A 53,864-nucleotide genomic window follows, 5' to 3' on the forward strand; every position below is an offset into this window, starting at 1 on the left:
CCATCAACGTCCCCCCGAAGGGTTCAGATGATTTCCTGCGCTCGACTTGCATGTATTAGGCACGCCGCCAGCGTTCGTCCTGAGCCAGGATCAAACTCTCCAAAGAATTTGATATAGCTCTTTAAAAATGACGAAGCTTGCGCTTCATTCAAAAATTGTAAAACTTTTTTGCCTCATCGTTCAGTTTTCAAAGACCAAGTGTTTGTCGTGTTAGCGACTTTTTAATAATAGCGATTTGGACTTTCAAAGTCAACCGTTTTTTATTATTTTTTTCACTTACTTTCTGTTGTTCAGTTTTGAACAGCAGCGACGTTTATTAATATATCAGCGCCCTGCATTTTCGTCAACTGTTTTTCTAAAAAAACTTTATTTTTTGTTTTATGCTCTGTAACTGAACGATAGAACGTTTCAAACAAACAAGCCCAGACGAATGTCTGAGCTTGTACTAGTACGCTGTCACGATGATTTAGAAGACACACGTTTCTTCGTTTTAGCCTTTCCCGCTGTCGACGGTTTGACGCTCTCTGCCTGAGCAGGCGCTTGGAAGCGGTGAAGCATCAGCACTTGATACGCATTGGCAAACACAAGCGTCGCTAGCGCCGGCCACAAGAGGGCGATTTCATCTGTTGCCTGGAGTGCTGGGATCCATTCAATCAATGTAATAACGATCATCAAAAAGAGCGTCGGGATGAACGCACTCGCGTTCGTCTGTTTCGCCTTACTCGTTGCGATGATCCATGACACGATTACCAACACGACCATCTCACCGATATAGCGCCACATATGATCATTACCGAACGCGAGCATACGAAGATAGACCGCATCAAACAACGCGAAGGCGATCAATAGCACTTGCACGCGGTTCCACAGTCTTGGACCTCGGAATAAATCTAATCCAACCCGGTGGACGATCAAGTAGGCGAAAAAGCCCATCATGCTAATCCCGGTCCACGTGCTCGAGTAACTGAGCGCCGTCACAATCGCTTCCCATGATTGACTCACCAAATAGCCAGGATTGGCTAGCAAGTTCATGACAAATCCGAACAACGTCCCGAAGACGAGCGTCGTCCAAAACAATCTTAAAAATCCTTGTACCTTCATCTGTAAACCATTACCCTTCTATCTGTTGAATGACCGCTTGCGCCAGTCCGTCGTAAGTTTTTTCGAATGGATGCCCGTCCCGATAAACGGATGGGGCAAAGTCTTCTTCGTTCTCATACGGCTGACCGAGGGGAATTTGTGCGAGCAACTTGCTCTTCAACGCCTCGGACAATTTTTCGCCACCACCGTAGCCGAAGACGTATTCTTTCTCACCTGTTACTTTACTTTCAAAATACGCCATGTTCTCAATGATGCCAAGCACTTTATGGTTCGTCTTGATGGCCATTGCCCCGGCTCGCGCAGCGACAAAGGCAGCTGTCGCGTGTGGCGTTGTGACAATCAACTCTTGACATGCAGGAAGCATCGAGTGGATATCAAGGGCGACATCTCCAGTCCCCGGTGGCAAATCGAGGAGTAAATAGTCCAGGTCGCCCCATTCGACGTCGTTGAAGAAGTTATTGAGCATTTTTCCGAGCATCGGTCCACGCCAGATGACTGGTGCATTATCCTCTACAAAGAAGCCCATCGAAATGACTTTCACGCCGAATCGTTCGACCGGAATGATTTTCTCTCCACGGACGACAGGTCGCTCTTCAATTCCAAGCATATCCGGTACACTAAAACCGTAAATATCCGCATCAATCAACCCAACCTTCTTCCCGGCTCGCGCTAACGCGACTGCCAAGTTGACTGAAACGGTCGATTTACCGACGCCGCCTTTCCCTGATGCGATTGCAATGAACGTCGTACCGGAATTCTCACGAAGAATGGCCGGCTTCGTCGCTTCTTTTAAGCTTTCATCATTGAGTGCCTCGAAACGAAGGCCGACCGTCTTGAAGCCTTTCCCCTTGAGCAACGTGACGATCTCTTGTTGAAGTTGAAGCTGTTCGCCACTCCCGGTTTGACCGAGTGCCACTTTTACACTGACATAATCTTCTTTAATGCGAATATCCTTCACGCCAGCTGTATCTCCAAGCGTACGGTTGATTGTTGGATCGATCAACCCCGCCAATTCTTCACGAACTTGTTCTACTGTAAGCATGTGGTTTCCCCCTAATTTCTGTCTCGCTAACAGTATATCAAAAAAAGCGTTTTCTTGAGGGAATGGAGGTCAACAATTTCACGAGCAACAAAAAAACTCTCTACCCCAATGGGCAGAGAGTTTGAACCAAATTGTTCGAAGATTAACGCTTCGAGAATTGTGGTGCGCGACGTGCAGCTTTAAGACCGTATTTTTTACGTTCTTTCATGCGAGCGTCACGAGTCAAGAAGCCTTTTTCTTTGAGGCTTGGACGGAATTCTGGGTCCGCTTGAAGAAGCGCACGCGATACGCCGTGGCGAATTGCTCCAGCTTGTCCAGTGAATCCACCACCGTTAACGTTAACGATTACATCGTATTTACCTTCTGTTTCAGTCAATACGAGTGGTGATTTTGCCATCATGATCAAAGTCTCATGTCCGAAGTATTCTGAAATATCACGGCCATTTACAACAACTTTGCCGTCACCTGCAACGAGGTGAACGCGAGCCACCGAGTGTTTGCGGCGGCCTGTTCCGTAGTAACGTACATCTGCCATCGTTTAGTTCCTCCCTGTGTCCCGATTAACCGCGAAGTTCGTAAACTTCTGGTTTTTGTGCTGCGTGGTTGTGCTCAGCTCCAGCGTAAACGTGGAGTTTAGTGAATGATTGACGACCAAGTGATCCTTTTGGAAGCATCCCTTTGATTGCGAGTTCAAGCATACGCTCTGGACGTTTTGCGAGAAGCTCTTTTGCAGTTTGTGATTTCAAACCGCCTGGATGACCTGAATGACGGTAGTAAATCTTGTCGTTCATTTTGTTACCAGTTAAGTGGATTTTCTCAGCGTTGATGATGATGACGTGGTCTCCGCAATCAACGTTTGGTGTGAAAGTCGGCTTGTGCTTACCGCGAAGAAGTGATGCTACTTCACTAGTCAAACGACCAAGTGTTTTGCCTTCTGCGTCGATAAGGAGCCATTTGCGTTCTACTTCAGATGCTTTTGCCATGAATGTCGTGCGCATGTGGAATACCTCCTAAAATGTCTGTTTACTAATTTTTTTTAGTGCTTGTTTGATGCTTTATCATAATCCTAGTTTACGGGGCTAAGATTGTGGTTCATCTCTCAATGTGAAAATGAAATGCCAATGAATATAATACGATTTTATAGGGGGAATGTCAATCTACTTTTTCATAATTCACATTCCACAAGTATAGACCGTGCGGTGGGGCTGTAATCCCAGCGCTGCGCCGGTCTTTTGAGGCGAGCATCCGGCTCACGTCCGCCGGCTCATATTTCCCACGCCCGACCTCTAACAACGTCCCCACCATGATCCGGACTTGGTTATAAAGAAAACCCGAGCCGACGAAACGGACGTACATCTCATCGCCCGCCTCGACGAGCTCCGCTTCATAGATCGTGCGGACACGATCTTCGACTTCCGCCTTCGTCACCGAGAAGGAAGTGAAGTCGTGAGTTCCGACGAGCGTGCGTAGCGCCTGTCGCATCCGCTCATGATCGAGCTTATACGTGACCGTCACGGCATGATGACGCCGGAACGGGTCGGCGTCGCTTCGGAAGAAATAACGATACTCTTTTCGCTTCGCCCCGTAACGCGCATGAAACGATGCATCGACCTCTTCAGCGGACCGAACGAGAATATCATCCGGCAACATCGCGTTCAACGCTTTAACAAACCGATCGGCTGGCATCGCGAGGTGCGTATCAAAGTGTAGCACTTGTCCTCGAGCATGTACACGAGCATCTGTACGGCCCGATGCCACCACCTTGACTGTCTGACTATGCATCCGCGCTAGCACAGCCTCTACTTCGGCTTGTATGGTATTTCCATTCGGTTGTACCTGATAACCCGCATAATTCGTTCCATCATACGCAATCGTCAATTTAATTCGCTTCATTCGATCCCTCGCAATCCAATCAAGATGAGTGTCACGACGACAAAGAGGAGGAGCAACGCCGTATCACGCCGATGCCACGTCATCTCACGCAAGCGCGTCCGTCCTTCACCCCCACGGTACCCACGGGCTTCCATCGCCGTAGCGAGGTCTTCAGCGCGTTTAAACGCCGACACGAATAATGGGATCATGAGTGGGACGACCGCCTTCAAGCGATCTTTGATCGGCCCGCTCTTCAAATCGACACCTCGCGCCTGCTGAGCTTTCATAATACGATCCGTCTCGTCAGCCAAAGTCGGCAAGAACCGAAGCGAGATGGACAACATAAGAGCGATCTCATGCGCAGGCACCCGGAACCGTTCGAGGGGACGGAGCCCTGCTTCAATCGAATCGGTTAATTCCATCGGTGTCGTCGTCAGCGTGACGAGCGTCGTCAACATGACAAGGTAGAAGAAGCGAAGCGAGACGATCAAGCCCATCCGGACGCCTTCCGAATAAATCGCGAACGGACCGAACGTAATCAATTCTGTCCCGTCCCGGTTAAAGAACAGTTGCAGCAACAGCGTGAAGACGATTAAAAACAAAATCATCTTTAGGCCGTTCCATAAATACCGCCATGACAATTGAGACAGTCTCACGGCGAACAAGGTAAAGCCGAGCAAGAACACGTTCGTCCATAAGTTATCAGCTAAAAAGACGATTGGAATGAAGCCGAGGATGAACAACGTCTTCGCTCGCGCATCGAGCGTATGGAGCCATGAATGTCCGGGAATGTACTGTCCGATAATCATGTCGCTCTCCCCTTTCTCAATTCGAGCGCGATCCAGTCTGCCAATTCGCCTTCGGTCCGTAAGGCCGGTGTCGCGACACCGAACACAGGGGCAAGCTCACTCGCAAAACGAAGCACATGCGGGACTTCAAGCTGGAGCCCTTTGACAAGTGCCTCATCTTTGAACAAGTCAAATGGATTCCCATCAAAGGCGACCTCGCCCCGTTCCATGACGACAACTCGTTCTGCGTACGCTAACACGTCGTCCATATCGTGCGAAACGAGAATGAGCGTCAAATCGAGTTCTTGCTTTAATCGTTTGAATAATGCCAGCATCTCACGACGGCCGAGCGGGTCGAGCCCTGCCGTCGGCTCATCCACGACGAGAACGTTCGGACGGCTCGCGAGTACGCCGGCGATTGCGACGCGACGCATCTGTCCGCCCGAAAGATCGAACGGGGAACGGCCCCATAACGTTTCATCCAGTCCGACGAGGCGCAACGCAGCATGAGCCCGCTCTTTCGCTTCGTCTTCAGACGCCCCAAAATTTCGTGGACCAAACATGACGTCGCGTTCGACCGTCTCTTCAAATAGTTGATGCTCCGGATATTGAAAGACGAGCCCAACGCGGCGCCGAAGCGGAAGCAGGCTTTGCTTTTTATCGCGACGCTTCGTGATCGCACGGACTTCGATGTCATCGACAACGACACGCCCTTTTGTCGGTCGCAGCAGTCCATTCATATGTTGAACGAGCGTTGACTTCCCTGAGCCGGTGTGGCCAAGAAACGCAACAAGCGCCCCCGACGGAATAGACACATTCACATCGCGCAGCGCGGTTCGTTCAAACGGAGTATTCAATTGATATTGGTAAGTCACTTCTTCAATGCTAATCGGCATAGATGGTTCACCAACTCCGAATGTTGTAGCATCAGACGATCGAGTGGTATGCCCCGTTCCTTCAGTTCGAGTTGCATCCGGACAATAAACGGCACGTCGAGCTGGATGGCTCGTAACGCCTCCGGATTTTGAAACACGTCTTCGGGTGTGCCGGTCATCGCAATCTTGCCTTTTGACAATGCAATGATACGGTCGGCAAACAACACTTCGTCGAGCTCGTGGGTAATGGCGACAACGGTCATCCCTTCTGAGACGAGCTGCTGTACCGTTTCAATCACCTCTTTGCGCCCGATCGGGTCAAGCATCGAGGTAGCTTCATCGAGCACGAGGACATGCGGGCGCATTGCGAGAGCCGAAGCAATCGCAACGCGCTGCTTTTGTCCACCGGATAACTGATGCGGTTCACGGTCCGCTAGTTCCGATAATCCAACGCGCGCTAGACTGTCATCAATTCGACGAACCATTTCTTGACGTGGAAGTCCCATGTTTTCGAGAGAAAATGCCACATCATCGCGCACGGTCGCCCCGACAAACTGGTTGTCAGGATTTTGGAAGACGACACCGATCCGTTTCCGAACGTCCCACACGTCTGTGGCGTCCGTTGGATCGAGTGCTTCCACCCGGACTTCTCCTTCTTGAGGAAGCAAAAGCCCATTCCACAACTTCGTCAAAGTCGATTTTCCAGAACCGTTATGGCCAACGATGGCGAGCCATTCCCCTTTGTATACGTCGAGTGACAACCCATTGAGGGCTGGCTCGGTCTGTCCCGGGTAACGAAACACGATATCGCGTACCATAATTTGAGATTCCATCTGCCGACTCCTTTCCGATGTGGAAACAGGGCAATACGTCACCGCATGCCCTGTTGACTGCCTAATGAATTAGACGAGTTCGATGATTACGACTTCCGCACCGTCACCGCGGCGTGGGCCGACTTTCATGATGCGTGTGTATCCACCTTGACGTTCAGCGTAGCGTGGTGCCACGTCTTCGAACAATTTTTGGATTGCGTCTTTTTCTCCAGCGTTCTCTTTACGAACGAATGAAGCTACTTGACGACGGGCATGAAGATCGCCACGTTTCCCAAGAGTGATCAATTTTTCAACGACTGGGCGAAGTTCCTTCGCTTTTTGTTCAGTTGTTTGAATGCGCTCGTTGATAATAAGGTCAGTTGCAAGATCACGTAAAAGTGCCTTACGTTGTGAGCTTGTACGGCCGAGTTTCGAATAAGCCATTACATTTCCCTCCTTCGGTTGAACTTAGTCTTCTTTGCGCAAGCCCAAACCGAGCTCGTCCAACTTGAGTTGAACTTCTTCGAGTGATTTACGTCCGAGGTTACGAACTTTCATCATCTCTTCCTCTGATTTGTTTGCGAGTTCTTGAACAGTGTTGATGCCGGCGCGCTTCAAGCAGTTGTACGAACGAACTGAGAGATCGAGTTCTTCAATCGTCATTTCGAGTACTTTTTCTTTTTGGTCTTCTTCTTTCTCGACCATGATTTCTGCATTGAGAGCTTCGTCAGTCAAGCCAACAAAGATATTCAAGTGTTCTGTCAAAATTTTCGCCCCGAGTGATACTGCTTCTTCCGGACGGATTGAACCATCTGTCCACACGTCTAATAGAAGCTTATCGAAGCTAGCATCTTGACCGACACGTGTTTTATCTACTTCGTAGTTCACACGTTGAATCGGTGTGTAGATCGAATCGATTGGAATAACGCCAATCGGCATATCATCACGTTTGTTATCTTCTGCCTGGACGTAACCACGACCACGGCGAGCAGTCAAACGCATGCGAAGCGTCGCGTTGTCAGCGAGAGTCGCGATGTGGAGCTCAGGATTCAAGATTTCAACGTCGCTATCATGGGTAATGTCTGCCGCAGTGACAGCACCGGCACTTGAAACATTAATCTCAAGCGTTTTCTCTTCGTCTGAGTACACTTTGAGCGCCAACTTCTTGAGGTTTAATACGATTTGCGTGACGTCTTCGACGACTCCGTCAATCGTAGAGAACTCATGAAGTACGCCATCGATTTGAACTGCTGTTACCGCTGCACCAGGGAGCGATGACAAAAGAATCCGACGTAGTGAGTTGCCGAGAGTCGTGCCATATCCACGTTCAAGCGGTTCTACCACGAATTTACCAAACGTAGCATCCTCGCTGATTTCGACCGTTTCGATCTTTGGTTTTTCAATCTCGATCATCTGAACCCCTCCTTGAGTGTATCCTGCCATGCAGCGTGAGCTGCATTGTATATGCTGTTTGTGCTAGGTAAGCCCTTCACACGCACAAGCGATTATACGCGGCGACGTTTTGGAGGGCGGCAACCGTTGTGCGGAACTGGTGTTACGTCACGGATTGCAGTTACTTCAAGACCAGTAGCTTGGAGGGCACGGATAGCCGCTTCACGTCCAGCACCAGGACCTTTAACGTTAACTTCTACTGTACGCATACCGTTGTCCATTGCAACTTTCGCTGCAGTTTCAGCAGCCAATTGTGCTGCGAACGGAGTCGATTTACGTGATCCTTTAAATCCAAGGTTACCAGAAGTAGCCCATGAGATCGCGTTACCTTGCGTGTCAGTGATTGTGATAATTGTGTTGTTGAATGTAGAACGGATGTGTACCACACCGACTTCAACATGTTTTTTGACTTTACGTTTTGAACGTACATTTTGCTTACGTTTCGCCATTGTTCAATTCCCTCCTTTACTTCTTCTTGTTCGCTACTGTACGGCGTGGGCCTTTACGAGTACGCGAGTTGTTCTTCGTGTTTTGTCCGCGAACAGGGAGACTACGACGGTGACGAACACCGCGATATGCGCCGATCTCGATCAAACGTTTAATGTTGAGTGAAACTTCACGGCGAAGGTCACCTTCAACTTTAATTCCGTCAATTGCTTCACGGATACGGTTGATTTCGTCTTCTGTCAAATCACGTGTGCGTGAATCTTCAGATACGTTTGCAGCCTTCAAAATTTCTTGTGCTCTTGTTTTACCAATACCAAAGATGTATGTGAGCGAAATAACGATACGTTTTTCGCGTGGAATATCTACACCAGCAATACGTGCCATGTGTGCACCTCCTCTTAGATTAACCTTGTTTTTGTTTGTGTTTCGGGTTTTCGCAAATTACCATTACTTTACCCTTACGACGAATAACTTTACATTTTTCGCAGATCGGTTTTACCGACGGTCTTACTTTCATGATTATACCCTCCTCCTGGAAAAATCGGAGTTACTTGTAACGGTACGTAATCCGCCCGCGAGTCAAGTCGTACGGAGACAACTCGACAGTTACGCGGTCACCTGGAAGGATTCGAATGTAGTGCATCCGAATTTTCCCTGAGACGTGCGCGAGCACCGTGTGGCCGTTTTCTAACTCCACTTTAAACATTGCGTTTGGAAGTGGTTCGACAACAGTGCCTTCCACTTCAATGACATCTTGTTTCGCCATCATTTATTCCCCTTTCTATATGAAGATATTTAGGAGCACAGACGATCTATCGCATTGTACTGTGAGAGAAGGATCCATAACGGATCAGCACGAAGCAATAGAGCCTCATTCACCGGAATCGAGTTTCGTTAAAATCTCGTATCCATCGTCTGTGATGGCGATGGTGTGCTCAAAGTGGGCGCACATGCTACCGTCCACTGTCACAACTGTCCAGTTGTCAGCCAGTGTCCGAACATAGCGTTGACCAGCGTTGACCATTGGTTCAATGGCTAACGTCATTCCAGTCTTCAGGCGCGGCCCTTTCCCCGGTGGACCATAGTGCGGAATTTGCGGTTCTTCATGCAAATTTTGTCCGACACCATGACCGACATATTCGCGGACGACAGAGAAATCATGAGATTCCACATACGCTTGAATCGCATGCGAAATGTCTGTCAAACGCTGTCCAGCCTTAGCGTGCTCCAATCCTTTATACAGACTTTCTTCAGTCACGTCAAGTAACTGCTGTGTCTCTTCCGAGATTGTTCCCACTGGATACGTCCAAGCGGAATCTCCATGGTATCCGTTATAGTAGGCACCGATATCGATCGAGATGATATCTCCATCGTTCAATACCCGTTTTCCGGGAATCCCATGAACAAGCTCTTCGTTCACTGAAGCACAAACGCTACCGGTAAACCCGTTGTAGCCTTTGAACGACGGTGTCGCACCTTGGCTGCGAATGTATTCTTCCGCGATCCGGTCGAGCTCAAGCGTCGTAATACCTGGTTTGATGTGCTCTTTGAGCACCTGGTGTGTTCGAGCAACAATTTGCCCAGCCTCACGCATAATCGCTACTTCACGAGGCGTCTTCGTGATGATCATTCAGTACCACCGAGTAACGCTTTGACATCGGCGTATACGACATCGATTGGACGATCTCCATCCAATGTACGAAGATACCCTTTTTCAGCGTAAAAGTCAATGAGTGGTTTCGATTGCTCGATGTTGACGTCAAGGCGACGGCGGACCGTTTCCTCTTTATCGTCTTCACGTTGCATGAGAGCCGACCCATCCACATCACAGATGCCTTCCACTTTAGGTGGGTTGAAGATCACGTGATATGTCGCACCACACGTCGGGCAGATCCAACGACCTGTCAAACGCGGGACGAGAATTTCCGCATCCACATCGATGTTCACGACATGGTCAATCTGTTTTCCCAAATCTTTAAGCAAACTTTCGAGTGCCTCTGCTTGAGCAACAGTACGCGGGAATCCATCGAGTAAGAAGCCGTTTTTCGTATCATCTTGACTCAAACGCTCACGTACGATTCCGATTGTTACCTCATCCGGTACGAGTTCGCCTTTATCCATGAACGATTTTGCTTCTTTGCCGAGTGGCGTTCCGCCTTTGATTGCCGCACGAAACATGTCGCCTGTCGAAATGTGTGGGATTTGGTACTCTTCGACGATTTTTGCCGCTTGAGTCCCTTTCCCTGCACCCGGTAAGCCCATGAGTACTAGATTCATCTCAGTTAGCCTCCAGTTTTGATTTTCACAACACGTCGTAACACGACAGGAAGGAAGGGTGTACCCTTCCTTCCGCTTTAACGGATAAAGCCTTTGTAGTGTCGTTTTACGAGTTGACTCTCGATTTGTTTCATCGTTTCGAGGGCTACCCCGATGACGATCAACAAGCTCGTTCCTCCGATTTGCACCGAAGTTGGGAGACCGGCAAGCTTAATGAAGATTGTCGGCATGATCGCTACGAGCGATAAGAAAATCGCTCCGAAGAAAGTCAAACGATAGAGTAACTTCGTGATGTACTGTTCTGTTTGCGCCCCAGGACGAATCCCAGGAATATAGCCACCTTGCTTCTGCAGGTTTTCTGCCATCTGTTCAGGGTTGACCTGAATGAATGTATAGAAGTAAGCGAACGCGATGATGAGCGCTACGTAGATCGACATTCCGATTGGAGACGTCGTATCGAAGTAAGTCTGCAACTTCTGCGTCGTTTCTGGAGAAGCAATGAAGCTTGCAACAGTTGGTGGTGTCACCATGAAGGAAATCGCGAAGATGACCGGGATGACACCGGCAGCGTTTAGTTTGATTGGCAAGTGCGTCGACTGTCCGCCCACAGGGGTACGGTTCGCCGTGCGTTTTGCATATTGGATTGGAATTTTGCGGGCCGCTTGTTGAACATAAATGATCCCAACCGTCACCGCAAGAATAACCAACGCCAATACAACCAAGTAAACGATGTTAATGAATAACGCATCTCCAGCATTTTGGAGCTTCGTTTCATAAATCTGCGTAAAGATTCTTGGGAACCCAGCGACGATACCGGCGAAGATAATGATGGAAATACCATTTCCAACACCTTTCTCCGTCGTCATCTCACCAAGGAACATCAAGAACGCCGTACCTGCAGTCAGTACGATCGCAATCACGAAGTAGGTTGCCGTGCCCCACGTCTCGTTGACGAGACCTGGATAGAGGCGGTTAAATCCGAACGACAATGACGTCGCTTGGATAAACCCTAACATGATCGTCCCATAGCGCGTGACCGTCGCTAGCTTTTTACGTCCAGACTCGCCTTGTTTTGCCCATTCGGCAAACTTCGGAACGACGTCCATTTGTAAAAGTTGCACAACGATCGATGCCGTGATGTACGGCATGATCCCCATTGCGAACAGGGAGAAGTTCTGTAAAGCATTTCCTCCAAACAAGTTCAAGAAGTCTAAAAGACCACCTGAGTCAAAACGCAACACATCCGTATTCACCATCGGCACCGGGATATGGGCCCCGATGCGGAAAATGATGATGATTGCGAGTGTGAAGAGAATACGCTGTCGAATATCTTTCACGCGCCACATATTGGAGATCGTCTGAAACATCAGATCACCTCAACTGAACCGCCAGCTGCTTCGATCGCTTCTTTCGCTGCACCCGAGAATTTGTTGGCTTTTACAGTCAATTTTGTTTCAAGCTTGCCGTTAGCAAGTACTTTGATTCCGTCTTTAGCAGAGCTGACAACACCAGTCTCAATTAAGAGTTCTGGAGTAACTTCAGTACCTGCCTCGAAACGGTTAAGCGTGTCTAGGGAAACAACTGCATACTCTTTACGAGTAGGGTTGTTGAAACCGCGTTTTGGAAGACGACGGTAAAGTGGGTTTTGCCCACCTTCGAATCCTGGACGAACGCCACCGCCCGAACGAGCTTTTTGACCTTTATGTCCACGGCCAGAAGTTTTACCGTTACCAGTCGCCATACCGCGACCGACACGGTTGCGTTCGTGACGCGAACCTGGAGTTGGCTTCAATTCATGGAGTTTCATAGTGGCACCTCCTTATTTAGTAAGATCTTTATTATTCGTTGATTTCGTTTACAGTCACAAGGTGCGACACTTTTTTGATCATACCGCGCATCGCTACGTTGTCAGGGACAACGACAGTCTGATGCATTTTACGAAGACCGAGTGTACGTACTGTTACACGCTGATCTTCCGGACGACCAATAGTGCTGCGTGTGAGGGTGATTGCGAGTTTCGCCATGTCTAATTCCCTCCCTTATTTAAGAAGTTCTTCTACGCTTTTACCGCGTAGTTTAGCAACTTCCTCTGCTTTTTTAAGCTCTGTCAAGCCTTTAACCGTCGCACGGACGATGTTGATTGGTGTGTTAGATCCAAGCGATTTCGAAAGGATGTCACCTACACCTGCGAGTTCGAGCACTGCACGAACTGGACCACCTGCGATAACCCCAGTACCTTCAGAAGCTGGTTTCATGAATACACGACCTGCTCCGAATACTCCTGTGATTTCGTGTGGAATTGTTGTACCAACCATAGGTACTTGAACCATGTTTTTCTTAGCGGCTTCAATAGCCTTGCGGATCGCTTCTGGCACCTCTTGTGCCTTACCTGTACCGAAACCGACGTGACCATTTTTGTCACCTACGACGACGAGAGCGGCGAAACGGAAGCGACGGCCACCTTTCACGACTTTCGCGACGCGGTTTACGGTAACAACGCGTTCTTCAAGTTGTTCCATGTTAACGTCTAACTGGCGCATCAAGTGTCCCCTCCTTTTTGTTAGAATTTAAGACCTGCTTCACGAGCTGCTTCAGCAACAGCTTTGACGCGGCCATGATAGAGGTATCCACCACGGTCGAACACAACAGTGTCGATACCTTTCTCGAGTGCACGTTCAGCTGCAAGTTTACCAACAGCTTTCGCTGCTTCAACGTTGCCGCCGTTTGTAAGATCGAGAGCTTTATCTTTCGAAGATGCTGACACAAGCGTTGTTTGTGCTGCATCATCGATGAGTTGAACGTAGATGTGCTTGCTCGAGCGGAATACGTTCAAACGTGGACGAGCTGCTGTCCCTGTGATCGTACGACGTACACGAGCATGACGTTTCTTACGAACTGCATTTTTGTCTGCTTTTGTGATCATTTATGCCACTCCTTTCCGTTCATTTCGTGACGAATTACTTACCAGTCTTACCTTCTTTACGGCGAATACGTTCATCAGAGTAACGAACACCTTTACCTTTGTAAGGTTCTGGAGCACGGTACGAGCGGATTTGAGCTGCAACGTGACCGACGCGCTCTTTGTTAATCCCTTTAACGATGATTTGCGTGTTTGAAGGAACTTCGATCTCGATACCTTCTTCAGCAACGTACTCGATTGGGTGCGAGTAACCGAGGCTGAGGACGAGTTTGTTTCCTTGCTTAGCAGCACGGTAACCAACCCCTGAGATCTCAAGTGTTTTCTGGAATCCGTTAGACACACCTTCTACCATGTTGGCGATAAGGGCACGTGTCGTACCGTGGATCGTACGGTTCTCTTTCGAGTCATCCGGACGAACGACAGTCAATTCGTTTTCTTCAATTTTGACTTCCAAGGCTGGGTTAGCTGAAAGCGAAAGTTCACCTTTAGCACCTTTTACTGTGACCGTGTTGTCTTCTGCAACCGTGACAGTAACGCCAGCTGGAATCGTAACTGGTTTTTTACCAATACGTGACATTGATTACACCTCCGTTCTTGTTAGAAAAGTGACTTACCAGATGTAGGCGAGCACTTCGCCGCCGACTTGTTGTTGGCGAGCTTCTTTATCAGTCATAAGACCTTTTGATGTCGAAAGAACTGCGATACCGAGTCCTCCGAGTACTTTTGGTACTTCATCAGCTTTTGCGTATACACGAAGACCTGGTTTCGAAATGCGTTTGAGACCAGTGATAACACGTTCGTTGCTTGCTCCGTATTTAAGGAACAGACGAAGTGTACCTTGCTTAGCGTCCTCGATATATTCAACATCGCGAATGAAACCTTCACGCTTGAGGATCTCTGCAACCTCACGTTTGATATTAGAAGCTGGAAGCTCTAATTTTTCATGGCGAACCATGTTAGCGTTACGGATACGTGTAAGCATATCTGCAATTGGGTCTGTCATTACCATGCGATGTACCTCCTTTCACACTGTTAGTGGATTACCAGCTTGCTTTTTTAACACCAGGGATTTGACCTTTGTATGCAAGATCACGGAACTTGATACGGCTGATCCCGAATTTACCCATGTAACCATGTGGACGACCTGTGATACGGCAACGGTTATGAAGACGTACAGGTGAAGAGTTACGTGGCAATTTGCTGAGTCCGATGTAGTCGCCTTCAGCTTTTAATTGTGCACGTTTCTCAGCGTACTGGGCAACGAGTTTCTCGCGTTTGTGTTCGCGATTCACCATTGACTTTTTAGCCATGTTGTCGACCTCCCTTTAGATTATTTTTGGAATGGCATTCCGAGAAGTGTGAGCAATTCACGAGCTTCTTCGTCTGTGTTCGCTGTTGTAACAACAACGATATCCATACCGCGTACTTTAGTTACTTTATCGTAATCGATCTCAGGGAAAATAAGTTGCTCTTTCACACCAAGCGTGTAGTTACCGCGTCCGTCGAATGCTTTCTTCGATACACCGCGGAAGTCACGTACACGTGGAAGTGAAACAGTTACCAATTTGTCGAGGAAATCGTACATACGCTCGCCACGAAGAGTAACCTTCGCACCGATTGGCATGCCTTCACGAAGTTTGAAACCAGCGATTGATTTCTTAGCCTTCGTTACGAGTGGTTTTTGACCAGAAAGAATTGATAATTCTTCCACTGCCATGTCAAGAGCCTTCGAGTTCGAAACAGCGTCACCTACACCCATGTTGATGACGATCTTGTCGACCTGTGGGACTTGCATAACTGAGTCATAGTTGAATTTATCCATCATCGCTTTCACGATGTCGCTTTTATACTTCTCTTGCAAACGGTTCATAGTCGAATGGACCTCCTTTCGTCACGTTCTTCTTATTTATCGAGTACTTCGCCCGATTTCGCGACACGAACTTTTTTACCATCGACTACTTTGAAACCAACGCGAGTCGGTTTGCCCGTTTTAGGGTCGAGTGGCATGACGTTCGAGACGTGAATTGGTGCTTCGATTTCAAGGATACCGCCTTGTGGATTCGCTTGTGATGGTTTCGAGTGTTTTTTAATCACGTTGATACCTTCTACGACTACGCGGTTCTTGCTTGGCATAGCTTTGAGGATAACCCCTTGCTTGCCTTTATCTTTACCAGACATTACCTGGACTGTATCGCCTTTTTTAACATGCATCGTTTTGCGCACCTCCTTATAGGATTGAAATTGGAAATTAAAGTACTTCCGGTGCCAACGAAACGATCTTCATGAATTCTTTTTCACGAAGTTCACGTGCAACTGGCCCGAAGATCCGAGTGCCGCGTGGGCTCTTGTCATCTTTGATGATGACTGCTGCGTTCTCATCGAAACGGATGTACGAACCATCTTTACGACGAGCGCCGCGTTTTGTACGAACGACAACTGCTCTGACAACGTCACCTTTTTTAACAACGCCACCTGGTGTTGCTTGTTTTACCGTTGCGACGATGATGTCACCGATGTTGGCAGTCTTACGACCTGAACCACCGAGGACTTTAATTGTCAACAGTTCACGCGCGCCAGAGTTGTCTGCTACTTTCAAGCGAGATTCTTGTTGAATCATGCGAGTGTACCTCCCTCCGGATGTTTATAGATCCGAACTGTTATTAGATGATTACTGATTCTTCTACTACTGTTACGAGACGGAAACGTTTGTCTTTAGAAAGCGGACGTGTTTCCGCGATGCGGACGACATCGCCGATTTTAGCGACATTGTTCTCATCGTGCGCTTTAAATTTCTTCGTGTAGTTTACACGTTTGCCATAAAGCTTATGACGTACTTTTGTTTCAACTGCAACGACGATCGTTTTGTCCATTTTGTCAGACACGACGCGTCCAGTGAGTACTTTACGCTTATTGCGTTCCATGAGTGTTACCTCCTCTTAAAGAATCCGATTAGATTAGCCGTTGTTGATGCCGAGTTCGCGTTCACGAAGAATCGTTTTAGCACGCGCAATCGACTTGCGTACTTCACGGATACGAGCAGGATTCTCAAGCTGACCTGTAGCTAATTGGAAACGAAGGTTAAAGAGTTCTTCTTTCCACTCGCCTACTTTACCGTTGAGCTCTTCAGTTGTTGATTGACGGAGATCAGTTGCTTTCATTCGTATCACCACCATTTTCTTCACGTTTCACGAACTTACATTTAACTGGAAGTTTGTGCGCAGCAAGACGAAGTGCCTCACGTGCGACTTCCTCAGATACACCCGCGATTTCAAACATAACTTTGCCAGGCTTAACTACAGCTACCCAGCCTTCTGGAGCACCTTTACCCGAACCCATTCGGACTTCGAGAGGCTTTTTCGTGTATGGTTTGTGTGGGAAGATCTTGATCCACACTTTACCACCACGTTTCATATAACGTGTCATTGCGATACGTGCTGATTCGATTTGACGGTTTGTAATCCAGCTCGCTTCGAGCGATTGGAGACCGAATTCACCGAAATGTACTGTTGTGCCGCGTTTTGCATTCCCGCGCATTTTACCACGGTGTACACGACGATATTTCACGCGTTTAGGTAACAACATAGTGTGTTGCCTCCTTCCTGAAAGAGTGTTTATTATTCAGCGTTTTTAGCTGTGTTGTTTTTTGTTGGAAGAACTTCACCATGGTACAACCAGACTTTAATTCCGATTTTACCATAAGTTGTGTCAGCTTCAGCTGTTCCGTAGTCGATGTCGGCACGGAGTGTGTGAAGTGGAACTGTTCCTTCCGAGTACTTCTCTGAACGAGCGATATCAGCGCCACCAAGACGACCAGAAACTTCTGTTTTGATCCCTTTGATGCCAGTGCGCATCGAACGTTGGATTGATTGTTTCATTGCACGACGGAATGACACACGGCCTTCCAATTGACGAGCGATGTTTTCAGCAACAAGTTTCGCGACAGCGTCCGCATTTTTCACTTCAACAACGTTGATGTGAACACGTTTGCCTTCAGCAAGCTTGATGATGTTTTTACGGAGTGACTCGATTTCCGAACCACCTTTACCGATAACCATACCTGGTTTCGCAGTGTGAAGCGAAATGTTCACGCGGTTTGCAGCGCGTTCGATTTCTACTTTAGAAATACTAGCATCCTTCATTTTGTTTTCGATGTATTCACGAATAACGTAGTCTTCATGAAGGAGATCTGCGTAGTCTTTCTCAGCGTACCAACGCGAATCCCAGTCTTTGATAATACCAACGCGAAGACCGTGCGGATTTACCTTTTGACCCACTACATATCCCTCCTTATTTCTCAGTTACCACGATGTGGATGTGGCTTGTGCGTTTGTTAATACGGCTTGCGCGACCCATCGCACGTGGGCGGAAGCGTTTGAGTGTTGGACCTTCGTTGACGTAGATTTCCGACACCACAAGGTTCTCAATATTCATATCGTAGTTGTGCTCTGCGTTTGCAATCGCTGACTTCAATACTTTTTCAACGATTGGCGACGCTGCCTTGTTCGTGTGAGCAAGGACAGAGAGCGCTTCGCCGACTTGTTTCCCGCGAATTAAGTCTACAACGAGACGTGCTTTGCGAGGAGCAAGACGGACCATATTAGCTGATGCTTTAGCTTGCATGGATTTGACCTCCCCTCAAATTACCGTTTCGTTTTCTTGTCTGATCCGTGACCTTTGTACGTGCGTGTTGGAGCGAATTCACCAAGTTTGTGACCGACCATGTCTTCTGTCACGAATACTGGTACGTGTTTGCGACCATCGTGTACACCGAACGTGTGACCCATGAATTCTGGGAAGATTGTCGAGCGACGTGACCAAGTTTTGATGACTTGCTTCTCACCAGATTCGTTGAGTTTGTCAACTTTAGCGAGCAAATGGTGATCTGCGAATGGACCTTTTTTCAAGCTGCGACCCATGATAGAACCTCCCTTTGGAATGATTCGGGAACGGCCCTTTCGAACCGCCCGAGAATCATGTAGTAATTATTTCTTACGGCGACGAAGGATGTACATGTCGCTCGATTTGTTTTTCTTACGTGTTTTAAGACCAAGAGCTGGTTTACCCCAAGGAGTAAGTGGGCCCGAACGACCGATTGGCGCACGACCTTCACCACCACCGTGTGGGTGATCAACCGGGTTCATTACAGAACCACGTACTGTTGGGCGTTTGCCTAACCAACGTGAACGTCCTGCTTTACCGATGTTTACAAGTTCGTGTTCTTCGTTACCAACTGAACCGACTGTCGCGCGGCAAGTGCCGAGGAACAAGCGTGATTCACCTGATTGAAGACGAACGATGACGTACTTGCCGTCACGTCCTTGGATTTGTGCCGATGCACCAGCCGCACGAACAAGCTGACCGCCCTTACCAGGCTTAAGCTCGATGTTGTGGATAGTAGTACCGACAGGGATGTTCACGAGTGGAAGAGCGTTCCCCACTTTGATATCCGCCTCAGGACCAGACATGATTTCCATGCCTACTTTGATGCCCTTAGGAGCGAGGATGTAACGTTTCTCACCATCTGCATAGTTGATGAGGGCGATGTTCGCTGAACGGTTTGGATCGTATTCGATCGTAGCAACGCGTCCGACGATGCCATCTTTGTTACGTTTGAAATCGATGATACGGTATTTACGTTTGTGCCCGCCACCTTGGTGACGTACAGTCAAACGACCTTGGTTGTTACGACCGCCTTTTTTCGAAAGCTTTTCAGTTAACGATTTTTCAGGGCGATTCGTTGTGATCTCTGCAAAGTCGAGAGATGTCATGTTACGGCGACCGTTAGTGGTCGGCTTAAACTTTTTAATTGCCATCGAGGATTCCCTCCTTTTCTTCTAAGGTAGTAAATTAACCGAGGAAGTCGATTGTGTTGCCTTCAGCAAGGGTTACGATCGCTTTTTTACGACGAGCTGTGTAACCAGAGTGACGACCGACACGTTTCGCTTTCGGTTTCATGTTCATTGTGTTTACCGAAGCAACTTTCACATTGAAGATTGTTTCGATAGCGTACTTCACTTGCGATTTAGTCGCTTTAACGTCGATCTCGAAAACGTATTTGTTAGCTTCCATGAGGCTAACAGAACGCTCAGTGATGATAGGACGTTTGATGATATCGTATGCTTGAGCCATTATGCAAGCACCTCCTCTACCTTCGCAACCGCATCTTTAGTGAAGATGACTTTGTCGTTAGCAACGAGGTCAAGAACGTTAACGCCTGCTGCCTCGATCACAGTCACTCCTGGGATGTTACGAGCTGCGAGAGCGATAGTCTCATTGTAGTCCGCTGTGACTACAAGAGCCTTACGTTCTACTGACAAGCTGTTCAAAACAGCAGCCATGTCTTTTGTTTTTGGTGCATCGAAAGCAAGGCCTTCGAGGACGATCATTTCGTTGTTTTTCACTTTCGACGAAAGAGCCGAGAGAAGTGCTAAACGACGAACTTTTTTAGGAAGCTTGTAAGAGTATGAACGTGGTGTTGGACCGAAGACTGTACCACCACCAACCCATTGTGGTGAGCGGATAGAACCTTGGCGCGCACGACCAGTTCCCTTTTGTTTCCATGGTTTACGGCCGCCACCGCGTACTTCCGAGCGACCTTTCGTATCGTGAGTACCTTGACGGCGTGATGCTTGTTGCATGACGATCGCGTCATAAAGTACTGAGTCGTTTGGCTCGATACCGAAAATGGCTTCTGCCAATTCGATCTCGCCAACTTGTGAACCTGTTTGGTTAAGCAAAGCTACTTTAGGCATTCGTAATTCCTCCTTTCCGTGCAGTTAATTAGTTACCTTTTACCGCTGTTTTGATGATGACGTTCGACTTGCGAGCGCCTGGGATTGCGCCTTTAACGAGTACAAGGCCGCGTTCCGCGTCAACTTTGACAACTTCAAGGTTTTGAATCGTTTTACGCTCTCCACCCATTTGACCAGGAAGAAGCTTCCCTTTAAATACGCGGTTAGGAGCTACAGGACCCATCGAACCAGGACGACGGTGGTAGCGCGAACCGTGAGCCATTGGTCCACGTGATTGTCCGTGACGCTTGATCGCACCTTGGAATCCTTTACCTTTCGATGTACCTGTTACGTCTACTAATTCACCTGCAGCGAAAATGTCCGCCTTGATCTCTTGACCGATTTCGTATCCTTCTACTGAAGTACGAATCTCTTTCATGAAGCGCTTAGGTGTCGCGTTTGCTTTCGCAGCGTGACCTTTTGCCGGTTTGTTTTGACGTGATTCTTTGATGTCTCCGAAACCGAGTTGAACTGCTTCGTAACCGTCAGTTTCAACTGTTTTAAGTTGAAGTACGACGTTTCCTTCGACAGCAACTACTGTTACCGGTACGACTTCGCCTGCTTCGTTGAAGATTTGAGTCATACCAAGTTTTGTTCCTAAGATTCCTTTAGCCATGAGATACACCTCCTGTTTAATAATTATTGTCTCTTCTGGCTAGTATCTACTATATGAAGAATTAAAGTTTGATTTCGATGTCAACACCTGATGGTAATTCGAGGCGCATAAGCGCATCAACCGTTTTTGGTGTTGGGTTAACGATGTCGATCAAGCGTTTGTGTGTACGCATCTCGAACTGCTCACGAGCATCTTTGTACTTGTGAACCGCACGAAGGATCGTGTAGATCGATTTCTCAGTTGGAAGCGGGATTGGTCCCGAAACCTTTGCACCTGAACGCTTCGCAGTATCAACGATTTTCTCAGCTGATTGATCGAGTACGCGATGGTCGTATGCTTTTAAACGAATACGGATTTTTTCATTTGCCATGTAAGTTTCCCTCCTTTGTCGCCTATTTTTAAAAATAGACAGTTCTCCGCGGAAATTTCCACACCGGCCATGGCAAAGCTGCCTGGCGTGTCATAACCTCCCGCTTCATCGCAGCGTGCTTGTGTCAGCAGAGGTATCCGATCATTGCAAATCAACGATTGGACCCGGTTTCTGCTGTAAAGTCTCTCACCACTCGCACAAACACTTAATCATTATATCGAATCTACATATGAAATGCAAGATTTGATTTTTAAATTGTGCCGGATGTCTGGTGCGTTGTTCAACGTTCACTAATGTAACAAGATTTGAACCCTTTTGCAAGCTATTTTCCTTCTTTTGTTGAACTATTTGTTTCAAGAACCGCCATGCCAACTCGACCTAGCGTTTCATACGTGCTCCAAAGCGCTCCGTGACAGATTCGATGACCGAGGCTGGGGCTCGTTTCAAGCAGGTTTGGACAATCGTTTCATTCATTGGATGGGTTTCGAAGTATTGGCTTAACCGTTCAAGCTTATCGATACGGTTCATCACCGTATACAGCACAATCCACTCTTCGAGATGCATCCAACTGCCGGTCGGTTCAATATATGGATGTGTATAGATCCCATCGGTGCACTTCATCCGAAAACTAGCCATCACATCAATGTCTCCGCCTTCGAACTCATATTCCCCAAAATAGGTCGTCACGTAATCTAGATGTGGCGCCGACTCGACTTTTCTCCCGGCACGGCTCAATACTTGATCCAATCGCTCGAATTGATCCGGTTCGACAAACACATCCAAGTCGTTCGCTGTTTCGATTAATCCATGTTGCTTCAATAACGTCGATCCACCGAACCGACACGCGATCCCGTTCAAGCGACATATCGTTTCGACTTGCTTCTCCATCATCGTCTCCCCTTTCGTTCGACATATGTCCCATCTTACCACGTCTCGCCACAAAACAAAAAAGCAGCCCGCAAAATGCGGACTGCTTGAAAGGTCAGTGTATCAATCGATTACTCGATGATTTCAGTTACTGAACCAGCGCCTACTGTACGGCCACCCTCACGGATTGAGAAACGTGTTCCGTCTTCGATCGCGATTGTAGAAATCAATTCGATCGTCAACTCGATGTTGTCTCCTGGCATTACCATTTCAGTACCTTCTGGAAGGTGAACGATACCTGTTACGTCAGTTGTACGGAAGTAGAACTGCGGACGGTAGTTCGCGAAGAATGGCGTGTGACGGCCACCCTCTTCTTTAGAAAGAACGTAGATCGAAGCTTTGAACTTCGAGTGCGGCGTGATTGAACCTGGCTTAGCAAGTACTTGTCCACGCTCGATGTCTTCACGTGATACACCACGGAGAAGAGCACCGATGTTGTCGCCAGCTTCAGCGTAGTCGAGAAGCTTACGGAACATCTCTACACCAGTACATACAGTTTTCTTAGTTTCTTCTGTAAGACCAACGATTTCAACTTCGTCGTTGACGCGGAGAACACCACGCTCAACACGACCAGTCGCTACAGTACCGCGACCAGTGATTGAGAATACGTCCTCAACTGGCATCATGAATTCTTTGTCCGTGTCACGAACTGGCTCAGGGATGTACTCATCAACAGCGTTCATGAGTTCCATGATTTTTTCTTCCCACTGTGCTTCGCCGTTAAGCGCGCCAAGTGCTGAACCTTTGATTACAGGGAGGTCGTCGCCTGGGAAGTCGTACTCAGAAAGAAGTTCACGGATTTCCATTTCAACGAGCTCGAGGAGTTCTTCGTCGTCAACCATGTCAACTTTGTTCATGAATACGACGATGAAAGGAACACCTACTTGACGTGAAAGAAGGATGTGCTCACGTGTTTGTGGCATTGGGCCATCAGTTGCAGAAACAACGAGGATCGCGCCGTCCATTTGTGCAGCACCAGTGATCATGTTTTTAACATAGTCAGCGTGACCTGGGCAGTCAACGTGTGCATAGTGGCGTTTTTCTGTTTCGTACTCGATGTGAGCTGTTGCGATTGTGATACCGCGCTCGCGCTCTTCAGGAGCACCATCGATTGCGTCAAACTTTGTAGCTGTTTTCCCTTGTGCTTTTGAAAGTACAGCTGAGATCGCTGCAGTCAAAGTTGTTTTACCGTGGTCGACGTGGCCAATTGTACCAACGTTAACGTGCGGTTTAGAACGGTCGAATTTTTCTTTACCCATTCTAGATTCCTCCTCTATTAGACAATTAATTTTTATTTAACTAGGAAGACGTAGGCTACTTTTAACATACGTCCTCCTTAGCTTACAACAATCAATTCAGCGTTACAACCGTTATTAGCCGTTCGCTTTTTTGATGATTTCTTCTGCGATTGACTTCGGCACTTCTTCATAGTGATCGAAGTGCATCGAGTACGTTCCACGTCCTTGCGTACGTGAACGAAGTGATGTCGCATAACCGAACATTTCTGAAAGTGGAACCATTGCTTTAACGACTTGTGCGTTACCGCGTGCTTCCATACCTTCTACGCGTCCACGGCGTGACGTGACGTCACCCATGATGTCTCCCAAGTATTCTTCTGGGATGACAACTTCAACACGCATCATTGGCTCAAGGATAACAGCTTTCGCTTGCTCCTTAAGTTGTTTAACCGCCATCGAAGCAGCAACTTTAAACGCCATCTCGTTCGAGTCGACATCGTGGTACGATCCGAAGACGAGGGCAGCTTTAACGTCAACTACTGGGTAACCAGCGAGGATACCGTTTTCGAGAGCTTCTTCAATCCCGTTTTGAACAGCTGGGACGTATTCACGTGGTACAACACCACCGACGATCTTGTTCTCGAATGCGAATCCAGCGCCTTCTTCGTTCGGCTCGAATTCTACGACAACGTGACCGTACTGACCGCGTCCACCTGATTGACGTACGAATTTCGAATCGATCTTCGCAGCGCCACGGATTGTCTCACGGTAAGCAACTTGTGGTGCACCAACGTTAGCTTCTACTTTGAATTCGCGACGCATACGGTCAACGAGGATATCAAGGTGAAGCTCACCCATACCAGAGATGATCGTTTGACCAGTCTCTTGGTTTGTTTCAGTGCGGAAAGTTGGATCCTCTTCTGCGAGTTTCGCGAGGGCTTGACCCATCTTGTCTTGGTCAGCTTTCGATTTAGGCTCGATAGCGACCGAGATAACTGGTTCTGGGAATGTCATTGACTCGAGAACGACGTTGTCTTTCTCTGAGCAAAGTGTATCACCAGTCGTAGTATCTTTAAGACCAACAGCTGCGGCGATGTCACCAGCGAATACCATTGGGATTTCTTCACGGCTGTTCGCGTGCATTTGAAGGATACGACCGAGGCGCTCACGCTTACCTTTAGTCGAGTTCTTCACATACGAACCAGCTTGTGCTGTACCAGAGTACACGCGGAAGAACGTCAATTTACCGACGTAAGGATCCGTCATGACTTTGAACGCAAGTGCCGAGAACGGAGCTTCGTCAGAAGGCTCACGCGTGATTTCTTCTTCTGTGTCGAGGTTGATCCCTTTGATTGACTCAACGTCAACTGGTGACGGGAGGTAATCAACAACAGCGTTCAACATCAATTGAACACCTTTGTTTTTGAAGGCCGAACCAACGAGTACAGGGTAGAATTCTACGCTGAGTGTTGCTTTACGAATACCAGCTTTGAGTTCTTCGATAGAGATCTCTTCGCCTTCGAGGTATTTCATCATCAACTCTTCGTTGTAGTCAGCGACCGCTTCGATCAATTGACCGCGAAGTTCTTCAGCTTCATCAGCCATGTCAGCTGGGAAGCCATCTGTTACTTCGATGTCAGTACCGAGGTCGTTCGAGTACATGTACGTCTTCATTTCGACGAGGTCGACGATTCCTTTGAATTCGTCTTCTGCACCGATTGGAAGTTGGATTGGGTGTGCATTTGCATGCAAGCGCTCGTGAAGTGTTTTCACCGAGTACAAGAAGTCCGCACCGATCTTATCCATCTTGTTGACGAATACGACACGTGGAACACCGTAAGTCGTCGCTTGACGCCATACAGTTTCTGTTTGTGGTTCAACACCTGACTGAGCGTCAAGTACTGCAACTGCGCCATCAAGTACACGGAGTGAACGTTCAACTTCAACAGTGAAGTCTACGTGTCCAGGTGTATCGATGATGTTTACACGGTGGCCATTCCACTGTGCAGTTGTCGCAGCAGAAGTGATCGTGATTCCACGCTCTTGCTCCTGCTCCATCCAGTCCATTTGTGAAGCTCCTTCATGAGTTTCACCAATTTTGTGGATACGACCTGTGTAATAAAGAATACGTTCAGTTGTTGTCGTTTTACCGGCATCGATGTGAGCCATGATCCCGATGTTACGAGTATTCTTTAGGGAGAATTCTCTTGCCATACTGGGTATTCTCCTTCCGCATGTGTTTTTCGTGTGCTGGCACACGATATGATTATACCCGAAAGCCACTCCATTAAGCCACCGCTTGGTGACGTGGAGTGGTCTTTACGTTTAACTTACCAACGATAGTGAGCAAACGCTTTGTTCGCTTCTGCCATCTTATGCATGTCTTCGCGTTTCTTAACAGATGCACCAGTGTTGTTGGCTGCATCCATGATTTCGTTCGCGATACGTTGCTCCATCGTTTTCTCGTTGCGGAGACGAGCGTAGTTCACGAGGTAACGAAGACCAAGTGTCGTACGGCGCTCTGGACGAACTTCAACAGGAACTTGGTAGTTTGCTCCACCAACACGGCGAGCTTTAACTTCAAGTACAGGCATGATGTTGTTCATTGCTTCTTCGAACACTTCCATAGGCTCTTTGCCTGAGCGTTCAGCGATGAGGCCAAATGCGTTGTAAATGATAGTTTGAGCTGTACCTTTTTTACCGTCTAACATGACACGGTTAATGAGGCGAGTTACCAATTTCGAGTTGTAGATCGGATCTGCGATAACGTCACGACGTTCTGCACGGTTTTTACGCATCCGAGTACCCTCCTTTCAAAATTTCAGTAGTTTTTAGTTTCGCGAGAATTACTTCTTCGCAGCTTTCGGACGTTTCGTACCGTATTTAGAACGGCCTTGCATACGTCCGTCCACACCTGCAGTGTCAAGCGCACCACGAACGATGTGGTAACGTACCCCTGGTAAGTCTTTTACACGTCCTCCACGGATAAGAACAACGCTGTGCTCTTGAAGGTTGTGGCCAATACCTGGAATGTACGCAGTCACTTCGATTTGGTTAGTCAAACGAACACGAGCATACTTACGTAATGCCGAGTTCGGTTTCTTCGGAGTCATTGTACCAACACGTGTACAAACACCACGTTTCTGTGGCGAGCTCACGTTTGTTTGTGACTTGATGAAACTGTTGTAACCTTTGTTAAGTGCTGGAGAGTCAGATTTAACGACTTTCGATTTACGTCCTTTACGGACTAACTGGTTGATAGTAGGCATCTTTGAAGATCCTCCCTTCCTGAATTATGCTATTTTCTAGACCCACCGACCCGGGTGGTTCATTTAAGGTCATAACGAAACGCTTTTACGAGGCGTAGGCATTCCATGACCTCGCAAAAACGTGAGTTATACCTTGAAAGTGGCAATAATAGCAGCCAAACCTTTCCGAAGAAAGATCGGGTGACGTCCGAGTAGCTTGCCGACTGCTGGACACCGTTGTCATCGACAACAACCGATTGGCGGCACTAAATCATAGTAGCACCGCCAACCTATGCTGTCAAGACGTTTTTATTCGACTGTCGTGTCTTCGAGAACGGCTTTCGTCTCTTCTTCTTTGAGCTGGACATCGCGGTAAACCGGCATCCCAGTACCAGCTGGAACGAGTTTCCCGATGATGACGTTCTCTTTGAGTCCGAGGAGATAGTCGCGCTTGCCTTTGATGGCAGCATCTGTCAATACACGAGTTGTTTCTTGGAACGAAGCGGCCGAGAGGAACGAATCTGTCTCAAGCGACGCTTTCGTGATTCCGAGAAGGACCGGTTTCGCTGTCGCCGGGCTCTTGCCTTCGCGGAGCGCATCTTTACATGCTTCTTTGAAGACGCTGATGTCGACGAGCGAACCAGGGAGGAGTGGCGTATCACCAGACTCGATGACTTTGACGCGGCGAAGCATTTGGCGAACCATAACTTCGACGTGTTTGTCGCCGATCTCTACCCCTTGCATCCGGTAAACTTTTTGTACTTCTTGGAGAAGGTAGTTTTGAACACCAGATACACCACGGACGGCGAGCAATTCTTTCGGATCGATCGAACCTTCCGTGAAGACTTCTCCGGCTTCTACCGTGTCCCCGATTTGAACACGAAGACGTGCTCCGAACGGGATCGTGTACGTACGTGTCTCGCTGAGTCCTTCGACCGTGAGTTCACGCTTGTCACGCGACTCTGTGAAGTCGATGACCGTACCCGGGATTTCCGAGATGACCGCTTGCCCTTTCGGGTTACGAGCCTCGAATACCTCTTGGATACGCGGAAGACCTTGTGTGATATCGTCCCCGGCTACACCACCTGTGTGGAAGGTACGCATTGTAAGCTGCGTTCCTGGCTCACCGATCGATTGCGCGGCGATGATACCGACAGCTTCGCCGACTTCAACGTTCGAGCCAGTCGCCAAGTTGCGGCCATAACATTTTTTACATACGCCGTGTGACGTGTTACATGTAAAGGCTGTCCGGATTTCAACTCGTTCGATTCCAGCGTCGACGATGTCGCGAGCGAGATCTTCGGTAATCAATTGGTTTTTCTCGACCATGACTTCACCCGTTTCCGGATGTGCCACTGTCTCGAACGCTGTACGGCCGACGAGGCGGTCATACAAGTTTTCGATTTCTTCCGTGCCTTCGCGGAGGGCGGCGACGCGGATACCGCGGTCCGTTCCACAATCTTCTTCACGGATGATGACATCTTGGGCTACGTCAACGAGACGACGCGTCAAGTAACCTGAGTCAGCCGTCTTAAGGGCTGTATCGGCAAGACCTTTACGCGCACCGTGCGTCGAGATGAAGTACTCTTGTACCGTCAGACCTTCACGGAATGAAGATTTGATCGGAAGTTCGATGATGCGGCCAGATGGAGCGGCCATCAAACCACGCATCCCTGCGAGCTGCGTGAAGTTGGACGCGTTACCACGGGCACCTGAGTCAGACATCATGAAGATTGGGTTCAAGCGATTGAGGGATTTCATCAATCGTGATTGAATCTCATCTTTCGCTTCGTTCCAAGAGCGTACAACGCGCTCGTAACGCTCATCTTCAGTGATGAGACCGCGACGGAATGACTTCATGATTTGGTCGACTTGGGCTTGCGCTTCATCGAGGATTTCTTGTTTGTCCGGAAGAACGATGATATCAGCGATTCCGACCGTCACACCGGCTTTCGTCGAGTGTTTGAAGCCGAGATCTTTCATCCGGTCAAGCATGCGGCTTGTTTCAGTCGTTTCAAACTTCTGGAACACTTCCGCGATGACTTTTCCAAGGAATCCTTTTTTGAACGGCTCGATGAGTGGACGTGAGGCGATTTCTTCCGCCACGTTGGCACCTTTGTCGATGAAGTACTTATCAGGCGTTGCTTCCTGCAAGTTTTCCATCGTCGGTTCGTTCAAGTATGGGAACGTGTTCGGCAAGATCTCGTTAAAGATCATCTTACCGACCGTTGTGATCAACAATTTCTCGTTTTGCTCATCTGTGAACGTCGGGTTGTTGAGCGTCCGTGCTGGAAGAGCCACACGTGTATGCAAATGGACGTAGCCATTTTGATACGCGATAAGCGCTTCGTTCACGTTCGACAAAATTTTCCCTTGTCCGACGGCATCGTCGCGTTCAAGCGAGATGTAGTAGTTACCGAGGACCATATCCTGCGATGGTGTAACGACTGGTTTTCCGTCTTTCGGGTTCAAGATGTTTTGCGCTGCGAGCATGAGAAGGCGAGCTTCGGCTTGCGCTTCGGCAGAAAGTGGTACGTGGACCGCCATTTGGTCACCATCGAAGTCGGCGTTATAAGCCGTACATACGAGCGGGTGAAGGCGAATCGCACGGCCTTCGACGAGAATCGGTTCGAAAGCTTGAATCCCTAGGCGGTGAAGCGTAGGGGCACGGTTCAAGAGAACCGGATGCTCACGAATGACTTCTTCGAGGACGCCCCAGATTTCTGGTTGCATCTTCTCAATCTTACGTTTGGCGTTCTTGATGTTCGATGCGATGCCGCGACCGACAAGCTCTTTCATCACGAACGGTTTGAAGAGTTCAAGTGCCATCTCTTTCGGGAGACCACACTGGTACATCTTCAAGTTTGGTCCAACGACGATCACCGAACGTCCTGAGTAGTCGACCCGTTTACCAAGAAGGTTTTGACGGAAACGACCTTGTTTCCCTTTCAACATGTGTGAAAGTGATTTCAATGGACGGTTACCTGGACCTGTGACCGGACGACCACGACGACCGTTGTCGATGAGGGCGTCAACCGCTTCTTGAAGCATACGCTTCTCGTTTTGCACGATGATGTTCGGCGCGCCGAGGTCGAGCAAACGTTTGAGACGGTTGTTACGGTTGATGACTCGACGATACAAATCGTTCAAGTCAGAAGTCGCAAAGCGTCCCCCGTCGAGCTGCACCATTGGGCGAAGCTCTGGCGGGATGACAGGAAGTACTTCAAGGATCATCCAATCTGGATCATTGCCTGATGTGAAGAATGCATCGAGCACTTCAAGGCGTTTGATCGCACGTGTGCGACGCTGACCTTGAACCGTCTTCAATTCTTCGCGGAGTTCTCCGACTTCCTTCTCGAGTTGAACGTCTTGAAGGAGTGTCCGGATCGCTTCCGCACCCATGTCTGCTCTGAAGTCACTACCGTATTTTTCACGGTAGAGACGGTATTCTTTTTCCGAGAGAAGTTGTTTCTTCTCAAGCGGGGTGTCACCTGGCTCCGTCACGACGTACGACGCGAAGTAGATCACTTCTTCGAGCGCACGTGGTGACATGTCGAGAACAAGCCCCATTCGGCTTGGAATCCCTTTGAAGTACCAGATGTGCGAAACTGGTGCCGCGAGCTCGATATGGCCCATACGCTCGCGACGCACTTTCGCTTTCGTCACTTCAACGCCACAACGGTCACAAATGACTCCTTTATAACGGATCCGTTTGTATTTCCCGCAGTAACATTCCCAGTCTTTCGTAGGACCGAAGATTCGTTCACAGAACAATCCGTCCTTCTCTGGTTTGAGTGTACGATAGTTGATCGTTTCCGGCTTTTTGACTTCCCCGTAAGACCACGAACGGATCTTCTCAGGTGAAGCCAAGCCGATTTTCATATATTCAAATCGATTAACATCTACCAAGGGGCCGACCTCCCTTTTCGCCTTATTCCTCTTCCGTAACAGTCGGTTGAACGACTTGTTCTAACGCCGATGTTGCGTTCGGGATGTTGTCGTCATCTTCATCTTTCATTTCAACTTCTTCATCGTCCGCAGACATCATCTTGACTTCCATACCGAGCGCTTGGAGCTCTTTGATCAAGACGCGGAACGATTCAGGAACGCCCGCTTTCGGAACGCTCTCACCTTTCACGATGGCCTCGTATGCTTTCACACGGCCAACCGTGTCATCCGACTTGATTGTAAGGATTTCTTGGAGCGTGTAGGCTGCGCCGTACGCTTCAAGTGCCCATACTTCCATCTCACCGAAACGCTGTCCACCGAACTGTGCTTTACCACCGAGCGGTTGTTGCGTGACGAGCGAGTATGGTCCTGTCGAACGAGCGTGAAGTTTATCATCAACCATGTGCGCGAGTTTGATCATGTACATGACACCGACCGAGACGCGGTTATCGAACGCTTCACCAGTACGACCGTCATAGAGACGAGTCTTGGCATCTTTGTCCATTCCAGCTTCTTCAATCGTTGCCCATACGTCTTCCTCACGCGCACCATCGAATACAGGTGTCGCCACTTTGATGCCGAGCTTTTTAGCCGCCATTCCAAGGTGGAGTTCGAGTACCTGACCGATGTTCATCCGTGATGGTACACCTAGTGGGTTAAGCATGATGTCAATCGGTGTGCCGTCCGGCATGTATGGCATATCTTCTTCAGGGAGGATTCGCGAGATAACACCTTTGTTACCGTGACGTCCCGCCATCTTATCCCCTTCGTGAATCTTACGTTTTTGAACGATGTAGACACGAACCATTTGGTTCACGCCCGGTGAGAGTTCGTCACCGTTTTCACGATCGAACACTTTGACATCCAAAATGATGCCGTCGCCGCCGTTTGGTACACGGAGTGACGTATCACGGACTTCACGTGCCTTCTCACCGAAGATCGCGTGCAAGAGACGCTCTTCCGCCGTCAATTCAGTCACGCCTTTAGGCGTTACTTTACCGACGAGGATATCGCCATCCTTGACTTCCGCACCGATGCGGATGATCCCACGGTCGTCCAAGTTGCGAAGTGCGTCATCCCCGACGTTTGGAATATCACGTGTGATTTCCTCAGGTCCGAGTTTCGTATCGCGTGATTCTGACTCGTACTCTTCGATATGAATCGATGTGTACACGTCATCTTTCACGAGACGCTCACTCATGATGATCGCATCCTCATAGTTGTAACCGTCCCATGTCATGAAGGCGACCACGACGTTACGGCCGAGCGCGAGCTCACCCATATCCATCGATGGACCGTCAGCAAGGATTTCTCCTTTTTCGACACGGTCACCAGCAGCGATGATCGGCTTCTGGTTGTAGCATGTCCCTTGGTTCGAACGGACATACTTTTGAAGTTTGTAGCGGTCAAGGTCACCTGATACCTCAGAACCGTTCACGTCAGATGTGCGGCGGACCAAGATTTCACGTGCTGTGACACGCTCGACGACACCTGGGAATTTCGCGATGATCGCGGCTCCAGAGTCTTTCGCTGATACGTACTCCATCCCAGTACCGATAATCGGTGAATCTGGTTGAAGAAGCGGTACAGCTTGACGTTGCATGTTCGCTCCCATGAGGGCACGGTTCGAGTCATCGTTCTCAAGGAACGGGATACATGCCGTCGCGGCAGAAACAACCTGTTTCGGCGATACGTCCATGTAATCGACTCGGTTCGGCTCAACTGACAAGTTTTGTCCGCGGAAGCGGCAAAGGACTTGTTCGTTGGCGAAACCGCCTTCTTCTGTGAGCGGCATGTTCGCCTGGGCGACGACGTAGAGATCTTCTTCATCCGCCGTCATATATTGAATCTCGCTCGTGACGAGACCTGTTTCTGGGTCGACTCGACGATACGGTGCTTCGATGAAGCCGTATTCGTTTACTTTCGCATAAGACGAAAGTGAGTTGATGAGACCGATGTTCGGTCCTTCTGGTGTTTCGATTGGACACATCCGACCGTAGTGCGAATAGTGAACGTCTCGAACTTCGAAACCAGCACGCTCACGTGTCAAACCACCCGGTCCAAGTGCAGAGAGACGACGCTTGTGCGTGAGCTCTGCGAGCGGGTTTGTTTGGTCCATGAACTGTGATAATTGCGAGCTACCGAAGAACTCTTTTAGCGATGCGATTACCGGGCGAATGTTGATAAGCGCCTGTGGTGTGATCGCATTTTGATCTTGAATCGACATCCGTTCTTTAACGACACGTTCCATACGAGAAAGCCCGATCCGGAATTGGTTTTGGAGAAGTTCTCCGACTGAACGAAGACGACGGTTTCCTAAGTGGTCGATGTCATCTGTTGTTCCGACTTCGTGTAGCAAGTTAAAGAAGTAGTTGATCGATGCGATGATATCAGCCGGCGTGATGTGCTTCACGCTACGGTCGATATTGCCGTTACCGATAATGTTCAAGATACGCTCTCCATCTGGGTCATCTGGTGAGATAACTTTGATTGATTGAAGACCGAACGGTTCACCTTCAGCGACGCCGCCTGTCGGCTCAGCATCCATATAACCGAGGCCGTTCTCCAAGTGTGGAAGAACGCGGTCGAGGTTGCGACGATCGAGGATTGTTCCAGCTTCAGCGATGACTTCGCCTGTTTCTGGGTCAACGAGCGTCTCGGCCAATTTTTGGCCGAAGAGACGGTTTTTAAGATGAAGTTTTTTGTTCATCTTGTAGCGACCGACGTTGGCAAGGTCGTAACGTTTTGGGTCGAAGAAACGAGATACGAGAAGTGACTTCGCGTTCTCAACCGTTGGTGGTTCACCAGGGCGGAGACGCTCGTAAATTTCGATCAACGCTTTTTCTGTTGATTCTGTATTATCTTTTTCAAGGGTGTTGCGAAGGTATTCGTCATCCCCAAGAAGGTCGATAATCTCTTGATCCGTACCGAATCCGAGGGCACGCAACAACACCGTTACCGGGATTTTGCGGGTACGGTCAATACGAACGTAAACGATATCTTTGGCATCTGTCTCAAGTTCGAGCCATGCACCACGGTTCGGAATGACTGTCGCACCGAAACCACGCTTACCGTTTTTATCGAGTTTCGCGTTGTAATAAACGCTTGGTGAACGAACAAGCTGGGAAACAATAACGCGTTCTGCACCGTTAATGATAAACGTTCCCGATTCTGTCATGAGCGGGAAATCACCCATGAATACTTCTTGTTCTTTGAGCTCACCTGTCTCTTTGTTTTGCAGACGTACTTTTACGCGCAACGGCGCAGAGTAAGTTACGTCTCGCTCCTTCGACTCATCGATCGAATACTTCGGCTCACTGAGCGAATAATCGATGAACTCGAGCACGAGGTTTCCAGTGAAGTCGGAGATTGGCGAAATGTCCGTAAACATCTCTTTCAATCCTTCACGTAAGAACCACTCGTAAGAAGCAGTTTGAATTTCAATCAAATTCGGAAGCTCTAATACCTCACTGATACGGGCAAAGCTTCTTCTCTGACGGTGACGACCGTACTGAACAAGTTGACCAGTCAACTGATTCACCTCTCAGACCCCCAATTCTCTATCGAATTTTTCGGGCGTAATAATCGAACATTGTCATTGAATGTCGTCTCTTTTCCGCGTCTAAAAAGCGGCAAACGCGGCAGTTCAAGGCGAATTCCATTCCAATGGCATTTTATAATGTTAGCATATACGTTATAGCGAGTCAACAAGACTTCACCGTTTGTCAAGAGCGAATTGCTCGGAAAATGAAATACCCTTTCTCTTTCACAACCGTCTCGACTTGACCAAATACATCTTCAAGCAACTTCTTGGCAGAAGGCGCTCCTTGTTTCTTTTGGATGACGACATAGAGCGCTCCACCTACGACGAGATGCGCATGCGCGTCTCGCAGAATCGTATGGACCACTTGCTTTCCGGCCCGAATTGGCGGATTGGTCACGATTGCGGCGAACTGTTCATCACCGACCGCGTCGTAAGCGTGGCTGAGCCGCGTCTCGATCGTCACTCCGTTCTGGGCGGCGTTTTGCTCTGACAAGGCAAGCGCTCGCTCGTTCACGTCGACGAGGAGTGCTTCACGCCCAGAGGCGTCGGCAAGCGAGATCCCCATCGGACCGTAGCCGCAGCCCACATCTAAAATGCGCCCTTCAACATCAGGCACTTCAAATGATTCGATTAAGAGACGTGACCCAAAATCGACCGATCCTTTCGAGAACACGCCGCGGTCCGAGGTGAAGCGATATGTCTTCCCTCGTAACTCGTACGTCCATGTCTCAGGGGCACTTTTCGAACGAGGGTCGTTCGTATAGTAATGATCTCCCATGCATTGAACCTCCTAACCCACTCTTCAAGGAAATAAAAGAAGCTCGCCATAGCGAGCTTCTATAGGTTTTGAAGTAAAAGTTGGATTACTTAACTTCGACAGTTGCGCCAGCTTCTTCAAGCTTAGCTTTGACTGCGTCTGCGTCTTCTTTAGAAACGCCTTCTTTGACTGGAGCCGGAGTTCCGTCAACGAGTGCTTTCGCTTCTTTAAGACCGAGGCCTGTAAGTTCACGAACTGCTTTGATGACGTTGATTTTACCAGCGCCAGCGTTTGTGAGGATTACGTCGAATTCAGTTTGCTCTTCAGCTGCTGCTGCGCCTGCACCTGCAACTGCTACTGGAGCTGCTGCTGATACGCCGAATTCTTCTTCGATTGTTTTTACGAGTTCGTTAAGTTCGAGAACCGTCATTGATTTGAGGTCTTCGATGAATTGCTCTTTGTTGAAAGCCATTATGGTTTTCCTCCTTTGATGTTGTAAAGATTGGTTTTGGTTACGCTACGAGACAAAAATTAAGCAGTTTGCTCTTCTTTTTGTTCTGCGATTGCGTTTGTTGCGACTGCGAGCCCACGGATTGGAGCTTGAAGGACGCTGAGAAGCATCGAGAGAAGACCATCGCGTGATGGAAGTTCTGCAAGGGCTTTAACTTCTTCAAGTGAAGTTACTTTGCCTTCGATGATTCCGCCTTTCAATTCGAGCGCTTTGTGCTCTTTCGAGAAGTCGTTCAAGATCTTCGCTGGAGCTACAACGTCTTCGTTCGAGAACGCGATTGCTGTAGGGCCAGTGAAGACTTCGTCAAGACCTTCGAAGTTCGACTGAACTGCTGCGCGGCGAAGGAGACCGTTTTTGTATACTTTGAACTCGATTCCAGCGTCACGGAGTGATTTACGGAGTGTAGTCACTTCTTCAACTGTAAGTCCACGGTAGTCAACAACGATTGTCCCAACGCTTGCTTGCATTTTCTCAGCGATTTCATCGACGAGTGCCGATTTCTGAGATACGATTTTTTCGCTTGCCATGTGTTTGCACCTCCTAGTCAATTCTTATACCGGACGAGAGGCTGCTCTCCAAAAAGAAATCCCTCGTATGAAGACATACGAGGGCGTAATTGTTTGAAAGTAAACCTGTGACAACAGGCTCAAGTTCGAGCAAAGACACCTCGGAAGGGTTTACGGACCGATGTCCACCTTCTGTCTACGGTAATCCAACATATTCGGTTGAACGTGTATTACTTTAACAGCGGTATCACACGTTGTCAACAGTTTATTTCAAGTAGATTACTTGATGAAGTCGGCAGTCGCGACACGGATTCCAGGACCCATTGTCGAAGAAAGCGCGATGTTTTTAAGGTAAGTTCCTTTTGCAGTAGCAGGCTTCACTTTCATGAGCGTCTCGATGATTGTTTCGATGTTCTCAGAGAGTTTTGTTGCTTCAAATGACTTCTTACCAACTGGTACGTGGATGTTACCGGCTTTGTCAACACGGTATTCTACTTTACCAGCTTTGATGTCCGCGATTGCTTTCGCAACGTCGAACGTGACTGTGCCTGTTTTCGGGTTAGGCATGAGGCCTTTTGGTCCGAGAACGCGACCAAGTTTACCAACTTCGCCCATCATGTCAGGTGTCGCAACGATTACATCGAAGTCGAACCATCCTTGTTGGATTTTAGTGATGAACTCAGAGTCACCGACGTAGTCAGCGCCAGCCGCTTCAGCTTCTTTAACTTTTTCGCCTTTTGCGAAGACGAGAACTTTTTGTGTTTTACCAGTACCGTGTGGAAGTACGACGGCACCGCGGATTTGTTGGTCCGCTTTCTTCGGATCTACGCCGAGACGGACAGCAACTTCGATTGTTTCATCGAATTTAGCAGTAGCTGTTTTTTGTACGAGTTCAACGGCCTCAGCGAGTTCGTATGACTTCATGCGGTCAACAAGCTTAGCTGCTTCTTGGTGTTTTTTACCCATGATTCTTTTCCTCCTTGTGGTTAGCGGAATTTCCTCCCACATAATGAAGGGATTGAAGGTGAGCATAATATTCACCGACAATCCCAGAGACTAATAAATTAGTCTTCGATTACAATACCCATACTACGCGCAGTACCTTCAACCATAAGCATCGCTGTTTCAACAGACGACGCGTTAAGGTCAGGCATTTTAAGTTCAGCGATTTCGCGAACTTTATCACGCTTAACCGTTGCTACCTTCTTACGGTTTGGTTCACCAGAACCGCTCTCGATACCAGCAGCTTTCTTCAAAAGAACTGCAGCTGGTGGAGTTTTCGTAATGAATGTAAACGAACGATCTTCGTATACCGTAATGACTACAGGAATAATCAATCCGGCTTGGTCTTGTGTACGAGCGTTGAACTCTTTACAGAATCCCATGATGTTAACACCTGCTTGACCAAGTGCTGGACCTACTGGTGGTGCTGGGTTAGCTTTACCAGCTGGGATTTGAAGTTTAACGAGTTTAGTAACTTTTTTCGCCACGAGACACACCTCCTTAAGTCTAAAATGTGGTTTCTTGGACGTTGTGCGCCCTCCCACTCAATCTATTAGGTCGAGTTTGTACCGAAATATAGCACAACATCAAACATTTCCGATTGTACCATCCGTTTCCGAGAATGGCAAGTGGGTATTAGTTAATTTTCTGAACTTGTTCGAAATCAAGTTCAATTTTTGTTTCACGGCCGAACATGTCGACGACAACTTTGAGCTTCTCTTTATCGGCTTCGATTTCATCAATCGTTCCTTCGAAGTTCTCAAATGCGCCTTCTTTGACACGGACAAGGTCACCGAGTTCGTAGTTATAACGATCTTTCTTCTCGATGAGACCCATCTGTGACAAGACGTTCGTCACTTCGTCCGGTTGAAGCGGGATTGGCTTAGCGCCGCCGCCTGTCGAACCGAGGAAGCCGGTGACGTTCGGTGTGTTCCGAACGACATACCACGAATCATCCGTCATGATCATCTCGACGAAGACGTAACCTGGGAAGCTCTTCACTTCTTTTTCTTTAATCTTCTTCTCGCCACTCTTAAGTGTGACTTCTTCTTGCGTTGTTTCAGTCGGAACGAGGACGCGGAAAATTTTATCTTCCATGTTCATCGAACCGATTCGACGTTCTAGGTTTTCTTTGACGTTGTTTTCAAATCCAGAATACGTCTGGACAACAAACCATTGTTTCTCCACGGCTTTCACCTCTTTCCTTAGTTAATCAATAGGTTGACGAGATAGCTGACACCAGTATCTACGCCGAACACGAACAGGCCGATCACGACGACCGTCGCGATGACCGTGATGGTATATTTTGTGAGCTCTTTACGAGTCGGCCAACTCGTTTTCTTTAACTCTTTCCATACATCGCGCAAAAAGTTCATGGTAGCTTCCTCCTACGTTGAATGCCAATCTACATTACTTCGATTCTCGGTGTGTCGTATGCGCATTGCAACGCCGGCAGAACTTTTTCAGCTCGAGCCGTGTCGTCACGTCGTCTTGCTTCATGGTCGAATAACCACTCGACCCGCACGCTGAGCACGCGAGACTTACTTTCTTTGCCATTCATGAGCGCCCCTTTCGACAGCTCTCCCATAAAAAAGAGCGAAAAAAAAACGCCTCCTGTAAATGGCGTCTACGGACAAGGCGCTGCCTTAAAAGTATCACATAGGAGGCGTGCGGTCAATATCGGTTAGCTCGTCATCGTTTTGACGTCGACATGCCGCTCAAACTTTTTCTTCACGCGTTGCAACGCATTGTCAATCGATTTTACATGGCGGTCAAGGTCGTCTGAGATTTCTTGGTACGAACGGCCGTCCAAATAAAGACGTAACACTTTTCGTTCCAAGTCACTCAGGAGCTCGTCCATCTTTTCTTCCATGAACAGTTGTTCTTCTCTCGTGACGAGCAAATCCTGCGGGTCCGTCGGATGTGGCGGCAAGATCACATCGAGCAACGTCCGGTCCGACTCGTCGTCAAAAATCGGCTTGTCGAGCGAGACATAAGAATTGAGCGGGATATGCTTCTGACGGGTCGCCGTTTTGATCGCGGTGATCATTTGGCGGGTGATGCACATCTCGGCAAAACTTTTAAACGAGGCGAGTCGTTCATCGCGGTAATCCCGGACACCTTTATACAGCCCGATCATCCCCTCTTGGACGATATCCTCGTGGTCGGCACCAATCAAAAAATAAGACCTTGCCTTTGCCCGGACGAAATACCGGTAACGTTCAATCAAAAATTCAAGAGCGTCGCTATCCCCCTCATTACGCGCAAGAAAGACCAGCTCTTCGTCGGACATGCTTTCAAACTGCTCGTATGGCCATCCGTTCATGTTTCTTACCCCCCGGCGATTGATGAACTTATGTAAGTTTGTGCTCTCATTATAGGCGTCAGTTAAAACGACCGTCAAACAAAATTCTAAAAATTCCGTCAATTACATATCGTGTAACTCATATATCTATTAGTATACAACATTCCCTTTCAAATAAATGTCAAATTTAAAACAAAAGACGAGTCCATTTCATGAACTCGTCCGTGATATCTTTCACCGCTTCATTTACGGCGACGTATTTCTTCCAATCGGGCTCTTATGTCTGGGGAGAGGTCGATTGTTTTTCGATTCGACCGGTCCTGTTCGAGTGCCGATCGCTCTTTTTCAATCAACACCTGGGCGTGCTTCCAATCCTTTAATAATTCATTGGCGGGAACCCGAAGCGCTCCTTGTCCGAAGATGACCCACTGTTCGGTAAAATCGTTCGTCGCCACGAACAGCGTCACGAGCCGGTCATCGACAAGGTCGTGCGCACGGCGCTCAATCCATTCGTCCGCCGTCTCGTGTTCTTTCGTGTAGACGACCGCGACACGACTCTGATTCGCTTTCGACTCCCGTCCATACCGCATATGGGCATCGAAGACGATGGTCACTTCGCGACCTGTTACCGCTTGATACTCGGCCATCGCTTCAATCAAATCGGTTCGTGCTTTCTCAAAATCGATATCGCGTAGCTTTCGAAGATGTGGCCATGCGCCAATGATGTTATACCCATCCACGAGGAGTAATTCCCGTTTCTTGATGCTCATGACAATGGGTTACGTGAGCGATGCACTTCATACAAGAGAAGCGCGGCCGCAACCGAGGCGTTCAGCGACGTGACGTGACCGACCATCGGCATGTGGACGAGGAAGTCACACGATTCGCGCACGAGGCGGCTCATCCCTTTACCTTCACTACCGATGACGACGACGAGCGGCATGTTCCCATCGAGGCGACGATAGTCTTGGCTCTCGCTCGCGTCTGTCCCGACGACCCATAGCCCTTTCTCTTTTAATTCTTCAAGCGTCCGTGTCAAGTTCGTGACGCGCGCGACCGGGATATACTCGATCGCTCCTGTCGACGCTTTCGCCACCGTCTGCGTCAAGCCGACCGAGCGACGCTTCGGAATGATAATCCCGTGCGCTCCGACCGCATCCGCCGTACGCAAAATCGAACCGAGGTTATGCGGGTCTTCGAGTTCATCCAGTAAGATGAACAGCGGCGTTTCTCCTTTTGATTCGGCGAGGGCGAACATGTCTTCAATCGACTTATATTCGTACGCAGCAACCGCGGCGACAACACCTTGGTGATGTTCGCTGCCGGCCATCTTCTCGAGTTTCGTCTTCGGGACGAATGAGATTTGAACCGATGCCTCGTTGGCCATGCCGATGATTTGAGCGAGTGGCCCTTTCTGTTGGCCTTCCATAATGAAGACCTTGTTCATATCACGCCCGCTCCGGAGCGCCTCCATGACCGGATTACGACCGTAAAGGAAGTCGATTCCTTCTTCCATGACATCTACTTCTTGATAGTCAGGTCGTTCTAGCTTCTGACGTTGTGGGCGTTCGTTCCGTTCGCCTCGTGGACGGTCGAATGAACGTTGCTCCCTTGCTCCGTCATGTCGTTTCGAATGACTCGGTTTCGAGCCATGTGAACGCTTGTTCGATGAGTTCTTCAAGACGATCCCTTCTTTCCATTAGATATGTGTAGCCAATCAATGCCTCGAACGCAGTCGAGTAGCGGTACGTGTGGACATCCGTGCGTTTTGGAATAGAACCGGATTTCGCGTTCTTCCCGCGGCGGACGACCGCCGCTTCATCCTCACTCAAGACACTAGTCTCGAGCCAATGGGTCACAACCCCGGCTTGGGCCGCCGCATTGACGTAGCGGATCGCGCCGCGGTGGAGATCATTCGGCTTCGTCATCCCTTGAGCGAGCAGACGCTTCCGTACCGCCATCTCGTATACGGCGTCCCCCATATAGGCGAGGGCGAGGGCGTTCAGTTGGGGGGCTTGTTGCTTCATAACCGTTTCCACCGCACCCCTTGAGCCGTATCCTCGAGTTGTATCTTCTGCTCTTTCAAGATATCTCGAATTTCATCGGCTCGGGCAAAGTTTCGCTCCGCACGGGCCGTGTTCCGCTCTTGGATCAATTGGTCAATTTCCGCGTCGAGGAGTTCTGCTTCTACTTTGATCGTCAACCCGAGCACGCCTGTCAATTCTTCGAACAGGGCAATCACGTTGTCGAGCGTAACTTTCGACACATGGTCGGCTTTCGCATAGATGTTGGCTTCACGCGCCAAGTCGAACAGTACTGTCACCGCGTTCGCCGTATTCATGTCATCATCCATCGCTTCGATGAAGGCTGCTTTAATGGTCGTAAGCTTACGCTCCATCGCCTCGCTCGGCTCTTCAAGGCCAGCCGTGACCGATAGACGATATTCGACGTTTTGATACGCTTCTTTGATGCGATCCCATCCATTCGCCGCTTGTTCGATCAACTCACGGCTATAGTTGATCGGATGACGATAGTGGACCGACAACATGAAGAAGCGGAGCACCATCGCATCTACTTCCTTCAACGCCTCATGGACGAGCAGGAAGTTCCCGAGCGATTTGGACATCTTTTCGTTCTCGATATTGATGAACCCGTTATGCAGCCAGTAGTTCGCGAACTTCGTATGGTTGCATGCCTCCGACTGGGCAATCTCGTTCTCGTGGTGCGGGAATTTGAGGTCGTGTCCACCGGCGTGAATATCAATCGTTGCGCCAAGGTGTTTTTTCGCCATCGCTGAGCACTCGATATGCCAGCCTGGACGACCTTGCCCCCATGGACTTTCCCATGCCGGCTCACCTGGTTTCGCCGCTTTCCACAAGACGAAATCGAGCGGATCTTCTTTCTTTTCCCCGACGTCGACACGTGAGCCCGCTCGCAAGTCTTCGATTGACTGCTGACTCAATTTTCCGTACGTCTCAAACTTACGCGTCCGGAAATAAACGTCCCCACCTGCCTCATACGCAAAATCTTGAGTCTCGAGTTCGCGGATGAACGTGATGATCTCGTCCATCGTGTCTGTAACACGCGGATGGACATCAGCCGGTAAGACATTCAAGGCACCAGTGTCTTCCAAGTAGGCATCGATATAACGGTTCGTCAACGTCCCGACGTCTTCCCCGAGTTCGTTCGCGGTCCGGATAATCTTATCGTCCACATCCGTGAAGTTAAGGACGTATTTGACGTCATAGCCCCGGTACGTCAAGTAACGGCGAACCGTATCAAAGGCGATTGCTGGACGGGCGTTACCGACGTGGATGTAATTGTAGACGGTCGGCCCACATACGTACATCGATACTTTTCCCGGAACGATTGGCACGAACGGTTCTTTCTTATTCGTGAGGCTGTTGTAAAACTGAATCATGTGTGTTTTCCTCCATCCGTTTTTCTAATGAAGCAAGTTTGTCTTCTAACTGTGCGACAGCACGTTCTAGTCGCTCTTGGCATTCGCGGTCCGGGTCTGGGAAGCGATGATCGAGGTCGTGCTGTTTGACGCGCTCGCCGTTCCGGATGACGACCCGCCCTGGAATTCCGACAACGGTCGAGTCAGATGGGACGTCTTTTAAAACGACGGAACTTGCCCCGATTTTGACGCAATCGCCAATCGCGATATTCCCGAGCACTTTAGCCCCGGCCGAGATGAGCACATCATTCCCGATGGTCGGATGACGTTTTCCTTTCTCTTTTCCCGTTCCGCCGAGCGTCACGCCTTGATAAATCGTTACGTCATTCCCGATAATCGCCGTCTCCCCGATGACGATGCCAAACCCATGATCGATAAACAAGCGTTCACCGATGACCGCACCGGGATGAATCTCTATCCCCGTCAACCAACGACTCGTCTGGGCAATCAACTTTGCCATTAACTTCACGTTGCGCGTCCACAGTCCATGCGCGATTCGATGTGCCCAAAGTGCGTGTAACCCTGGATATGTTAAAATGACTTCTACTTTTGAGCGGGCAGCCGGATCGAGCTCGAGCACATTCCGAATATCTTCGCTCACACTTTTCCAAAATCCCATAATTGTTCTCCTTTTCCATATCAAAAACAAAGACGCCCCTGTGCCAAGGCACAGAGACGCCGTAAGCGCGGTTCCACTCTGTTTGGGATAGTTCCCCTCTCAAGTCTCGTTAACGCCGAGTCGCGGTCCCGACTACATATCGCCGGAACGGCTCCGAGGTGCACTTCGACGGGGGACCACTCTAGAACTTCCAGCCTTGGTTCTAGTCTCTGTTAAGTGTCATACCGCTTACTTTCCTCATCATTGCCTTTAAGCTAATAATGTTGTGAGACGTGCCAAGACACGCTCTTTGCCAATCAATGAAATAGCGTTCGGAAGTTCTGGTCCGTGCGTCTGCCCCGTCGTTGCGACGCGGATCGGCATGAACAAGTTCTTCCCTTTTTGCCCAGTTGCCTTTTGTGTCGCTTTTGTCGCTGCTTTGACGGCTTCCGGCGTGAAGTCTTCGATTGCTTCAAGCTGAGTCTTGAACTCGGCAAGAACAGCCGGTACCGTTTCCCCAGCGAGGACTGCATTGGCCTCTTCGTCGTATTCGACCTCATCTTTAAAGAACAGATCCGTCAATGATACGATTTCAGCACCGTGCGTCATTTGTTCTTTATAGAGAGCGATGAGCGCTGTCGCCCAATCGGCTTGTTCCATTGACAAAGCGTTCGGTAAACGTCCTGCTTCTTGTAAGAATGGTAAACTGAGTGCCACCACTTCGTCAAGCGAAGCTTGTTTCATGTAGACGCTGTTAATCCAAGCGAGTTTCTGTTGGTCGAAGACGGCCGGACTCTTCGACAAACGACCTGCGTCAAACATCTCAATGAATGTTTCTTTCGTAAAGATTTCTTCTTCTCCAACCGGAGACCAACCAAGAAGTGAGATGAAGTTAAAGAGCGCCCCTGGGAGGTACCCGAGGTCCGCATATTGCTCGATGAACTGGATGATTGACTCATCGCGTTTCGAGAGCTTCTTATGGTTTTCGTTATAAATCAAAGTCATATGACCAAACGCAGGGTAGTCCCAACCGAGCGCATCATAGACCATCATCTGTTTCGGTGTGTTGGCGATATGGTCGTCCCCACGCAACACGTGGCTGATGTTCATCAAGTGGTCATCGACGACAACAGCGAAGTTATACGTCGGAATCCCGTCTTGTTTGACGATGACCCAGTCACCAAAATCTTTTGATTCGAACGAGACGTCCCCTTTGACGACGTCGGTCCACTTGTACGTGACCGCTTCCGGTACACGAATTCGAATCGATGGTTTACGTCCCTCGGCTTCGAACGCCGCACGCTCTTCGTCACTCAAGTTACGATGTGCACCTGAATAGCGTGGTGCTTCGCCGCGCGCGATTTGGGCTTCGCGTTCCGCCTCGAGTTCTTCTGACGTCATATAGCATTTATAAGCGAGTCCTTTGTCCATCAACTCGTTCACGTATTGATTATAGAGGTCGAGTCGCTCCATTTGGAAGTAAGGACCGTGATCGCCGCCGCGGCCTGGACCTTCATCCCAATCGATGCCGAGCCATTCCAAGTATTTCATTTGACTCTCAACACCGTTCTCAACGTTCCGTTTCTGGTCCGTATCCTCGATTCGGAGAATCATCTTCCCGCCGGCATGGCGAGCATACAAATAGTTAAATAGCGCGGTCCGGGCGTTCCCAATATGAAGGTGACCCGTCGGACTCGGCGCATAGCGTACGCGCACTTCACTCATAATATTTCCACCTTTCTTCTCTTCTGCCCAAATAGTATACCACTTTTGTCAAGCACGGTTGAGCAGGATGACCGCCTGGGCGGCAATTCCTTCTTCACGTCCGGTGAAGCCGAGCTTTTCAGTCGTCGTCGCTTTGACGTTCACTTGGCTGATGTCTGCCTCGAGCAACTCGGCGATGACCGCTCGCATATCGTCGATGTACGTACGAAGCTTCGGTCGCTCTGCCATCACTGTCGCATCGACGTTGCCGAGCACATAGCCTTCTGCTTTGACGAGTTGCCAGACGTGTTGCAACAACACCTTTGAATCCGCATCTTTAAAGTTCGGGTCCGTATCTGGGAAATGCTTACCGATATCGCCCGCTGCGATCGCCCCAAGGGCTGCATCGGCGATCGTATGCAACAAGACGTCCGCATCCGAGTGGCCAAGCAGGCCGCGGTCGTGTGGAATCTCGATTCCCCCTAAAATGAGCGGACGCCCTTCGGCGAACGCATGTACATCAAATCCTTGTCCGATTCTCATCGATAGTCCTCCTTCGTTAAAATCGCCTCTCCAAACAATAAATCTTCCGGCGTCGTGATTTTAATGTTGTGATAGTCACCTGTCAACACAGTCACTTTTTTGCCCGCCCACTCGAATAAACTCGCATCGTCCGTGCCGATGAACCCAGAAATTTCTGCCTGGTCATGGACGGCCCGAATGTCGGCTGCGCGAAACGCCTGTGGAGTTTGTGCTAGCCATAACGCCTCACGTGGCACCGTCTGTGTAATGTGTCCGACTGCGACTTGTTTAACCGTGTCTTTGACTGGGACGGCAAGAATCGCACCTTCCGTCTCGGCTGCCTCCGCGATAGCGTGAAGTTGATCGATACGTACGAACGGCCGTGCCCCGTCATGAATCAAGACGATGCCGTTCGGGTCGATAACTTGTAAACCGGCCCGAACGCTCTGTTGTCGTTCTTCCCCACCCGTCACATATGTAATCGGGGTCTTTAGATGATGCAACTGCCGCTCGAACCATTCTTGTTCCTCCGGACGCACAGCGAGAACGATGCGCTCACACCATGCATCGTTTGAGAACGCCTCGACCGTCCAGACGATAATCGGTTTTCCTTGCAGCGCCAGCATTAATTTATTCTCATCGGCCCCCATCCGCTTCCCTTTACCTGCGGCTGGGATGACCACCGTATAACGCACCATTCCATTCACCTCTTTTCGTGAAAAAAGAGAGCGCTAATGCGTCTCTTTTTCCATACTTATTCAGGACGAGCAAAAATCATACGACCCGCCGATGTTTGAAGCACGCTCGTCACGACAACAGGCAACGTCTTCGAAATCAACTTGCGTCCGCCTTCAACGACGACCATCGTGCCGTCTTCGAGGTACGCGACGCCTTGATTTTGTTCTTTTCCTTCTTTAATGACCGTCACGACCATCTCTTCCCCTGGAATGACGATCTGTTTGACCGAATTGGCCAAATCGTTAATATTCAATACCGGGACGTTCCGAACTTCGCACACTTTGTTCAAATTGTAGTCGTTCGTCACGACGATGCCTTTTTTCAACTCCGCCAATTTGATCAACTTGATGTCCACTTCGGCGACGTCTTCGAAATCGCCGTCATAAATCTCGACTTCGATGCGGTCGTTGTCTTGCAACTCTTTTAAAATATCGAGCCCACGACGCCCACGATTCCGCTTCAATGTATCCGATGAATCGGCAATATATTGAAGTTCGCCGATGACAAATTGCGGCACGATGAGCGTCCCTTCAATAAAACCGGTCTTCGAAATGTCAGCAATCCGACCGTCGATAATGACGCTCGTATCTAAAATTTTATCGTTCGAGCGGCGCAATGGTTCCGCGGCCGGCTTCTCGCGTTCACTCTTGACGAACAGTTTAATCCATTCGTTCCGCTTCCGGTAACCGACAGCAAAACCGAAGTAACCAAACAAGGCAGTCACAAAGATCGGTACGACCTTGCTGAGCAAGAAAATATTCGTCACTTCTAATGAGACACTGATCAAAAAGGCAATCAACAAACCGATAATCAATCCGATCGACCCAAACAAAATATCACCGACCGGTAAACGGACGAGCCGTTCTTCGATGAAACGGATAAATTTAACGACCCCATCGGTCAAGAATAAACTAAGAATGAAGAAGATAAGTCCACCAATCAAACTAGCTACGTAAGGAATCGTCAACCAAGCGGGCACACTCACTCCGAAGTCACCTAACAGCAACATCGCTTCGATAATACCAAACCAGCCGACGACGATTCCGATCAAAATAAATCCGATTCGCACAGCAATCTTCACTCATTCCACCTCCTTTATTATGAATTTAAATTTCAAGAAATTAACACTTTCATTGTAACACGGTTTTTTTGAAAGCGTTCGTTACAAAGCGTTAAAAACTGCCGGAAGCGCCCCTTCAGAATGGGATGGCAAGTTGGAGCGCTTCGTCGACAGTGCTGACACCGACGACATCGATGCCAGGTGGGGCCGTCCAGCCCCCGAGGTTGTTTTTCGGAATGATGGCCCGCGTGAATCCGAGCTTGGCCGCTTCGGCGACACGTTGTTCAATCCGTGACACACGCCGAACTTCACCGGTCAAGCCGACTTCACCGATGCAAACATCTGTCGGTCGAGTCGGACGATCCCGGAAGCTTGACGCAATCGAGATGCAAATCGCCAAGTCGATCGCCGGCTCATCCAATTTGACGCCACCTGCCGCTTTCAAATAGGCATCTTGCGTTTGGAGCAACAGACCCGAACGCTTCTCAAGTACGGCCATGAGGAGTGCGACCCGGTTTTGATCGATTCCTGTCGCCATTCGGCGCGGGTTCCCGAACGAGGTCGGCGAGATGAGCGCCTGTAGTTCGACGAGCACGGTCCGCGTCCCTTCCATCGAGGCGACGACGGTGGAACCTGAGACGCCAGCAGTTCGTTCTTCCAAGAAGATTTCAGACGGATTGAGCACTTCTTCGAGCCCGCCTTCTTTCATCTCAAAGATGCCAATCTCGTTCGTCGAGCCAAATCGGTTTTTCACGGCCCGTAAAATCCGGAACGTGTGGTGACGTTCACCTTCAAAGTAAAGGACGGCATCGACCATATGCTCGAGCAGACGAGGTCCAGCAATTGAACCTTGTTTCGTCACGTGACCGACGATAAAGACGGCGATGCCGCGGGTTTTGGCAATCTTCATAAGCGCTGCCGTACATTCCCGGACTTGGGCGACACTCCCCGGTGCCGATTGAATCTCATCCATATAGACGGTTTGAATCGAATCGATGATGACGAAACCGGGTTCTTCTTCATCGATGACCCGTTCAATCATGAGCATATCCGTCTCGGCGAGGACATATAAGTCTTCCGTTGGCAAACCGAGCCGCTCCGCACGAAGTTTTGTCTGTTTGAGCGACTCTTCTCCGGAAATGTAGAGTACTTTCCGTCCGCTATGGGCGAGATGGGCGCTTACTTGCAAGAGAATCGTCGACTTCCCGATTCCCGGGTCTCCCCCGACGAGGACGAGTGAGCCTGGGACGATTCCACCCCCGAGCACGCGGTCAAACTCTTGGCTGTTCGTATGGACGCGTGTCTCTTCTTGCGATACGACATCTGACAGGCGCTCCGGTTTCAATTGTCTAGAAGAACTATGGACGAACGCAGCACCCCGTTTTGCCTTTTTCTCTTCTACAAACTCTTCGACGAGCGTATTCCATTCATTACAACCTGGGCAACGTCCCATCCATTTTGCGGATTCGTACCCGCATGACTGACATACGTACTTCGTTTTAATTTTTGCCATGATGTTCCTTTCCGTCTAAAAAAGCCCCCTCACACAAGAGAGGGAGCCTTGTATTTACTGAACGACACCTTCATTTCGAACGACGAATTCGCCGTCTTGCACATCGAGCGCCACTTTGCTGCCTTTCGTGATGCTTCCACTGAGCATTGCCTCTGAGAGTCGATCCTCGACCTCACGTTGAAGGGCACGGCGTAGTGGACGAGCACCATACTCAGGATCGTAACCGACTTCAGCAATTTTCTCGAGTGCTGATTCGGTGAGAGTGAAGTCGATCCCTTGTTCGCCAAGACGTTTTGTAAGTGTCTCGGCCATGAGTTTGACGATTTCTTGGATGTGCTCTTTTTGGAGCGAGTGGAAGACGGTGATCTCGTCAATCCGGTTCAAGAACTCGGGGCGGAACGCCTTTTTCAACTCTTCCATGACTTTATCTTTCATTTCAGTATACTCACGTTTCACGTCATCTTCGACCGTGAACCCGACATATTTATTGCGTTTGAGCGCTGCCGCACCGACGTTTGATGTCATGATGATGACGGTGTTCCGGAAGTCGACGGTACGTCCTTTCGAGTCAGTCAAGCGACCGTCATCGAGCACTTGTAGCAAGATATTGAACACTTCAGGGTGAGCCTTCTCAATCTCGTCAAGCAAGATAACCGAATATGGCTTGCGGCGAACCTTCTCTGTTAACTGACCGCCTTCTTCATAACCGACATAACCTGGAGGCGAACCGACGAGACGACTCGTCGCATGCTTCTCCATGTACTCTGACATGTCGATCCGGATGATGGCATCTTCGTCACCGAACAACGCCTCAGCGACGGCACGAGCCAACTCGGTCTTCCCGACACCCGTCGGTCCGAGGAAGACGAACGAACCAATCGGACGCTTCGGATCTTTCAAGCCGGCACGAGCCCGGCGAATCGCCCGTGAAATCGATTTGACGGCCTCATCTTGACCGATGACACGACCGTGTAGAATGGATTCGAGTTTGAGGAGACGATCTGTCTCTTCTTCGGCAATCTTCGTCACCGGTACGCCTGTCCAGTTGGCGACGACTTGCGCGATATCTTCTTTCGTTACTTCAAGCTTTTCGTTCCCTTGCTTGTTCTGCCATTCCGACTTGAGCTGTTCGAGCTCATCACGAAGTTTTTGTTCCGTGTCGCGTAGCGACGCAGCCTTTTCAAACTCTTGACTCTGGACAGCCGAATCTTTCTCTTTACGGATCGACTCGAGACGAGCTTCGAGTTCTTTCAAGTTCGGTGGCGCCGTGAATGAGCGAAGTCTCACTTTCGAAGCAGCCTCATCGACAAGGTCGATTGCCTTATCCGGAAGGAAACGGTCCGAGATGTAACGGTCTGAGAGAACGACAGCTTCATGAATCGCTTCATCTGTAATCGTGACGCGATGGTGTGCCTCATAACGGTCACGTAATCCAAAGAGGATTTGTTCCGCCTCATCCGCCGTCGGTTCATTGACTTGAATCGGCTGGAATCGGCGCTCGAGTGCTGCATCTTTCTCGATGTATTTCCGGTACTCATCAAGTGTCGTCGCCCCGATACATTGGAGTTCGCCACGTGCGAGTGAAGGTTTCAAAATATTCGACGCATCGATTGCCCCTTCAGCTCCACCAGCACCAATCAATGTGTGCAACTCGTCGATGAAGAGGATGACGTTGCCGGCTTGACGAATCTCATCCATCACTTTCTTTAAGCGATCTTCGAACTCACCACGATATTTCGTTCCGGCGACGAGTGTTCCCATATCAAGTACCATGACGCGTTTGTTGCGAAGTGTTTCCGGGACTTCGTTGTTGATGATTTGTTGAGCAAGCCCTTCCACGACTGCCGTTTTCCCGACCCCTGGTTCCCCGATGAGGACCGGGTTGTTTTTCGTCCGGCGTGATAATACTTCAATGACACGTTGGATTTCGCCAGCGCGGCCGATGACTGGATCAAGCCGCGACTCACGCGCCTGTTGCGTCAAGTCACGTGCCAACCCGTCGAGCGTCGGTGTCGCTGCACTCGTTCCCGGTTGTGACGCATTAGAAGATGATTCTGTGTTTCCCAAGAGTTGAAGCACTTGCTGACGTGCCTTCGTCAAACTAACTCCAAGGTTGTTCAAGACACGAGCTGCCACACCTTCGCCTTCACGAATCACACCGAGTAAAATGTGTTCGGTCCCGACATAAGAATGGCCAAGTTTCCGAGCCTCGTCCATCGAGAGTTCAATTACTTTTTTCGCACGTGGTGTATAGTGAATCGTTGAGCCGTTTTCTGAGCCACGGCCAATGAGTGCCTCTACCTCCTGTTGAATCTTTTCAGACGTAAGTCCGAGGGCGAACAACGCCTTAGCGGCAATTCCTTCCCCTTCACGGACGAGTCCGAGTAAAATATGTTCCGTACCAATATTATGATGGCCAAGTCGTACCGCTTCCTCTTGTGCTAAAGCTAATACGCGCTGAGCTCGTTCTGTAAATCGACCAAACATCATTGACAAAACCTCCTTAAAGTTGGATCAAACTAAACCATGATCTAACGTTCGACGAACGAGAGTCGCTCGTTCACGATCTCGCTCTTTCGTAGATAATGTTTTCCCGAAATGTTTTTGTAGGAAACCTGATTGGAGCTTTACAATTAATTCGTGGAACTGGGGTGGACTCCAGTCTGACAAAATACCAAGGTCACTCGCCAAATGCAAATCCGACAGACGTTCAATCGCTTCTGTCGATGATAACAGTTTCGCATAGCGTAAAATTCCGTAAGAGCGATAAAACCGGTCTTCTAACTCGTCTTGGCTACGAGCCAGTAGCTCTTCCCGGGCTTGTCGTTCCGCCTGAATCACTTGTTCTGTAACTTCCATAAAGTCTGTTAACAACTGTGACTCATGACTGCCGAGCGTCCGTTGATTCGATAATTGAAACAATCGTCCCGCTGCGTCACTGCCTTCTCCATATCGTCCTCGAATCGTATATCCGAGCTTTCGAAGTTCTTTCAGTATAGGAGAAATTCGTCCTGTTAACGTTAATCCAGGGAGATGGAGCATGACTGACGCTCGAAGTCCTGTCCCAATATTGCTTGGACAAGTCGTTAAATACCCGAGCTGTTCGTCGAACGCATATGGGAGAGACTCGCCACAGAGGACGTCGACTCGTTTTGCGAGTTCGAATGCTTCTTCTACTTGATAACCTGGAAGTAACGTCTGGATGCGTAAGTGATCTTCTTCATTAATCAGCACACTGATTGTCTCATCTTCACTTAATAAGACGGCACTTTCTTCTTTTCGAGCGATTGTCGGGCTAATTAAATGTTTTTCAACGAGTGCTTGTCGGGTTACTGAATCGTAACCCCCCATGTTCAAATATTCAAAACCTTGTAATCCACCGAGTGACGTTTCAATGCGTTGACAGAGTTGACGTTGACTTTCTTTAGATAAGACCGGGGAAAAGACCGTATCTTTTAAGTTTCGAGCTAAACGAATGCGCGTTGAAATGACTAAGTCATCAAGTTTCGCTCGCTCTTTCATCTTCGGACCGAGTGGATGCTTGAGAAATGATTCCATCACGCCTCACCTTGTCCTTTCAGCTGAATGATTTCTTTTTTAATTCGCGCTGCACGTTCATAATCTTCTTGTTCGACGGCGCGTTGTAACTCCCCTGCTAACTTGTGAAGTCGCTCTTCGATTCGCTCATCTGGTGTGCGCAACACATCTGGTATCGAACCGACATGAACATCATGGCCTTGTTGATATTGCCGAGTGATTTTAATCAGTTCGTCACGAAATACCGTATAACACGTAGCACATCCAGCTTTTCGTAGATGAGCCAACTCGTTTTGTGTCATTTGACATACCGGACAACGTTTCACGACCGGTACATAACCTGACATGAGTTCTACTGTACAATTGCGACAGAATTTACGCGTTACGGGAATGCCATTCTCCACTACTTGAATTTCATTGACGGCAGGTCGCCGTTTGCATCGTTCACATAGCATAGATGTATGCCTCCGTCAGTCAATGGTAACTAAGTAACTTCATTAATGCGAGTAATTGCTGTCTTCGAATCAAATATCGATCCTCAGCTGTCAAACCAAGCGCTTCATCGGATAACAAGTGGTACAGTAAACGAACTTCCCGTTCGCTTAACATTCCTTCTTCAAACAAACGAACCAACATGTTCTCGACAAGTTGTTCGGAAAGACGGGGATGATCATGTAGTATATCAATCAAGCTGGCCAATACGTCTTGCTTTTCATGTAAAATTACGCGACGAATGCGAATATATCCCCCGCCTCCACGCTTACTCTCGACCAAATAACCTTTCTCGACCGTAAAACGTGTATTAATAACGTAGTTGATTTGAGACGGAACACATTCGAAACGCTTGGCGATATCTTGCCGTTTAATTTCGATCGCTTCGGCCTGACTCTCCTTCAGCACTTGCTTTAAATACTGTTCGATTACATCCGATATGTTTCTCATCTCCACCACCCTCTGACCATCTTTGACTTTTGACTATATTCTATCATTGATTCAAAAAAAGGCAAACGAAAAGCGATGTCGCAACTGCGACACCGCTTCAAACAGAAAAAAGACGACCAAGCAGATGCTTGATCGTCCTTCGCGTTGGCCTGGCAACGTCCTATCCTCACAGGGGGAGACCCCCAACTACTTTCGGCGCTGAAGCGCTTAACTTCCGTGTTCGGCATGGGAACGGGTGTGGCCGCTTCGCTATCGCCACCAGACATAGAGAGATTGTTCTCTCAAAACTGAAGATTCATCAATTCACACAAACCTTAGACTAGATCAAAGCCTCGACCGATTAGTATCATTCAGCTCCACACGTCGCCGTGCTTCCACCCATGACCTATCTACCTCATCGTCTCTGAGGGGTCTTTCTTGATTGCTCAAAGGGAAATCTCA

General features: G+C 49.0%; 68 protein-coding genes, 3 rRNA genes and 2 other annotated features. All 71 genes read right to left on the bottom strand.

Translation table 11 applies throughout. The features are described from left to right. Positions 1-106: ribosomal RNA gene (locus EVJ33_RS13450) — 16S ribosomal RNA — on the bottom strand; the annotation flags it as partial. Between the two features lie 350 nt (positions 107-456). Continuing rightward, positions 457-1,077: a KinB-signaling pathway activation protein gene (locus EVJ33_RS13455; protein ID WP_236634635.1), complete on the bottom strand. Its 621-nt coding sequence runs from the start codon at positions 1,075-1,077 to the stop codon at positions 457-459. A gap of 34 nt (positions 1,078-1,111) precedes the next feature. After that, entirely contained in the window at positions 1,112-2,143 is a 1,032-nt protein-coding gene (locus tag EVJ33_RS13460) for an Mrp/NBP35 family ATP-binding protein (protein WP_131437942.1), read from the bottom strand. A 142-nt stretch (positions 2,144-2,285) separates the two neighbouring features. Beyond that, entirely contained in the window at positions 2,286-2,678 is a 393-nt protein-coding gene (rpsI, locus tag EVJ33_RS13465) for a 30S ribosomal protein S9 (RefSeq protein WP_021066631.1), read from the bottom strand. 25 nt (positions 2,679-2,703) lie between these two features. Beyond that, entirely contained in the window at positions 2,704-3,141 is a 438-nt protein-coding gene (rplM, locus tag EVJ33_RS13470; RefSeq protein WP_034781675.1) for a 50S ribosomal protein L13, read from the bottom strand. Between the two features lie 154 nt (positions 3,142-3,295). Then, positions 3,296-4,036 (bottom strand): tRNA pseudouridine(38-40) synthase TruA, encoded by a 741-nt coding sequence (gene truA, locus EVJ33_RS13475; RefSeq protein WP_131437944.1) that lies wholly within the window; start codon positions 4,034-4,036, stop codon positions 3,296-3,298. Next, on the bottom strand, positions 4,033-4,824 hold the full coding sequence (locus tag EVJ33_RS13480) for an energy-coupling factor transporter transmembrane component T family protein (RefSeq protein ID WP_131437946.1): 792 nt from the start codon (positions 4,822-4,824) through the stop codon (positions 4,033-4,035). Before EVJ33_RS13480 ends, truA begins: the two co-directional genes overlap by 4 nt. Continuing rightward, a complete protein-coding gene (locus tag EVJ33_RS13485; RefSeq protein WP_131437948.1) occupies positions 4,821-5,699 on the bottom strand; it encodes an energy-coupling factor transporter ATPase in 879 nt (292 codons plus the stop codon). The genes EVJ33_RS13480 and EVJ33_RS13485 overlap by 4 nt, the downstream gene beginning before the upstream one ends. After that, positions 5,675-6,511, bottom strand: a complete 837-nt coding sequence (locus tag EVJ33_RS13490; protein WP_029594432.1) for an energy-coupling factor transporter ATPase — start codon at positions 6,509-6,511, stop codon at positions 5,675-5,677. Before EVJ33_RS13490 ends, EVJ33_RS13485 begins: the two co-directional genes overlap by 25 nt. A gap of 69 nt (positions 6,512-6,580) precedes the next feature. Then, positions 6,581-6,934: a 50S ribosomal protein L17 gene (rplQ, locus tag EVJ33_RS13495; protein WP_012727650.1), complete on the bottom strand. Its 354-nt coding sequence runs from the start codon at positions 6,932-6,934 to the stop codon at positions 6,581-6,583. A gap of 24 nt (positions 6,935-6,958) precedes the next feature. Further along, positions 6,959-7,903: a DNA-directed RNA polymerase subunit alpha gene (locus EVJ33_RS13500; protein ID WP_021066625.1), complete on the bottom strand. Its 945-nt coding sequence runs from the start codon at positions 7,901-7,903 to the stop codon at positions 6,959-6,961. Positions 7,904-7,995: 92 nt separating this feature from the next. After that, entirely contained in the window at positions 7,996-8,391 is a 396-nt protein-coding gene (rpsK, locus tag EVJ33_RS13505; protein WP_021066624.1) for a 30S ribosomal protein S11, read from the bottom strand. Between the two features lie 16 nt (positions 8,392-8,407). Next, positions 8,408-8,773 (bottom strand): 30S ribosomal protein S13, encoded by a 366-nt coding sequence (gene rpsM, locus EVJ33_RS13510; protein WP_024372197.1) that lies wholly within the window; start codon positions 8,771-8,773, stop codon positions 8,408-8,410. Between the two features lie 19 nt (positions 8,774-8,792). Beyond that, the gene (gene rpmJ, locus EVJ33_RS13515) at positions 8,793-8,906 is read right to left on the bottom strand and encodes a 50S ribosomal protein L36 (protein WP_003156543.1); all 114 of its coding nucleotides are present in this window, start codon (positions 8,904-8,906) and stop codon (positions 8,793-8,795) included. A 30-nt stretch (positions 8,907-8,936) separates the two neighbouring features. Further along, a complete protein-coding gene (gene infA / locus EVJ33_RS13520; protein WP_021066622.1) occupies positions 8,937-9,155 on the bottom strand; it encodes a translation initiation factor IF-1 in 219 nt (72 codons plus the stop codon). Between the two features lie 105 nt (positions 9,156-9,260). Continuing rightward, entirely contained in the window at positions 9,261-10,019 is a 759-nt protein-coding gene (map, locus tag EVJ33_RS13525) for a type I methionyl aminopeptidase (RefSeq protein WP_131437949.1), read from the bottom strand. Further along, a complete protein-coding gene (locus tag EVJ33_RS13530) occupies positions 10,016-10,666 on the bottom strand; it encodes an adenylate kinase (protein ID WP_029594431.1) in 651 nt (216 codons plus the stop codon). The genes map and EVJ33_RS13530 overlap by 4 nt, the downstream gene beginning before the upstream one ends. A 77-nt stretch (positions 10,667-10,743) precedes the next feature. Then, a complete protein-coding gene (secY, locus tag EVJ33_RS13535) occupies positions 10,744-12,033 on the bottom strand; it encodes a preprotein translocase subunit SecY (protein WP_131437950.1) in 1,290 nt (429 codons plus the stop codon). After that, entirely contained in the window at positions 12,033-12,473 is a 441-nt protein-coding gene (rplO, locus tag EVJ33_RS13540; protein ID WP_021066618.1) for a 50S ribosomal protein L15, read from the bottom strand. The genes secY and rplO overlap by 1 nt, the downstream gene beginning before the upstream one ends. Before the next feature lie 31 nt (positions 12,474-12,504). Next, a complete protein-coding gene (gene rpmD / locus EVJ33_RS13545) occupies positions 12,505-12,690 on the bottom strand; it encodes a 50S ribosomal protein L30 (protein ID WP_021066617.1) in 186 nt (61 codons plus the stop codon). A gap of 15 nt (positions 12,691-12,705) precedes the next feature. Next, complete coding sequence (rpsE, locus tag EVJ33_RS13550; protein ID WP_021066616.1) at positions 12,706-13,206, bottom strand: 30S ribosomal protein S5; 501 nt, start codon at positions 13,204-13,206, stop codon at positions 12,706-12,708. Between the two features lie 20 nt (positions 13,207-13,226). Then, positions 13,227-13,589, bottom strand: a complete 363-nt coding sequence (gene rplR, locus EVJ33_RS13555) for a 50S ribosomal protein L18 (protein WP_012727661.1) — start codon at positions 13,587-13,589, stop codon at positions 13,227-13,229. A gap of 34 nt (positions 13,590-13,623) precedes the next feature. After that, complete coding sequence (rplF, locus tag EVJ33_RS13560) at positions 13,624-14,163, bottom strand: 50S ribosomal protein L6 (protein ID WP_131437951.1); 540 nt, start codon at positions 14,161-14,163, stop codon at positions 13,624-13,626. A gap of 33 nt (positions 14,164-14,196) precedes the next feature. Then, positions 14,197-14,595, bottom strand: a complete 399-nt coding sequence (gene rpsH / locus EVJ33_RS13565; RefSeq protein WP_021066614.1) for a 30S ribosomal protein S8 — start codon at positions 14,593-14,595, stop codon at positions 14,197-14,199. 31 nt (positions 14,596-14,626) lie between these two features. Continuing rightward, the gene (rpsN, locus tag EVJ33_RS13570; RefSeq protein WP_034781694.1) at positions 14,627-14,896 is read right to left on the bottom strand and encodes a 30S ribosomal protein S14; all 270 of its coding nucleotides are present in this window, start codon (positions 14,894-14,896) and stop codon (positions 14,627-14,629) included. A gap of 20 nt (positions 14,897-14,916) precedes the next feature. Continuing rightward, positions 14,917-15,456: a 50S ribosomal protein L5 gene (gene rplE / locus EVJ33_RS13575; RefSeq protein WP_016508927.1), complete on the bottom strand. Its 540-nt coding sequence runs from the start codon at positions 15,454-15,456 to the stop codon at positions 14,917-14,919. Positions 15,457-15,488: 32 nt separating this feature from the next. Then, positions 15,489-15,797 carry a 50S ribosomal protein L24 gene (rplX, locus tag EVJ33_RS13580; RefSeq protein ID WP_021066612.1) on the bottom strand — a complete coding sequence of 103 codons (309 nt, stop codon included), beginning with the start codon at positions 15,795-15,797 and terminating at the stop codon, positions 15,489-15,491. A 37-nt stretch (positions 15,798-15,834) separates the two neighbouring features. After that, a complete protein-coding gene (gene rplN, locus EVJ33_RS13585; RefSeq protein WP_012727667.1) occupies positions 15,835-16,203 on the bottom strand; it encodes a 50S ribosomal protein L14 in 369 nt (122 codons plus the stop codon). Between the two features lie 43 nt (positions 16,204-16,246). Beyond that, positions 16,247-16,507 carry a 30S ribosomal protein S17 gene (gene rpsQ / locus EVJ33_RS13590; protein ID WP_021066611.1) on the bottom strand — a complete coding sequence of 87 codons (261 nt, stop codon included), beginning with the start codon at positions 16,505-16,507 and terminating at the stop codon, positions 16,247-16,249. 33 nt (positions 16,508-16,540) lie between these two features. Then, the gene (gene rpmC, locus EVJ33_RS13595) at positions 16,541-16,744 is read right to left on the bottom strand and encodes a 50S ribosomal protein L29 (RefSeq protein WP_012727669.1); all 204 of its coding nucleotides are present in this window, start codon (positions 16,742-16,744) and stop codon (positions 16,541-16,543) included. Then, positions 16,731-17,168, bottom strand: coding sequence for a 50S ribosomal protein L16 (gene rplP / locus EVJ33_RS13600; RefSeq protein WP_016508922.1), 438 nt, complete (start codon positions 17,166-17,168; stop codon positions 16,731-16,733). Before rplP ends, rpmC begins: the two co-directional genes overlap by 14 nt. 32 nt (positions 17,169-17,200) lie before the next feature. Next, complete coding sequence (rpsC, locus tag EVJ33_RS13605) at positions 17,201-17,860, bottom strand: 30S ribosomal protein S3 (RefSeq protein WP_114166686.1); 660 nt, start codon at positions 17,858-17,860, stop codon at positions 17,201-17,203. A gap of 13 nt (positions 17,861-17,873) precedes the next feature. Beyond that, entirely contained in the window at positions 17,874-18,206 is a 333-nt protein-coding gene (rplV, locus tag EVJ33_RS13610; protein ID WP_034781699.1) for a 50S ribosomal protein L22, read from the bottom strand. Between the two features lie 20 nt (positions 18,207-18,226). After that, positions 18,227-18,502, bottom strand: coding sequence for a 30S ribosomal protein S19 (rpsS, locus tag EVJ33_RS13615; protein WP_012727673.1), 276 nt, complete (start codon positions 18,500-18,502; stop codon positions 18,227-18,229). Positions 18,503-18,568: 66 nt separating this feature from the next. After that, positions 18,569-19,399, bottom strand: coding sequence for a 50S ribosomal protein L2 (rplB, locus tag EVJ33_RS13620; protein ID WP_034781701.1), 831 nt, complete (start codon positions 19,397-19,399; stop codon positions 18,569-18,571). A gap of 34 nt (positions 19,400-19,433) precedes the next feature. Next, a complete protein-coding gene (rplW, locus tag EVJ33_RS13625) occupies positions 19,434-19,715 on the bottom strand; it encodes a 50S ribosomal protein L23 (RefSeq protein ID WP_034781704.1) in 282 nt (93 codons plus the stop codon). Then, positions 19,715-20,338, bottom strand: coding sequence for a 50S ribosomal protein L4 (rplD, locus tag EVJ33_RS13630; RefSeq protein WP_034781706.1), 624 nt, complete (start codon positions 20,336-20,338; stop codon positions 19,715-19,717). The genes rplW and rplD overlap by 1 nt, the downstream gene beginning before the upstream one ends. A 28-nt stretch (positions 20,339-20,366) precedes the next feature. Further along, the gene (rplC, locus tag EVJ33_RS13635; protein WP_034781707.1) at positions 20,367-20,993 is read right to left on the bottom strand and encodes a 50S ribosomal protein L3; all 627 of its coding nucleotides are present in this window, start codon (positions 20,991-20,993) and stop codon (positions 20,367-20,369) included. Between the two features lie 61 nt (positions 20,994-21,054). Next, positions 21,055-21,363 carry a 30S ribosomal protein S10 gene (gene rpsJ, locus EVJ33_RS13640; protein WP_012727678.1) on the bottom strand — a complete coding sequence of 103 codons (309 nt, stop codon included), beginning with the start codon at positions 21,361-21,363 and terminating at the stop codon, positions 21,055-21,057. Positions 21,364-21,741: 378 nt separating this feature from the next. Continuing rightward, positions 21,742-22,251, bottom strand: coding sequence for a nucleotidyltransferase family protein (locus tag EVJ33_RS13645; RefSeq protein ID WP_131437952.1), 510 nt, complete (start codon positions 22,249-22,251; stop codon positions 21,742-21,744). A 110-nt stretch (positions 22,252-22,361) separates the two neighbouring features. Continuing rightward, positions 22,362-23,549, bottom strand: coding sequence for an elongation factor Tu (gene tuf, locus EVJ33_RS13650; protein WP_131437953.1), 1,188 nt, complete (start codon positions 23,547-23,549; stop codon positions 22,362-22,364). A 114-nt stretch (positions 23,550-23,663) separates the two neighbouring features. Beyond that, the gene (gene fusA, locus EVJ33_RS13655; RefSeq protein WP_131437954.1) at positions 23,664-25,742 is read right to left on the bottom strand and encodes an elongation factor G; all 2,079 of its coding nucleotides are present in this window, start codon (positions 25,740-25,742) and stop codon (positions 23,664-23,666) included. Between the two features lie 116 nt (positions 25,743-25,858). Beyond that, positions 25,859-26,326 carry a 30S ribosomal protein S7 gene (gene rpsG, locus EVJ33_RS13660; RefSeq protein ID WP_021066600.1) on the bottom strand — a complete coding sequence of 156 codons (468 nt, stop codon included), beginning with the start codon at positions 26,324-26,326 and terminating at the stop codon, positions 25,859-25,861. 48 nt (positions 26,327-26,374) lie between these two features. Next, a complete protein-coding gene (gene rpsL, locus EVJ33_RS13665; RefSeq protein ID WP_012727683.1) occupies positions 26,375-26,797 on the bottom strand; it encodes a 30S ribosomal protein S12 in 423 nt (140 codons plus the stop codon). A gap of 288 nt (positions 26,798-27,085) precedes the next feature. Next, on the bottom strand, positions 27,086-30,685 hold the full coding sequence (rpoC, locus tag EVJ33_RS13670) for a DNA-directed RNA polymerase subunit beta' (protein ID WP_131437955.1): 3,600 nt from the start codon (positions 30,683-30,685) through the stop codon (positions 27,086-27,088). A 22-nt stretch (positions 30,686-30,707) separates the two neighbouring features. Beyond that, positions 30,708-34,256, bottom strand: coding sequence for a DNA-directed RNA polymerase subunit beta (gene rpoB, locus EVJ33_RS13675; protein WP_034781750.1), 3,549 nt, complete (start codon positions 34,254-34,256; stop codon positions 30,708-30,710). 193 nt (positions 34,257-34,449) lie between these two features. Next, on the bottom strand, positions 34,450-35,046 hold the full coding sequence (locus tag EVJ33_RS13680; protein ID WP_131437956.1) for a class I SAM-dependent methyltransferase: 597 nt from the start codon (positions 35,044-35,046) through the stop codon (positions 34,450-34,452). A gap of 85 nt (positions 35,047-35,131) precedes the next feature. Continuing rightward, on the bottom strand, positions 35,132-35,497 hold the full coding sequence (rplL, locus tag EVJ33_RS13685) for a 50S ribosomal protein L7/L12 (protein ID WP_024372175.1): 366 nt from the start codon (positions 35,495-35,497) through the stop codon (positions 35,132-35,134). Positions 35,498-35,556: 59 nt separating this feature from the next. Continuing rightward, entirely contained in the window at positions 35,557-36,063 is a 507-nt protein-coding gene (gene rplJ / locus EVJ33_RS13690; protein ID WP_034781718.1) for a 50S ribosomal protein L10, read from the bottom strand. A gap of 45 nt (positions 36,064-36,108) precedes the next feature. Next, positions 36,109-36,262: a sequence feature (ribosomal protein L10 leader region), on the bottom strand. Between the two features lie 59 nt (positions 36,263-36,321). Further along, a complete protein-coding gene (gene rplA / locus EVJ33_RS13695; protein WP_034781720.1) occupies positions 36,322-37,008 on the bottom strand; it encodes a 50S ribosomal protein L1 in 687 nt (228 codons plus the stop codon). Positions 37,009-37,106: 98 nt separating this feature from the next. Continuing rightward, positions 37,107-37,532 (bottom strand): 50S ribosomal protein L11, encoded by a 426-nt coding sequence (rplK, locus tag EVJ33_RS13700; RefSeq protein WP_021066593.1) that lies wholly within the window; start codon positions 37,530-37,532, stop codon positions 37,107-37,109. Positions 37,533-37,680: 148 nt separating this feature from the next. Continuing rightward, positions 37,681-38,232, bottom strand: coding sequence for a transcription termination/antitermination protein NusG (nusG, locus tag EVJ33_RS13705; RefSeq protein ID WP_114166670.1), 552 nt, complete (start codon positions 38,230-38,232; stop codon positions 37,681-37,683). A gap of 17 nt (positions 38,233-38,249) precedes the next feature. Then, the gene (gene secE / locus EVJ33_RS13710; RefSeq protein ID WP_012727692.1) at positions 38,250-38,420 is read right to left on the bottom strand and encodes a preprotein translocase subunit SecE; all 171 of its coding nucleotides are present in this window, start codon (positions 38,418-38,420) and stop codon (positions 38,250-38,252) included. Between the two features lie 34 nt (positions 38,421-38,454). Then, entirely contained in the window at positions 38,455-38,601 is a 147-nt protein-coding gene (gene rpmG, locus EVJ33_RS13715) for a 50S ribosomal protein L33 (protein WP_131437957.1), read from the bottom strand. A 127-nt stretch (positions 38,602-38,728) separates the two neighbouring features. Continuing rightward, positions 38,729-39,370 carry an RNA polymerase sporulation sigma factor SigH gene (sigH, locus tag EVJ33_RS13720; RefSeq protein WP_131437959.1) on the bottom strand — a complete coding sequence of 214 codons (642 nt, stop codon included), beginning with the start codon at positions 39,368-39,370 and terminating at the stop codon, positions 38,729-38,731. Between the two features lie 221 nt (positions 39,371-39,591). Continuing rightward, entirely contained in the window at positions 39,592-40,119 is a 528-nt protein-coding gene (locus EVJ33_RS13725; RefSeq protein WP_131437961.1) for an NYN domain-containing protein, read from the bottom strand. Next, a complete protein-coding gene (rlmB, locus tag EVJ33_RS13730) occupies positions 40,116-40,865 on the bottom strand; it encodes a 23S rRNA (guanosine(2251)-2'-O)-methyltransferase RlmB (protein WP_131437984.1) in 750 nt (249 codons plus the stop codon). Before rlmB ends, EVJ33_RS13725 begins: the two co-directional genes overlap by 4 nt. A 103-nt stretch (positions 40,866-40,968) precedes the next feature. Next, positions 40,969-41,376: a Mini-ribonuclease 3 gene (locus tag EVJ33_RS13735; protein ID WP_131437964.1), complete on the bottom strand. Its 408-nt coding sequence runs from the start codon at positions 41,374-41,376 to the stop codon at positions 40,969-40,971. Then, positions 41,373-42,770, bottom strand: coding sequence for a cysteine--tRNA ligase (gene cysS, locus EVJ33_RS13740; RefSeq protein WP_131437966.1), 1,398 nt, complete (start codon positions 42,768-42,770; stop codon positions 41,373-41,375). The genes EVJ33_RS13735 and cysS overlap by 4 nt, the downstream gene beginning before the upstream one ends. Then, positions 42,739-43,428, bottom strand: coding sequence for a serine O-acetyltransferase (gene cysE, locus EVJ33_RS13745; RefSeq protein ID WP_131437968.1), 690 nt, complete (start codon positions 43,426-43,428; stop codon positions 42,739-42,741). The genes cysS and cysE overlap by 32 nt, the downstream gene beginning before the upstream one ends. Positions 43,429-43,477: 49 nt before the next feature. Then, positions 43,478-43,681: a binding site (T-box leader), on the bottom strand. Beyond that, positions 43,678-45,135: a glutamate--tRNA ligase gene (gene gltX / locus EVJ33_RS13750; protein ID WP_201739718.1), complete on the bottom strand. Its 1,458-nt coding sequence runs from the start codon at positions 45,133-45,135 to the stop codon at positions 43,678-43,680. Its footprint overlaps the feature before it by 4 nt. Before the next feature lie 45 nt (positions 45,136-45,180). Next, positions 45,181-45,654: a 2-C-methyl-D-erythritol 2,4-cyclodiphosphate synthase gene (ispF, locus tag EVJ33_RS13755; protein WP_131437972.1), complete on the bottom strand. Its 474-nt coding sequence runs from the start codon at positions 45,652-45,654 to the stop codon at positions 45,181-45,183. Next, positions 45,651-46,328 carry a 2-C-methyl-D-erythritol 4-phosphate cytidylyltransferase gene (gene ispD, locus EVJ33_RS13760; protein ID WP_131437986.1) on the bottom strand — a complete coding sequence of 226 codons (678 nt, stop codon included), beginning with the start codon at positions 46,326-46,328 and terminating at the stop codon, positions 45,651-45,653. Before ispD ends, ispF begins: the two co-directional genes overlap by 4 nt. Positions 46,329-46,387: 59 nt before the next feature. Further along, a complete protein-coding gene (locus EVJ33_RS13765; RefSeq protein WP_131437974.1) occupies positions 46,388-47,452 on the bottom strand; it encodes a PIN/TRAM domain-containing protein in 1,065 nt (354 codons plus the stop codon). A 115-nt stretch (positions 47,453-47,567) separates the two neighbouring features. After that, complete coding sequence (gene radA, locus EVJ33_RS13770; RefSeq protein WP_034781742.1) at positions 47,568-48,944, bottom strand: DNA repair protein RadA; 1,377 nt, start codon at positions 48,942-48,944, stop codon at positions 47,568-47,570. A gap of 54 nt (positions 48,945-48,998) precedes the next feature. Continuing rightward, entirely contained in the window at positions 48,999-51,434 is a 2,436-nt protein-coding gene (gene clpC / locus EVJ33_RS13775) for an ATP-dependent protease ATP-binding subunit ClpC (RefSeq protein ID WP_131437976.1), read from the bottom strand. Between the two features lie 24 nt (positions 51,435-51,458). Beyond that, positions 51,459-52,502, bottom strand: coding sequence for a protein arginine kinase (locus EVJ33_RS13780; protein ID WP_131437978.1), 1,044 nt, complete (start codon positions 52,500-52,502; stop codon positions 51,459-51,461). Next, positions 52,502-52,828, bottom strand: coding sequence for a UvrB/UvrC motif-containing protein (locus tag EVJ33_RS13785; RefSeq protein WP_236634636.1), 327 nt, complete (start codon positions 52,826-52,828; stop codon positions 52,502-52,504). Before EVJ33_RS13785 ends, EVJ33_RS13780 begins: the two co-directional genes overlap by 1 nt. Before the next feature lie 127 nt (positions 52,829-52,955). Then, a complete protein-coding gene (locus tag EVJ33_RS13790; protein WP_131437982.1) occupies positions 52,956-53,423 on the bottom strand; it encodes a CtsR family transcriptional regulator in 468 nt (155 codons plus the stop codon). Between the two features lie 147 nt (positions 53,424-53,570). Then, positions 53,571-53,686, bottom strand: a 5S ribosomal RNA gene (gene rrf, locus EVJ33_RS13795). 57 nt (positions 53,687-53,743) lie between these two features. Next, positions 53,744-53,864, bottom strand: a 23S ribosomal RNA gene (locus EVJ33_RS13800); the annotation flags it as partial.

The organism is Exiguobacterium sp. SL-10, assembly GCF_004337025.1.
In the GTDB taxonomy this organism is placed as follows: Bacteria; Bacillota; Bacilli; order Exiguobacteriales; family Exiguobacteriaceae; genus Exiguobacterium.

What these genes read in the sequence shown, in the direction of transcription:
- EVJ33_RS13460 (WP_131437942.1), bottom strand. Translation starts at nt 2,143, where the DNA reads ATGCTTACAGTAGAACAAGTTCGTGAAGAATTGGCGGGGTTGATCGAT.
- rpsI (WP_021066631.1), bottom strand. Translation starts at nt 2,678, where the DNA reads ATGGCAGATGTACGTTACTACGGAACAGGCCGCCGCAAACACTCGGTG.
- rplM (WP_034781675.1), bottom strand. Translation starts at nt 3,141, where the DNA reads ATGCGCACGACATTCATGGCAAAAGCATCTGAAGTAGAACGCAAATGG.
- truA (WP_131437944.1), bottom strand. Translation starts at nt 4,036, where the DNA reads ATGAAGCGAATTAAATTGACGATTGCGTATGATGGAACGAATTATGCG.
- EVJ33_RS13480 (WP_131437946.1), bottom strand. Translation starts at nt 4,824, where the DNA reads ATGATTATCGGACAGTACATTCCCGGACATTCATGGCTCCATACGCTC.
- EVJ33_RS13485 (WP_131437948.1), bottom strand. Translation starts at nt 5,699, where the DNA reads ATGCCGATTAGCATTGAAGAAGTGACTTACCAATATCAATTGAATACT.
- EVJ33_RS13490 (WP_029594432.1), bottom strand. Translation starts at nt 6,511, where the DNA reads ATGGAATCTCAAATTATGGTACGCGATATCGTGTTTCGTTACCCGGGA.
- rplQ (WP_012727650.1), bottom strand. Translation starts at nt 6,934, where the DNA reads ATGGCTTATTCGAAACTCGGCCGTACAAGCTCACAACGTAAGGCACTT.
- EVJ33_RS13500 (WP_021066625.1), bottom strand. Translation starts at nt 7,903, where the DNA reads ATGATCGAGATTGAAAAACCAAAGATCGAAACGGTCGAAATCAGCGAG.
- rpsK (WP_021066624.1), bottom strand. Translation starts at nt 8,391, where the DNA reads ATGGCGAAACGTAAGCAAAATGTACGTTCAAAACGTAAAGTCAAAAAA.
- rpsM (WP_024372197.1), bottom strand. Translation starts at nt 8,773, where the DNA reads ATGGCACGTATTGCTGGTGTAGATATTCCACGCGAAAAACGTATCGTT.
- rpmJ (WP_003156543.1), bottom strand. Translation starts at nt 8,906, where the DNA reads ATGAAAGTAAGACCGTCGGTAAAACCGATCTGCGAAAAATGTAAAGTT.
- infA (WP_021066622.1), bottom strand. Translation starts at nt 9,155, where the DNA reads ATGGCGAAACAAGATGTCATTGAAGTGGAAGGCACTGTTGTCGAACCA.
- map (WP_131437949.1), bottom strand. Translation starts at nt 10,019, where the DNA reads ATGATCATCACGAAGACGCCTCGTGAAGTAGCGATTATGCGTGAGGCT.
- EVJ33_RS13530 (WP_029594431.1), bottom strand. Translation starts at nt 10,666, where the DNA reads ATGAATCTAGTACTCATGGGCTTACCGGGTGCAGGGAAAGGGACTCAA.
- secY (WP_131437950.1), bottom strand. Translation starts at nt 12,033, where the DNA reads ATGTTTCAGACGATCTCCAATATGTGGCGCGTGAAAGATATTCGACAG.
- rplO (WP_021066618.1), bottom strand. Translation starts at nt 12,473, where the DNA reads ATGAAACTCCATGAATTGAAGCCAACTCCAGGTTCGCGTCACGAACGC.
- rpmD (WP_021066617.1), bottom strand. Translation starts at nt 12,690, where the DNA reads ATGGCGAAACTCGCAATCACCCTCACACGCAGCACTATTGGTCGTCCG.
- rpsE (WP_021066616.1), bottom strand. Translation starts at nt 13,206, where the DNA reads ATGCGCCAGTTAGACGTTAACATGGAACAACTTGAAGAACGCGTTGTT.
- rplR (WP_012727661.1), bottom strand. Translation starts at nt 13,589, where the DNA reads ATGATCACAAAAGCAGACAAAAATGCAGTTCGTAAGAAACGTCATGCT.
- rplF (WP_131437951.1), bottom strand. Translation starts at nt 14,163, where the DNA reads ATGTCACGTATTGGTAAAAAACCAGTTACGATTCCAGCTGGCGTTACT.
- rpsH (WP_021066614.1), bottom strand. Translation starts at nt 14,595, where the DNA reads ATGGTAATGACAGACCCAATTGCAGATATGCTTACACGTATCCGTAAC.
- rpsN (WP_034781694.1), bottom strand. Translation starts at nt 14,896, where the DNA reads ATGGCTAAAAAGTCAATGGTGAATCGCGAACACAAACGCGAGAAACTC.
- rplE (WP_016508927.1), bottom strand. Translation starts at nt 15,456, where the DNA reads ATGAACCGTTTGCAAGAGAAGTATAAAAGCGACATCGTGAAAGCGATG.
- rplX (WP_021066612.1), bottom strand. Translation starts at nt 15,797, where the DNA reads ATGCATGTTAAAAAAGGCGATACAGTCCAGGTAATGTCTGGTAAAGAT.
- rplN (WP_012727667.1), bottom strand. Translation starts at nt 16,203, where the DNA reads ATGATTCAACAAGAATCTCGCTTGAAAGTAGCAGACAACTCTGGCGCG.
- rpsQ (WP_021066611.1), bottom strand. Translation starts at nt 16,507, where the DNA reads ATGGAACGCAATAAGCGTAAAGTACTCACTGGACGCGTCGTGTCTGAC.
- rpmC (WP_012727669.1), bottom strand. Translation starts at nt 16,744, where the DNA reads ATGAAAGCAACTGATCTCCGTCAATCAACAACTGAAGAGCTCAACGGT.
- rplP (WP_016508922.1), bottom strand. Translation starts at nt 17,168, where the DNA reads ATGTTGTTACCTAAACGCGTGAAATATCGTCGTGTACACCGTGGTAAA.
- rplV (WP_034781699.1), bottom strand. Translation starts at nt 18,206, where the DNA reads ATGCAAGCTAAAGCATCAGCTAATATGGTCCGTCTTGCTCCTCGCAAA.
- rpsS (WP_012727673.1), bottom strand. Translation starts at nt 18,502, where the DNA reads ATGGGTCGCAGCTTGAAAAAAGGTCCATTCGCAGATCACCATTTGCTC.
- rplB (WP_034781701.1), bottom strand. Translation starts at nt 19,399, where the DNA reads ATGGCAATTAAAAAGTTTAAGCCGACCACTAACGGTCGCCGTAACATG.
- rplW (WP_034781704.1), bottom strand. Translation starts at nt 19,715, where the DNA reads ATGGCTCAAGCATACGATATCATCAAACGTCCTATCATCACTGAGCGT.
- rplD (WP_034781706.1), bottom strand. Translation starts at nt 20,338, where the DNA reads ATGCCTAAAGTAGCTTTGCTTAACCAAACAGGTTCACAAGTTGGCGAG.
- rplC (WP_034781707.1), bottom strand. Translation starts at nt 20,993, where the DNA reads ATGGCTAAAGGAATCTTAGGAACAAAACTTGGTATGACTCAAATCTTC.
- rpsJ (WP_012727678.1), bottom strand. Translation starts at nt 21,363, where the DNA reads ATGGCAAATGAAAAAATCCGTATTCGTTTAAAAGCATACGACCATCGC.
- EVJ33_RS13645 (WP_131437952.1), bottom strand. Translation starts at nt 22,251, where the DNA reads ATGGAGAAGCAAGTCGAAACGATATGTCGCTTGAACGGGATCGCGTGT.
- tuf (WP_131437953.1), bottom strand. Translation starts at nt 23,549, where the DNA reads ATGGGTAAAGAAAAATTCGACCGTTCTAAACCGCACGTTAACGTTGGT.
- fusA (WP_131437954.1), bottom strand. Translation starts at nt 25,742, where the DNA reads ATGGCAAGAGAATTCTCCCTAAAGAATACTCGTAACATCGGGATCATG.
- rpsG (WP_021066600.1), bottom strand. Translation starts at nt 26,326, where the DNA reads ATGCGTAAAAACCGTGCAGAACGTCGTGACGTTATCGCAGATCCGATC.
- rpsL (WP_012727683.1), bottom strand. Translation starts at nt 26,797, where the DNA reads ATGCCTACTATCAACCAGTTAGTCCGTAAAGGACGTAAATCGAAAGTC.
- EVJ33_RS13680 (WP_131437956.1), bottom strand. Translation starts at nt 35,046, where the DNA reads ATGGGAGATCATTACTATACGAACGACCCTCGTTCGAAAAGTGCCCCT.
- rplL (WP_024372175.1), bottom strand. Translation starts at nt 35,497, where the DNA reads ATGGCTTTCAACAAAGAGCAATTCATCGAAGACCTCAAATCAATGACG.
- rplJ (WP_034781718.1), bottom strand. Translation starts at nt 36,063, where the DNA reads ATGGCAAGCGAAAAAATCGTATCTCAGAAATCGGCACTCGTCGATGAA.
- rplA (WP_034781720.1), bottom strand. Translation starts at nt 37,008, where the DNA reads ATGGGTAAAAAACACCAAGAAGCAGCTAAGCTTGTTGACCGCATGAAG.
- secE (WP_012727692.1), bottom strand. Translation starts at nt 38,420, where the DNA reads ATGAACTTTTTGCGCGATGTATGGAAAGAGTTAAAGAAAACGAGTTGG.
- rpmG (WP_131437957.1), bottom strand. Translation starts at nt 38,601, where the DNA reads ATGGCAAAGAAAGTAAGTCTCGCGTGCTCAGCGTGCGGGTCGAGTGGT.
- sigH (WP_131437959.1), bottom strand. Translation starts at nt 39,370, where the DNA reads ATGAACGGATGGCCATACGAGCAGTTTGAAAGCATGTCCGACGAAGAG.
- EVJ33_RS13725 (WP_131437961.1), bottom strand. Translation starts at nt 40,119, where the DNA reads ATGAGCATCAAGAAACGGGAATTACTCCTCGTGGATGGGTATAACATC.
- rlmB (WP_131437984.1), bottom strand. Translation starts at nt 40,865, where the DNA reads ATGGAAGAAGGAATCGACTTCCTTTACGGTCGTAATCCGGTCATGGAG.
- EVJ33_RS13735 (WP_131437964.1), bottom strand. Translation starts at nt 41,376, where the DNA reads ATGAAGCAACAAGCCCCCCAACTGAACGCCCTCGCCCTCGCCTATATG.
- cysS (WP_131437966.1), bottom strand. Translation starts at nt 42,770, where the DNA reads ATGATTCAGTTTTACAACAGCCTCACGAATAAGAAAGAACCGTTCGTG.
- cysE (WP_131437968.1), bottom strand. Translation starts at nt 43,428, where the DNA reads ATGGGATTTTGGAAAAGTGTGAGCGAAGATATTCGGAATGTGCTCGAG.
- ispF (WP_131437972.1), bottom strand. Translation starts at nt 45,654, where the DNA reads ATGAGAATCGGACAAGGATTTGATGTACATGCGTTCGCCGAAGGGCGT.
- radA (WP_034781742.1), bottom strand. Translation starts at nt 48,944, where the DNA reads ATGGCAAAAATTAAAACGAAGTACGTATGTCAGTCATGCGGGTACGAA.
- clpC (WP_131437976.1), bottom strand. Translation starts at nt 51,434, where the DNA reads ATGATGTTTGGTCGATTTACAGAACGAGCTCAGCGCGTATTAGCTTTA.
- EVJ33_RS13780 (WP_131437978.1), bottom strand. Translation starts at nt 52,502, where the DNA reads ATGGAATCATTTCTCAAGCATCCACTCGGTCCGAAGATGAAAGAGCGA.
- EVJ33_RS13785 (WP_236634636.1), bottom strand. Translation starts at nt 52,828, where the DNA reads ATGTCAGGTTATGTACCGGTCGTGAAACGTTGTCCGGTATGTCAAATG.
- EVJ33_RS13790 (WP_131437982.1), bottom strand. Translation starts at nt 53,423, where the DNA reads ATGAGAAACATATCGGATGTAATCGAACAGTATTTAAAGCAAGTGCTG.